Consider the following 55895-nt stretch of genomic DNA (forward strand, 5'->3'; position numbering starts at 1 on the left):
CGAGGGACACCCCGCGGGGCGCGTGTGAGGAGGCGATCGACACAGCCTCCGTCGCGTCGACGCCCCGGTACCGATGAACGCACACCCGTCCCCGGCCCTGAACGTGGTCGCCGCCCCCACCCTCGCGGGCGCCGGGAGGACCACTCACGTGAGTCACGCAGAAGGCGAACGGCGCCGCCGCCGTACCCCTGCACATCACGCACACGAAGGAGCACCCGTGCCGACCAGCGCACCCGTCATCGAGGTCACCGACGCCGGCCTGGAAGACCTCCGCACCCGGCTGCGCGCCACCCGCTGGTCCGAGCCCTGGCCGGTCGACGGCTGGCAGGCGGGTACCGACGCAGCCGAACTCCGCCGCCTCGTCACGTACTGGGCCACCGACTACACGTGGCGCACCCACGAAGCCGCCGTCAACGCACTGCCCTCCCATTTCGCCGACATCGGCGGCACGCGAGTGCACTACCTGCGCTACGACGCCGAACACCCCGACGCCCTGCCGATCGTGCTCACCCACGGCTGGCCGAGCACCGTCATGGAACTCACCGCGCTCGCCGAACGACTCGCCGCCCCCTCCCGCCACGGAGGAGACGCCGGCAGCGCCTTCACCGTCATCGTCCCCTCCCTGCCCGGCTTCATCTTCTCGCCACAGCGCCCCGTCCTCACCGACGCCGAACAGACCCATGACCTCTGGCACCAGCTGATGCACGACCACTTGGGCTTCCGACGCTACGCGGCCCACGGCGGAGACCTGGGCGCCGGCGTCACCTCACGGCTCGCCGAGGCCCACCCCGAGGCCGTCGTCGGCATCCATCTGCTCGCCGCGGCGGCCCCGGCCGAGTACGACCCAGCCTCGCTCACACCTGAGGAGAAGGCCCACCTCGCGTCCGCCGCGGCCTGGCAGGCGGAGGAGGGCGGCTACATGCACCAGCAGAACACCCGTCCCCTCACCCTCGCACCCGCACTGAACGACTCGCCCGCCGGACTGCTCTCCTGGATCCTTGAGAAGTACCGCGCGTGGACCGACTGCGGCGGCGACCTGTCCACCCGCTTCGGCGACGACTTCCTCCTCACCCAGGCATCGCTCTACTGGTTCACCGGCACGATCTCCACGTCCTTCCGCCCGTACTACGAGTACGCGCACCAGCTCACCCGGCGCGTGCGGCGGGTCGACGTCCCCACCGCCCTCGCCCTGTTCCCCGCGGACCTCGCCCAACCGCCCCGGAGCTGGGTCGAGCGCACCTACCACCTCACGCGCTACACCCGTATGCCCCGCGGCGGCCACTTCGCCGCGCACGAGGAACCGGCCTTGCTCGCCGACGACATCACCGCGTTCTTCCGTGACCTCCGGTAGGGAGTGTTTCGCTCTCCCGCTTCTCGTGCACCACGCCGACGTGCTCGCGGAAGCCGACGCCGCGGCCCACGACTTGACCTTTGCCGGGCGCGCCGCCGAGGGACTCGACCGGTAGTGGCGGCGCCGGATCGGCGCATTGCTCCGTCCCGTTGTCACTGCCCGGTGATGTGGGTGGTCAGGCGGGCCAGCAGCTGGACACAGTTCCGGAGTTGCTGCTGCTCGTCGGAGTCGAGTGCGGCGCCGATGGCGGTGTTGAGCCAGTCGGCACGTTGTGCGCGTTCCCGCTGGAGGCGGACGCGGCCGGCGTCCGTGATGTGCAACAGGACCTTGCGGCCGTCAGTCGGATGAGGTTCGGCGCGTACCAGGCCACCGCCGAGGAGTTCCTTCACCGATTTGGCAGCCGCCTGGTGGCTCACGCCACGCAGGTGGGCGAGGTCGGCCGTGGTCCGCGGTCCGCCGCGGTCGAGGTGTCCGAGAAGGGCGGCCTCCCCGGAGGGCATGGTGTCCGCGGCCCGGACCGCACGGACCAGCCCACCGATCACCTGCCGCAGGTCTTCAGCCAGCGAAATATCGTCCATGTCCCCACCCTACGGGAAGTGTGTAACCTGGTTGTACAACGAGGTTGTAGAGTTTGGGGAGTCACGAGATGTCCATGCACCTCACGAAGTTCGGACACGCCTGCGTTCGCGCGGAGAAAGACGGCCGCCGCCTGGTCATCGACCCCGGCGGGCTGACCGACCCGCACGCACTGGACGACGTCGATGCCGTCCTGGTCACCCACGAACACTTCGATCACTTCTCCGAGGAGATGCTCCGCGAAGCCGCTCGAAGCAACCCGGTGCTGAGGATCTGGACCAACACCTCTGTCGCCAGGCTGCTGGACGGTCTCGGCAGCCGGGTCACCGCCCTCGGCGAGGGAGAGGCCTTCACTGCGGCCGGCTTCGACGTGAAGGTCTACGGGACCTGGCACGCGCCCATCCACCCGGACATCCCGCGCATGGAGAACATCGGCTTCCTGGTCGACGACGCCCTGTTCCATCCCGGAGACGCCCTTACCGTCCCGGACATCACCGTCGACACCCTGCTCCTGCCCGTACACGGCCCCTGGTCCACGACCGGACAACTCATCGACTACGTGCGGGCGGTGTCCCCGCGACAGACCTACGCCATCCACGACGGCGCCCTCAACGACATCGGCGCCGCGATGATCGCAGGCTTCCTGGGCGACAACGGCCCCGGTACCGGGGCCCCCTACCGCCGCCTGACCGCAGGCACCTCCATCAGGATCGGCTGAGGCCGCGGCAGACGACGTGCGGTGCGCCGCGGGCCGTGCCGGTCCACCCCCGGCGCGGCCCGCGCTCCGCGCTTCGCCGCCGAGTTCCTGCCCGAAGCCGAGGAACAGGGCGCGAACTGCAACCGGACGTAGCCCGGCGCAGGGCGATGCGCCCGCTCAGTGAAATGGTCGGCGCACTGACGCTCGCCCGTGCCGTACGCCACGTCGAGCCCGGACTGTCCGACGAGATCCTGCATACCGGTCGCAATCATGCCGGTCGTGTGGAAGGCCATGCCGGACCGGCCGGCGCGTAGCCGTCACCACCCGTCACCACCGCGGTCGCGACCGTCCTACTTCGGGCGGATCCCGTCCAGGAGGTTGTCCACGAGCGCGAGGATGAAGTCGTCGGTGACAGGTTCGTCGGGGATGAGCAGTCGGTGGTAGACGGCGCCCCAGAGCTGGTCGACGAGGACCTGCACATCGATGCCGGCGCGAATCTGGCCGAGTTCCTGAGCCCGGTGGAGGCGCTCCGCCGCCAGCCGGCGCCGGTGCGAGGAGTACAGCTTCCGGTAGGCGGTGGCCAGGTCCTTGTCGGTCTGTGACTCGCCGATCAGCTCGGTCAGTACGCGTCCGCCTGGGGTGTGGGTCATCACGTCGGCGAAGGCACGGAGTTGGGTGAGCAGGTCGGCGTGGATGTCTCCGGTGTCGGGGAAGGCGAGTGTTTCCTCGACGGCGTGGAAGTAGCCGTCCAGGGCGAGCGCTCCTTTGGAGGGCCACCACTTGTAGAGGGTGGTCTTGCTGACGCCCGAGGACCTGGCGACGCGTTCGAAGGTGAGGTCGGCGATGCCCTCGGTGAGCAGCAGGTCGCCGGCGGTGCGCAGGACGTCTGCTCGGACCTCGTCCGCCGGCCTGCGCCCTCGTCCGCGGCCGTTGCCTTCCTTGGCGGCGGGGCCGTCCGTCTTGTGCGCCACGGGTGCTCCTGCTCGGTTGTCGGGGATCATGTCAGTTTCCAGGGAGGCGCTGCCCGCCGTCGAGCGGGCGGGCGGCGTCGCGGCCGGTGGCACGGGGCGATCCGAGGGCCTGCGATCAGCCCGTCGCTCAGGCGGAAGGTCATGCTGGTGCCATGGTGACCGTTGCCAGGGTCGCAAGACAGATGGGTGAGAGCGAGCCGGGCTCGATCGCATCCAGCTCGAAGTGTGCCCGGACGCCGATGTTGTCGGTGCGGTCCCAGGCGCGTACGCCGTCGCGGCCGTGGTACGCGCGGCCCCAGTCGTCGAGGCCGGCGTCATGGGCGAACGCGGCGGCGAACGCCTCGGCGTCGCCCCGGTCGGTCGCGTCGGTGAACGTCCGGACGGCGGCCGGGGATTCGCTGGTGGCCATGGTGATTGCCTCGGTGGTGTGCGGACCCGGGACAGGGCAGGGCCGACGTCCCTCGCCCGTCCCGGCTCGGGGTGTCAGCGCTGGACGGTGAGGAGGTCGCCGAGGTCGATGCGGGTGAGGAATTCACGGCGGATGCGGTCGGCAGTCTCGGAGACCTCCTCGGATCCATCGTCGGCGGGGTCGATGTGAACGCGGTAGGGGCGCTGTCCGGCGGGCAGGGCGATGATGCGGGTGATCTCGTCGGAGACCAGCGACGCGGACGCGCCCTCGGGGGCGAGGGCGGCGAGCTTCGTCGCCACCTGGTCCATCAGGTCGGCGTACCTGGTCTCGTACTCGGCCTCGACGGCGGTGTCGTCGGGGCGGCCGGAGTGGGCGAAGTGGTTGGTGCCGCTGGTGAACGAGCCCGGGACGACGATCGTGGTCTCCACGCCCCAGCGGGCGAGCTCGCCGGCGTAGGACACCGCCAGGGAGTCCATGCCGGCCTTGGCGGCGAAGTAGGGGGCGAGGTAGGGCGGGGTGCCGCCCTTGACGCTGGTGCTGGACACCCAGACCACCAGTCCCTGTCCGCGCCTGCGCATGCCCGGCAGCGCGGCGCGGTTGACGCGCTGGGTGGACAGCACGTTCACGTTGTAGAGCTCGGCGAGTTGGTCGGGGGTGAACGCCTCGGCAGGCCCGGTCACCATGTGCCCGGCGTTGTGGATCAGGACGTCGATGTGGCCGTGCTCCGCCTCGATCCGTGCGATGGCGGTGTCGACCGAGTCCTGGGAACTCACATCGAGCTCGATGGAGCGCAGGTCGACGTCGCGCTCTTTGGCGTAGTCGGCGGCGGCCTGCACCTGGGGCGCGTTGCGGCCGGTGGTCTGGCGCATGCCGGCGTAGACCGTGTGGCCGGCGTCGGCCAGCGCGCGGGCGGTGAGCGCCCCGAAACCGCTGGAGGCGCCGGTGATGACGATGACGTTCCCGGTGGTGGGCATGAACATGGTTCCTTTCCGCAGTCGGAGCGTGGGGCGGGGTGCGTGTGCGGCGGGGGTCAGGCGAGGCCGCCGTTGGCGTAGACGACCTGTCCGTTGACCCAGCGCGCGGGGCCGGCGAGGAACGAGACGACTTCGGCGATGTCCTCGGGCCGGCCCAGACGCTCCAGCGGGGTCGCCTTGGCGAAGTCGGCGATGGCGGCGTCGTCCTTCCCGTCCAGGAACAGCGGCGTGGCGGTGGGGCCCGGTGCGACGGCGTTGACCGTGATGTCCCGGCCGCGCAGCTCACGGGCCAGGGTGAGGGTCAGGCCCTCGACGGCAGCCTTGCTGGCGACGTAGGCGCCGTAGGCGGGCAGCTGGGTGCGGACCACCGAGGTCGAGAAGTTGATGATCGCGCCACCCGGACGGACGCGGCGCGCCGCCTGCTGGGAGACGACGAACGCGCCGCGGATGTTCGTGCGGTGCATCCGGTCCAGGTCGGCGAGGTCGAAGGTCGCGATCGGGCCCAGGGTCATGATCCCCGCGGTGTTCACGACCACGTCGACGCCGCCGAAGGCCGCCTCGACCGCGTCGAACGCTGCGTTCATCGCACTCTCGTCAGCGACGTCGCCTCCCACTGCCAGGGCCCTGCCGCCGGCGGCGTTGATCGCGGACACGGTTTCCTCGGCCCTGGCCTTGTTGCCCGCGTACTGCACGGCGACCGCGTGACCCTCCTGGGCGAGCCGCTCGGCCGCGACACGGCCGATGCCGCCCGAGCCACCGGTGACCAGCGCGACGCGATTGGTGAAGGGGGTGCTCATGGGTGTTCTCCCTCAAGGAGTAAATGAACGACGCGTACATATAAGCATGTAATGAACGTGGCGTCCATATCTGCGCTCGAGCACGGCCGCGCATGCGGTAGGAGCCGTTCTTGAGGGAGTGGACTCCGGCGTGGTGGACCAGACGGTCGAGGGGTGCGGGTGGCTCGGCCGAAGCCGTGGGAAGTCGATGACGAACTGTGGGCGGTGATCGAACCCCTGCCGCCGGAGGTTGAGCGTCGGATCCGGCAGCCGGGTCGCAACCGGCATCCGGAGTGGCTGGTGTTCCAGGGCCCCCTGTTCGTCCTGCATGCCGGGGTGGCCTGGGAGTACCTGCCGCAGGAACCCGGCTTCGGTTCGGGCACGCCCTGCTGGCGCCGCCTGTCCGAGTGGACCGAAGCCGGCGTGTGGCCCCGGTTGCACGAGGTCCTCCTCGCCGAGCTCCGCGGCGCGAACACCCTGGACTTCTTCCGGGCGGCGGTCGACGGCTCCCGTGTCCGGGCGTGAGGAGACCAGGCACAAGCCCCTTGTCTGCTGATGGCAAGCCCGGCGGCCCGGATGAGGCCGGGGCCGTCCCTATCCTGCTGACGTGTGCGCTGCGTCCGCGGCGCGGATGCGCTGGCCGAGGAAGAGCGCTGCCCGGTCCAGTGCCTCGTCCGCCTCGTCCAGGACACCGGCGAACGACTGGAACACGTGCGGCACGTCGGCGGTGACATCCAGGATGACGTCCACTCCGGCTGCCCTCGCCCGCGCGGCCAGGCGCGTGGAGTCGTCCAGCAGGATCTCGTTGGCGCCTACCTGGATCAGCATCGGGGGGAAGCTGGTCAGGTCGGCGAGGACGGCCGGGCTGAGCAGGGGCTGATGCGGGTCGGCTCCGGCGAGGTACATGGCTCCGGTGTGTTCAACGGCCTCGCGGGTGAAGATCGGGTCGATGCCCGTTTTGGTGTCCATGCTCTCGCCGGTTCGGGTGGCGTCGAGGCCCGGGGAGAACGCCACGATGGCGGCGGGCAGCGGGAGGCCCGCGTCGCGGGCGGCGAGGCAGGTGGTGACGGTGAGGCCGCCGCCGGCGGAGTCGCCGGCGAACGCGATGGCCGAAGGATCTCTGCCGCTGTCGAGGAGGGCGCGGTAGGCGCTCAGCGTGTCTTCGATTGCGGCCGGGAACGGGTGCTCGGGGGCAAGTCGGTAGTCCAGCGAGTACGCCCCGAGGCCGGTCTTGGCCACGAGGTGTCCCGTCAGCGACAGGGCGGTCTCGGGAGAGCCGAACACCCAGCCGCCGCCGTGGAAGTACAGGATCGTCCCGGCGTGCGGCCCGTTGTCCGGCTCGACACGCAGTGCGGGTCGGTCGCCGAGCGTCGTCCGCGTGGTGCGGATGCCGTCGGGCACCGTCATCCGGGCCATCAGCGCCTTGAATCCGGCTCGCATCGCCTCGACGGACCGGGGACCTTCGGGCCGGGGCTGCCGCAGCATCGCGTCGACCTTCGCGCGCTGTTCCTTGCTCATGGGTACGCTCCCGCCATAGGTAACTTCCGTGGAACTATATGCCGTGGAATATAACGTACTCTATATGCCATGGCATCCACATCGAGCGGCGGGACGGTCGACCTCCCGGGCCTCTTCGCCGACCTGGTCCGGTGCGAGACACGTCTGTACAACGCCCTCAACGATCGTCTCCGCGAGCGGCACGGGATCGTCACCTCGCAGTTCGAGGCCCTGCGCTACCTGCGCGACCACCCAGGGTCCCGTGTGGCGGACCTCGCCGCCGAATTCGCCATCGGTATCGGGGCGACCAGCAAAGCCATCGACCGCCTGGAGAAGCAGGGGTGGGCCGCCCGACAGCCGAACCCAGCCGACCGCCGCTCCTCGCTACTGGCCCTGACCGACAACGGCACCCAGCTCGTCGAGGCGGCAGAGAGAACCTTCACCGCCGAAGTGGCCCGGCTGATCGGGGGCACTCTCGACAACTCCTCGGCGACGGCCGCCGCGCAGGCACTCTCCAAGCTGCGCTCCGTGCTCGAACGCAACCAGATCGGCACACCCACGGGCTGACGAGCATCACCTCGGGCCGGAGCGGCGGCACCCGGCCTGCACGGGGTACAGGGAGCGGCCCAACGGGTCGGACGCGCGGGATCAGTCGTCCTCGGCGTCCCCGATGGCGTCGGAGTCGCGCAAGGGACGCAGACCCTGGCCGGGGCCGCTGGATCTGGTGTTGAACAGACAGCGGCCCAGGAGGTTGATGTGCCGGTCCCTGAGCGGGGAGAGCCGGGCCACGTCCTCGTCGGCCGCAGCAGGAAGGCGTGCGACGTGGGCGCGTGCTCCGCCGACCGCATCCGGTTCAGCTCACCACGTAGACGCCGCGCGCGCCCTGCCGGCCAGCCGGATGACCGACGGTGACGCCCGGGACCAGCGCGGCCTTACCGGCCATGCCGGGTCCGAGCCGCCACCTGACCTGCCGGGGGAAGCGGGGACCCGGCAGGCCTGTGGCACGCCGCTCGCATGATCAAAGAGCGTCGCCCGGGCGCCCGGGCGCCCGGCCGCCCGCCGATCAGCCGATGGGCTCGGCCACGATGAGCTGGAACCGCTCGAAGGACAGCTTCAGGGTGTTGTGCTGAGCAGTGGCGGTTCCGAGTGACTCGCCGGTGAACGGGTCGGTCAGGCGGTACCGCGTGCGGCCCAGACCGCGCAGCTCGACCGTCCCGTCCCACTGGTCGGCGTAGAAGGCGTAGTGGAGGGTCCGTTTCGTGGCCACGACGTGCGCCTCGGGCTTGTCGAAGCCGATGTCGTACAGCTCACCGCGGTACTCGCCGGTGGGAAGCATGTTCTTCTCGTACAGGGACACCCACTTGCGCCAGAGGACCTCCTTCTCCGGGGTGAGGTCGGTCGCCTTGTCCGGGGCTCCCGCTCCGGGGAGGGTGAACTTGGTCGACAGGACGGCTCCGACCCCGTAGGAGGACGCGAAGTCGTCGCCGTTGTCGCTCAGTTCGACGTGGTCGCCGGCGTAGCTGCTGCCCGCCCCCATCAGCGCCTTCATCGACTTGCCCTTGCTCCGGACCTGGTAGGAGGACTCCGGGTCCGAGCTGGGGTACTGGTCGACGTAGGGCAGGTTGTGGAAGGCGAAGGCGGTGCCGCAGGGGCAGAGTTCGACGAGGGCGTCGGGGTTCGCCGCGTGCGCGGCTTCGTGGATCGCCTTCCAGAACCGCGCCACGCCCTCGGTGGATTCCTCGGGGCGGGCGTGCCGGTGCTTCGGGTTGTAGCAGGGTGCGACGCTGTTGAGGTGCTGGCCGTCGATCTTGAGCCCCTCGTAGCCCCAGTCGCCGATGAACCTCTTCGCCTGCTCGACGAAGTAGTCCACGGTCGGCTGGTAGGCCGGGCAGAGCGTGTAGGCGTCCCACCAGGTGACGTCCTGCTTGTTGCCGTCGCGGTCCAGCAACAGCATGTCGGAGTGGTCCCGGATCAGGTTGCTGTCGGGGTCCGCCGCGAGCGGGGCCCACCACAGGCGCGGTCGCAGGCCGGCGTCCCGGATCTCCTTGGTGAAGGTCCGCATGTCCGCTTCGCCACGCGGGAACTTCGCCGTGTTGATGTCCCAGTCGCCCTCGTTGGTCTGCCAGCCGTCGTCGAGCACGACCCAGCGCAGGCCGACCTCGTGCGCCTTCGGCAGCGTTCCGGTGACCTGCTCGACGGTGAAGTCGCGCTCGTAGCCCCAGGCGCACCAGATGGGCTCGAAGGCCGAGGCGGGGACCTTGGGCGCGCGCTGGCCGATGTCGCTCATGTAGTCGCGGTACCGCTGGAGCGGCACGAAGTGGTCGCCCGGGAGGGCGGTCAGGAACGTGGTGGCGGTGCTGAGCCGACGGCCCGGCTTCAGGGTGCGGGCGGTGTCGTCCTGGACGGCGATGCTCACGCCGTCGGCCGTCTTGCGGACCGGCATGCGCAGGATGGTCGCCACGGGCTCGACGTGTCCGACGGAAAGGCCCGCGCCCCGGCGCCAGACGGTCGCCAGCGGGGTGCCGCCGCCGTAGTCGGAGGAGTCCATCCCCAGCGAGTTCTCCTGGACGTAGCCGTCCTTCACCGGCATCACCCAGTCGCGGCGGTCCGTGTGCGTGGTGCCGGAGAAGGTGTAGAAGCCGCCGGGGGTCTCCAGGAGTTCGTGGGCTCCGTTGCGCCACCCGGTGACCTTCAGCGCGGTGGGGGACCTGTTGGTGTAGGTCACCTTCATCACGATCATGCCGGCCAGACGCTCGAAGGAGGTCAGCTCGACCGTCTTGTGCACGCCTTCCTCGGACATGCCCTCGATCGTCACCCGGACGCCCGCGCCGTGGCGGGAGTGCCGGGTGGCGCGGGCCCGGTGTCCGCGGTAGGCGAACGCCTCGATGGCCTTGTCGCCCACCAGCAGGGCTTCGCCGGCGTCGAAGCGGGTGAGATCGACGCCCTTCAGCGCCACCCGGCTGCGCAGTTGGTCGTCGAACTCCAGGGTGATGGAGGTGTCGCCGACTCCGACGAGGTCAGGATCCGAGTTCGGTGCGGCGGCCGCGGGTGAGGCGCCCATGGCCACGGCGGGGAAGGCGGCCAGGCCGGCACCCCCCAGCGCCACCTTCAGTACGCTTCGCCGGTTCATGTCCGTCATCTCGAACTCTCTTTCGGTCGTGCGTGCCCGACTGGGGCAGCTGCCTTCTGTCCGTCGTGGTGGATCGTTCCGAGTCGAGCCGCGTGCTCGCGGCGAAGCGGCCGTCCGTGAGGCTGGTCGGTGCCTGGTCCGCCACTGGCTTTCGCAGCAGGTCGGGTGGGGTCGGGGGACGGCGTGGCGTCCGAACGGGCACCCCGGTGCGAGGTCGCCTCCGGCGGCAGGCGCGGCCGCCCCCGGTGAGCTGCTACGACGCTGCCTCGATCACCGGGGGGTGCCCGGGGCACGGCGAACCGGAAGGTCGCTCACGAGCGACTTCTTCATCACCGGGTGGTCTGCTGCGAGAACGTAAGTGGTATTCGAGTGGCCTGTCAACGGGTGGGCCGCCCCGACGAGGGTTCCCGCCGCCGATCGGATTGGTATCTTTCTGGTATGACGGATGCGAGAACGCCGATGCCCAGAGGTCTGTTCGGGGACGATGCCCTCCCGTTGTACGAGCGCACGGCCACGCAGTTGCTCGAGGACCTGCGCGCCGCCGCCGCCCGTCCCGGTGACCGGCTGCCCTCCGAGCGGGCTCTGGTCGAGCGGTACGCCGTGTCGCGCGTGACGCTGCGAGCGGCCCTCGCGCAATTGGAGTCACGGGGCATCGTGCGGCCGTCGTCGTCGCGCGGGTGGTTCGTCGCCGAGCTCGGTCTGCTCCCCGAGGCGACGATGACGTCCGGCTCGGTGGCCCCGCAGGTCCAGGGGTTCGCCGACTATGCCCAGGCCAACGGCTTGACGACGGCCGGCAAGGTGCTCTCCGCCACCGTCCGCCCGGCCACGGTGTCCGAGGCCGAGCAGCTCCGGATCGCTCCGGGCGCCGACCTCTTCGACCTCCACCGACTGCGCTTCCTCGACGGTCTGCTGGTCGTGCTCGAGCACAACCGGCTCCCTTTGGCGGTCTGCCCGGCCCTGGCCGAGACCGACTTCAGCACGGCCTCGCTCTACGCCACCCTGCGCGCCGCCGACCCGCCGCAGTTGCCCCGCGTCGCCGACTATTCGGTCGAGGCCCGCCACCCGACGCCGCGGGAGATCGAGCTGTTCGAGATCGGGGAGACCATGCCGATGCTCGTCGCGACCCAGCTGACGTCGAACCAGGAATCACGCCCCATCGAACTGACCGTCCAGGTTTACCGGGGGGACCGCTACCGGTTCCGGGCCTCCATCACCAACCAGGGCTGATTGATCACCGCAGGTCACGGAGGCTCCCCTCCTCCGCCACGTACCGGCTGCGGGGCGGTCGCCGTGCTCGTTACCTAATACCAGTTCCATACCAGAATAAGACTGTTGACGGCCATGAGTAAGACCAGTACTGTCCCCACTGGGCTCCCGGCCAACGTGGCGAAAGGGCTCGAAATGCACGTTGAGTAAGGGGTTGGCAATGCAGAGCCCATTGAGCGAGGTGGTCCGGCGTCAGAAGGCCGGACAGCCGCAGGGCATCACCTCGGTGTGTTCGGCTCATCCGCTGGTCATCGAGGCGGCCGTGGTGCAGGCACGGGAGAGCGGCGGTCACGTACTGGTGGAGGCGACCTCGAACCAGGTCGACCAGTACGGCGGTTACACGGGCATGCGGCCCACGGACTTCCGCGACCTCGTGTACCGCATCGCCGCCGAAAGTGGTCTGCCACTGGACCGCGTGATTCTCGGCGGCGACCACCTGGGACCGAACCGCTGGCAGTCCCTGACGCCCGACGAGGCGATGGAGCGGGCCGACGCCCTGGTCGCCGCCTACGTGGCGGCGGGCTTCACCAAGATCCACCTGGACTGCAGCTTCGCGTGCGCCGGTGACCCCGTACCGCTGACCGACGACGTGGTCGCCGAACGCGCCGCGCGGCTGATCCGGGTGGCCGAGGAGACGGCCGGCCCCGAGCGGGCCGCGCGGATCCGGTACGTGATCGGTACCGAGGTGCCCACGCCCGGCGGCGCGCACGAGACCCTCGACGCTCTCGTCCCGACCACGCCCGAGGCGGCGCGCACCACTCTGGAGCAGCACCGCAAGGCGTTCGCCCGGCACGGCATCGACGAGGTCTGGCCGCGTGTCATGGCCCTCGTCGTCCAGCCGGCCGTCGAGTTCGACCACCTTCAGGTCGTCGACTACCGCCGGGAGCTGACCGAGGAGCTGCGCAAGGTCCTCGACGACGAGCCCACCATGGTCTACGAGGCCCACTCGACCGACTACCAGACCGCCGAGGCGCTCACCGCGCTGGTCGAGGACCACTGGGCGGTCCTCAAGGTGGGCCCCGGGCTGACCTTCGCCCTGCGCGAGGCGCTGTTCGCCCTCGCCGCCATCGAGGACGAACTGGTGCCGGCCGCCGAGCGGTCACGCCTTGCCGAGGTCGTCGAGCGGCGGATGCTCGCGGAGCCGGCCCGATGGGAGGGCTACTACCCGGGCGGCGCCGCCGAGCAGCGCCTCGCACGCCGCTACAGCTACAGCGACCGAATGCGCTACTACTGGCCCGACCCCGAGATCGAAATGGCCCAGGCCCGGCTCCTGGACAACCTCTCGGCCGTGGACATCCCCCTGCCGCTGCTCAGCGCACATCTTCCGCTCCAGTACGCCCGTGTCCGCCACGGCGAGCTCGCCGCCCGGCCCCGCGACCTGGCCGTGGACCACGTCCGCGATGTTCTGCGCGACTACGACCGCGCCTCCCGCCCGAACCAGAAGGAGTACGTGTGACCACGCCCTCCGGCACGCTGTCCTTGGACGACGGCGCTGCCCACACCGTCCGCGAGATCGCCCAGCAGCCCGCGCTGTGGCGCGAGGTCGACCGGATCGTCTCGGCCTCCCGGGACTCGCTGGACGCCTTCCTGCGTCCGCTCGTCGCCCGCGGCGATCTGCGCGTGGTGCTCACCGGCGCCGGCACCTCCGCCTTCGCCGGCCAGGTGCTCCAGCCCGCCCTGGCCCGGCGTCTGGGACGGCGCGTCGACGCGGTTGCCACCACGGACCTCGTCGCCGACCCCCGCGGATGTCTCGCCGAGGACGTGCCCACGCTGCTGGTCTCCTTCGCACGGTCGGGCGACAGCCCCGAGTCCGTGGCCGCCACCGCCCTGGCCGACCAGGTTCTCTCCGAGGTGCACCACCTCGTGATCACCTGCAACGAGCAGGGCCGCCTGGCGCGCGAACACGCGGAGCTGCCGAAGTCCCACGTGCTGTTGATGCCGCCCGGGTCCAACGACCGCGGCTTCGCCATGACGTCGAGCTTCACGTGCATGACACTCGCGGCACTGCTCGCCCTGGGCGGCAGCGCCTACGACGGCGTCGCCGAACGCCTGGCCCGGGCAGCCGAGTCGATCACCGACAGCAGCGCTGTCGACCGCACCGTCGGCGCCCTCCTCAAGAGCGCGCCCGAGCGGATCGTCTTCCTCGGCAGCGGCCCGCTGAAGGGCCTCGCCGAGGAGTCGGCGCTGAAGGTGCTCGAGCTCACCGGTGGCACGCTCATGGCCGTCGCGGACTCCTCGCTGGGGTTCCGGCACGGTCCCAAGGCGGTGCTCAACGACCGTTCGGTCGTGGTGGTGTACGTGTCGAACGACCCGTACACCCGCAAGTACGACCAGGACATCCATGCGGAGCTGCGGGGAGAGCTGCCCGCCGGCAGCGTCGTCACGGTCTCCGCGGACTCCGGCGCGGGAACGGAGGGCGCAGCCACGGACGCCTGGCCGCTTCCGGGCCTCGATGGTGTCGAGGATGCCGCCCTGGCGCTGTCCGCCGTGGTGTACGCCCAGCTCATCGCCCTGCGTGCCTCTCTGGCCCGGGGCCTGCGGCCCGACAACCCGTTCCCCTCGGGTGAGGTCAACCGCGTGGTGCAGGGCGTGACCTTGCACTCCTTGCACAACTGATCGAAGGCATCGACGGCGCGGTTCGAGGGCGCCGGACGGAGGTACAACGATGTTCCTGGGTGTCGACGGTGGCGGCACGAAAACCGCGTTCTGCATGGTCGACCGGTCCGGACGAGTCGTGGCGCGAGCGCAGGCAGCAAGTTCGTACTACTTCTCCCACGGCATCGAGCTTGTCGAGCGTGTGCTGAAGGAAGGCGTCGAAGCTGTCTGCGCGGCGGCCGGGCTGACCCCGGCCGACGTCGAGTACGCCTTTTTCGGGCTGCCCGGTTACGGGGAGGCGGCCCGCGACCTGCCCGTCCTGAACGCGACCCCGCAGGCGGTGCTCGGGCACGACCGCTACGCCTGCGACAACGACATGGTCTGCGGCTGGGCGGGTTCGCTGGGCGCGGTCGACGGCATCAACGTCATCAGTGGCACCGGTTCGATGACCTACGGCGAGCGACTGGGCCGGGGCGTGCGCATCGGTGGCTGGAGCGAGATGTTCGGCGACGAGGGATCGGCGCACTGGATCGCGGTCCGGGGCCTCAACGCCTTCTCACGGATGGGCGACGGGCGGCTCCCCGAGGGCCCCCTGGCCGAGGTGTTCCGGCGCCACCTGGATCTCGCGTCCGACCTCGACGTGATCGACGTCGTCCACAACCAGTGGCAGGGCGACCGGAGCCGGATCGCCGCGCTCAGCCGCTCGGTGGCCGAGGCGGCCGCTCTGGGCGACGAGGTCGCCGCGGAGATCCTCACCGACGCCGGCCGGGAACTCGCCCTGCTCGTCGACGTCACCCGCGAGCGGCTGGAGTTCGGCCCGGACGAGACCGTACCGGTCTCCTACTCCGGCGGCACCTTCGGCGCCCACACGGTGCTGGAGGCGTTCGCCTCCGGACTGAAGAACCGTTTTACCAACTATGAGCTGCGACACCCTCTCTACGAGCCTGTCGTAGGCGCCGCCCTGTACGCGGCAAAACTCGCCGGAACCCCGCTCGACCAGCCCGCGCTCGACGCGCTGCGCACGGCCCCCGGGACCCCTGCCTCAGGAGAGGACGACCGATGAACAGAGGCACAAAGAGCTGGATCGTGTACGCGTCGCTGCTGGTCCTGTTCTGGGGTGTGTGGGGCGCCTTCTCCAGCGAGCCGAACAGCAGGTACGGCTACCCCAACGAGATGATCTACATCATCTGGGCCTTCACGATGCTCATCCCCGCGTACTTCGCGATGCGCGGCAACACGTTCGACCGCCGACCGATCGCCGCCGTGTACGGGCTGATCGCGGGACTGACCGGCGCCGGCGGACAGTTGCTGCTGTTCCACGCGCTCGCCAACGGCCCGGCGTACCTGATCTTCCCCCTTGTCTCGCTCTCCCCGGTGGTCACCGTCCTCATGGCGATGGTGCTGCTCCGCGAGCGGATCAACCGGCTCGCCCTCGTGGGTGTCGTCGCGGCGCTCGCGGCGATCGTGCTGCTCAGCATTCCCAGCGCCAAGGACGACTCGAACTCGCACGGCCCGTGGCTGCTGATGGCCATCCTGATCTGCGTCGCCTGGGGCGTGCAGGCGTTCTGCATGCGCAAGGCCGCGGTGGTCGGGGTCAACGACGCGACGACCTTCGGCTGGATGACCATCAGCGGACTGCTGCTGGTGCCGGTGGCGTTCGTGATGATGGGCGATTTCCCGTCCGACGCCCCGTGGCAGGCACCCGCGCTCACCGCGGTGACGCAGGTCCTCAACGCGGTCGGCGCGCTGTTCCTGGTCATGGCGTTCAGCCGGGGCAAGGCCACGGTGGTCGCCCCCGTCACCAACGCACTGGCGCCGGTGCTGACCATCGTGCTGTCCCTGGCGGTCTACCAGACGCTCCCCAACGTATGGGGCACCCTCGGCATCGTGCTGGCCCTGGCCGGCTCGACCCTGATGGTCTACAGCGACGAGAAGAGCGGCGAGAGTTCCGTGGCCCCGGGGGCGGCGGGCGACGGCGCGGACATGAGTCCGGCCGCGCAGAAGTCCTGATCGCCCACCTATCCGTACCGGCCGAACCACGTAGCGGTACGGGCCGACACCGGCCCGTACCCACCGAACCGACATGAAAGCGAGGGGACACCCTCATGCCCCTGGTTCCCACGCGCGAACTCGTCACGAAGGCCGCCGCCGCGGGCCGGGCCGTCGCGGCGTTCAACGTGATCACACTGGAGCACGCCGAGGCGATCACCGCCGGCGCAGCCGCCGCGGGCGCCCCGGGGGTGATCCTGCAGATCAGCGAGAACGCCGTACGGTTCCACGGAGGCCGGGTCGAGCCGATCGCGCGGGCAGCGGCCGAGGTCGGCAAGGCCTGTGACGTCGACGTCGCACTGCACATGGATCATGTGACGGACATGCGGCTGCTGCGCACGGCGGCCGACGCGGGGTTCTCCTCCGCGATGTTCGACGCCGGGGCGCAGCCGTACGCCGAGAACCTCGCCGCCACCCGCGCCGCGGCCGAGTGGGCCCACGGCGCGGGTCTGTGGCTGGAGGCCGAACTCGGCTATGTGGGCGGCAAGCCCGACGCCCCCGCGAGCGCCCACGCTGCCGGGGTGCGCACCGACCCGCAGGAGGCGGCGCGCTATGTCGCGGACACCGGCGTGGACGCCCTGGCCGTCGCCGTCGGCAGCAGCCACGCGATGACCGAACGTTCCGCGACCCTGGACCACGCGCTCATCGAACGCCTGAGGGAGGCCGTGCCCGTACCTCTGGTGCTGCACGGTTCGTCGGGCGTCGGCGACGACGACCTGCGACAAGCCGTCCAGGCGGGCATCGTGAAGATCAACATCGGTACCGCTCTCAACGTCGCGTTCACCGGCGCGGTCCGCGAAGCGCTGGCGGCCCGGCCCGACCTGACCGACCCCCGCCCCTACGTCGCCCAGGGCCGGGAGACGATGGCGGAGACGGTCCGGGTCCTTCTCGGTGTGGTGAGCGGCTGAGCGGGCCCGGAGCTTTCCCCGGACCTGCCGCACTCTGTCCCGCCTCGGGGTGGACGTGCGGGTCGGCATAGGACCCACCGTCATGGTCGCCGCCAGGGCCTCCGCCCATGTCCCCCGCCCGGCGGCGTCCTCACGGTCGACCCCGACCAGGTCCAGGCGTGGCTCGCACCGCTGCCGGTCGAGGCACCGCACGGGATCGGCCGGCAGCAAGCTCTGCAGGACAACGGCATCCACACCGTCGGCCTGCTCGCCGCCGTCCCCACCGCCACCGTGCACACGAGTGCGCGGTCTGCTCGGCCAGCTGGGTGTCCTGACCTCCTCCTCGCCGCCGACCGGGCGCGATCAGGAGCCGAAGGGCGGGTGCCTGCGGCACGGGTGGTTCTGTTCACGACATTCTCGTGGACGGAACCAGCACGGTGAGGTCGTGGTCACAGCGCGTCCGACGCGGGCCGCAGCGTCCCGGCCGACCGGGGCCGGGGCCGGTTCCCCTTTCTACCTCCAACCTGGATTGTTCTTAGAATCGATGGATGGAGGACATCGAAGCGATCGCGGCGTTGCAGGATCCGGTCCGGCGCCGCTTGTACGACTACGTGGCGGGGCAGGGCCGTGAGGTCGGCCGCAACGAGGCCGCCGAGGCGGTCGGCGTCGCGCGCACGCTCGCCGCGCACCACCTGGACAGGCTGGCCGAGGTCGGGCTGCTGGAGAGCGGCAGCCGCCGCCTGACGGGCCGCTCGGGTCCGGGAGCGGGCCGGCCCGCCAAGGTGTACGCGCGGGCGCGGGCGGAGCGGACGGTCTCGCTGCCCGCCCGCGACTACCGCACCGCTGCCGAGCTGCTGGGCGAGGCTGCCGAGCAGGCCGGGCTGGACGCCGTGCTGTGCACGGCCGCGCGTCGTCGGGGTGAGGTCCTCCGCGGCTCGGCCGCACCCTGCGGCGGCATCGAAGAGGCCATGGAGACGCTCGCCGCCCGCGGCTACGAACCGTACCTGGAAGGCGCCGAGGAGACGGCCGCGGCAGCCGCGCCTGTCGTGCGTATGCGCAACTGCCCCTTCCACGCTGTCGCCGAACGCTTCCCGCCGCTCGTCTGCGGTATGAATCTCGCGCTGCTGGAAGGGCTGCTCGGCGCGGACGCGCCTGTCCGTGCCCGTATGGACGCCCGGCCGGGGGACTGCTGCGTGGTGATCGAGGCGATCGGGTCTTCTAAAAACAAAAGTCATTGACATAGAAAAGGAAGCCATGCTGGGATGAGGCCATGACCGCGACCGCGCATGCCTTCCATCTCGCCCAGCTCAATGTCGCCACGCTCCGGCACCCGCTCGACGACCCGCGTACGGCAGGGTTCGTCGAGATGCTCGACCCGGTCAACGCCGCCGCCGACGAGGCGCCCGGCTTCGTGTGGCGGCTCGTGGAGGAAGGAGCGGCCGACGCGACCGGCATGCGTCCGGCAGGCGAGGACGTCATCGTCAATCTGAGCGTGTGGGAGAGCCAGGAGGCGCTGTGGGACTTCACCTATCGCAGCGGGCACTTGGAGGTGATGCGGCAGCGCCGCACATGGTTCCGGCCGCCCGTCGAGGCGCACCTGGTGCTCTGGTGGGTCCCGGCCGGGCGCCTGCCCACTGTCGGCGAGGCTTTGGAGCGGCTGGCGGAGCTGCGTACGCACGGGCCGTCCCCGCGCGCGTTCACCTTCGCCTCCTCCTACACCGCCGACGAGGCCGGCCGGCGTCCTGGGGCGGCTGTCCCCGAACGGCCCGAGCGTGCCGCCGCACACGGCAAGCGGCCGGCGCCGACCGAGGAGCCCGTGGCGTGTGAGTCCGCGGCGAGATGACGAGAACCGCCCTCCCGGCTCGATCGGTTCGCTCGCGCGGTCATGAGTGGCACCTTGGTGGGCAGCAGCGGGATCTCCTCCCACGGCGTGGGCACCTGACGGTGTTCCACGACCGTCGCTTCCCGCCCCGGGACGAGGCATGTCAGTGGCTGGTGGCAGGCTTGCCGGATGTTCATCGAGGGATATGACGACGGCCCGTTGGAGGCCGGGGAGTCGTTGCTGGCTCGCCCGGGCTTCTGGTCGAACCACCTCTTGGGGATCTGCGGTGCCGGAGCGAAAGCCGAGCGTCCCGTTCCCGAGTGGTTCGGCGAGGACGGCGCTGACGTCGACGCCATGTCCGAGTCCCTGTTCGATCCCGGACGCTGGCCGGTCTTCCGGGTGCTGGGGGCGGATGGTTCCGGAGTCGTGGTGGTGTTCCGCAACCTGATCGGCGACTACGGCGTCGACTTCCTGCTCATCCGCCCTGGCGGGAGCTGTGCCGAGCGGATCGCCAGTTGGGAGGGGGAGTTCTCGGGGAGCGGGCTGACATGGCGGGAACTGGTCCGCATCGCCGGCAGCTCCGCAGGGGAAGCGGGCGGCGTCGACGAGCCCGCCGCCCGCCTGCTGCTCCTGCTACCCCTTCTCGACGACCTGGAGGTGCCGGAGGAGGCGCCTGAACGTATAGGTGCCGCCCTGACAGAGGTAGGTGTCGCGCGGGAGACGGCCCAGAGCACGACGGACCACCTGCTCACCGGTCTGACCGGGAAGGCGTGGCACGACCCCGCGTGGGGATCGCCCCTCAGCGGCTGACCGGCTGTCCCGGCCACCGTGTCGATGCGCGGTGCCGTCGAGTCCGGCGTCCGCACGGACTACGCAGTCCCTCCTGCTGCCTCGCTCGCGACCCCAACCGCGGCGGCGGGAGTTCGAAGGCCCTGGGAGGGGCCGAGCGGACCATGTCCGGCAGGTGCTCGCGGACGGCACGCAGGTTCGGGTGGACGCCGGTTGCCGGGACGCCGTGCATGGCGTTCCAGGCCCGCTTTGTCCGCCCGCGCCGGGCGTCGCTGAGGTCGTCCGCCTCTGCGACCAGCTCGCCGTGGCCGCGCTGAGGCTGGTTGCCGGCCGGCACTCCGACGAGAGTGCGCTGCCCGAGCTTGCCGGCCGACTGGCCGTGGAAAGCGATGAGTTCGCCTCCCGCTGGGCCCGGCGCACCCGGTGCGTACCCGACCTCTGGTGCGTGAAACACCTGCCCCCGGTGGCCGGTGCGCCGGAGTTCGGTTGTGAGAGCCTCCTCATCCCGGGGGCCGGCGCCTCATGGGCTGCACGGCGGAGCCCGGCTCGCCGTCGGACGCGGGCTCGGACGGCCCTCCCGGTCGGCCGCCCGGGGCACCGCACGAGCGTGGCCGCACCTTCGTGGTGCTCGCGGACTCGGCCGGGCGGGCGGCCGCCGCGCGGGAGGGTGTGGACGGGGCCGCCGGCTCCGGTTCTCCTGCGTCCGGCGCGACGCCCTGACGCTTGTCACGCGCGGCGCTGGACACCGGGCACTGCCGGTCGAGTGGGGCCCGTTCGTACGGTACTTCCCATGACGAAGGGCGGCGGGCAGAACCCGCAGAGGACCGATGTCAAGGTGAGCCTGATCGGTGGCCACCGCCTGGAGGGGACCACGACCACCCTCCTCGAACGGACGGTCACGGCCTCCCTCATCGGCGCCGATGTCGGTCTGACGGACATCGACATCCCGGGCGGCACCGAGCTGCGCATCACCAAGCCGACCTTCGTCGGTCGCGGCAGCCTCATGGTCCGCCGCGACGTCCGGGGCGAGGTCCACGGCGTGCGCTTGGGCGGAGTGAAGGACGACGGCCCGAGCGAGGCGGGCGGTCCGACGGTCCGGATCGACTCCTGGAGCCTGCTCGACGGTGTCACCGTCCACGGCTCCTGATACTCACGTCGGAAGTGCCGTGTCCTTCCCGGCCGGGGGAGGACCGCGGCAGCGTGTACCCGGCGGAGCGTGGGAGGGCCATCGGCCGTCACCGCCACTCCGCCTGGGCGGGAGGCCGGGAGACGGCCTCCCGCCCGGGGGCCCCGGCACCTGCCGCACCCGGGCGCACCACCGGGGCGTATCGCGCGGGTCACGGCAGCGGTGCCGTGACCGTACCGGCTCAGCATCCGCAGATGGTATTCCATTCATCGCGACCGGATGTCGGGCGGTGGCGTGCACGCGCCTGTCCGGCCGTCATGAAGCCCCCGGTCGCGCAAGGTCGCCCGCTGCCATATGGGATGCCATTTTTTCGTCTTGTCTCTTGACGGTGCCGATCGGCGAAAACTACGTTCCCATCTCAACGGAAGCAGGCTTCCGTTGAGTGGAACTCTTCCCGTCCCCCCGTCTCGTCCCAGGAGCCCGTATGACCGCCCTGGAAGACCGCCGTTCCTCCGCCGGAACCACCGCCGACCCGGCCACCAGCTCCGCCCTCTACACGTACGACCTCGCCCCGACGAAGCGGGAGGGGCGCCGCTGGGGCGCCTACAACGTCTTCACCCTCTGGGCCAATGACGTGCACAGTCTCGGCAACTACGCCTTCGCCATCGGTCTGTTCGCCCTCGGGCTGAACGTGTGGGGCATCCTGGCCGCCTTCGCGCTCGCCTCGGTCCTGCTCTTCGGCCTGTTGACCCTGTCCGGATTCATGGGGCACAAGACCGGCGTGCCCTTCCCGGTCATGAGCCGGATCGCCTTCGGTATCAAGGGAGCGAAGATCCCCGCCGCCGTCCGGGGCGCCGTCGCCGTCACCTGGTTCGGCATCCAGACCTATCTGGCCTCCGCCGTGCTCAGCACCCTGCTGGTGGCGATGTTTCCCTCCCTCGACCGTCTCCACCACAACTCCGTGCTCGGTCAGTCGACGCTCGGATGGTTCACCTTCCTGGCCCTGTGGGCCCTTCAGGTGCTCATCGTGAGCTACGGGATGCAGATGATCCGCCGCTACATGGCCTTCGCGGCGCCCACCACCCTCATCACCATGTGCGCCCTCGCCGTGTGGATGTTCGTCCGGGCCGGCGGCTCGGTCTCCTTGTCCGACGGCGCACCGCTCACCGGCGGCGCGATGTGGCTCCAGATCCTCCAGGCCGCCGCGCTGTGGGTGGTGATCTACGGGACGTTCGTGCTGAACTTCTGCGATTTCACCCGCTCCGCCAAGAGCCGCGGCTCCATCGTGCGCGGCAACGTCATCGGCATCCCGCTGAACATGCTCTTCTTCGCCGGCATCGTGGCGGTCCTCAGCGGAGCCCAGTTCAAGCTCGACGGACAGGTCATCACCAGCCCCACGGACATCGTGCGCACCATTCCGTCCATGGCGCTGCTGGCCGTAGCCTCGCTCGCCCTCATCGCCCTGACGGTGGCGGTGAACCTGCTGGCCAACTTCGTGGCGCCGATCTACGCGCTGGTCAACCTCTTCCCCCGGCGGCTCGACTTCCGCAGGGCCGGCCTGGTCAGCGCGGTCATCGGCCTGGTGATCACGCCGTGGAACCTCTACAACAGCCCGGTCGTCGTCAACTACTTCCTCGGCGGACTCGGGGCCCTCCTCGGTCCCCTGTTCGGCGTGATCATGGCGGACTACTGGCTGCTGCGCCGTTCCCGCGTCAACGTCCCCCACCTCTACACCGAGGCCGCGGACGCCGAATACCACTACCACCGCGGCTACAACCCGCGTGCCGTCGCGGCCTTCCTGCCCAGCGCCGCGATCGCCGTGGTCGTCGCCCTCGTGCCGTTCTTCCACGCCGCCGCCGGATTCTCCTGGTTCATCGGCGCCCTGCTCGCCGCCGCCGTCTACACCGCCGTGGCCGACCGCACGATGCTTCTGGCCGACGTGGACGGCGAGGCCATCGCCGTGGCCGCGGAGTAGCCGGACCGAGTGGCAGGAGAAGACGGCGGTCCGAGCAACCCGACCGCCCGAGCAGAAGGACCCCCATGCGCATCCTCGTGGTCAACGTCAACACCACGCAGTCCATCACCGACGCCATCGGCGAGCAGGCGGCCGGCGCCGCGTCCCCGGACACCGAGATCGTCCCGCTGACCCCCCGCTTCGGCGCGGAGTCCGTCGAGGGCAATTACGAGAGCTACCTCGCCGCCGTCGCCGTGATGGAGACCGTCCGCGCCCACCCCGGCCCGTTCGACGCGGTGATCCAGGCCGGCTACGGGGAACACGGGCGCGAAGGCCTCCAGGAACTGCTCGACGTGCCCGTCGTGGACATCACCGAGGCCGCCGCCAGCACCGCCCGCTTCCTCGGCCGCCGATACTCCGTGGTCACCACCCTCGACCGTACGGTCCCCCTCATCGAGCAACGCCTGGAGGCGGCCGGACTGTACGCCCGCTGCGCCTCCGTGCGGGCCAGCGGACTCGCCGTACTGGAGCTGGAAGAGGACGAGCAGGCCGCCGTGGACGCGATCGCCGAACAGGCCGTACGCGCGGTACGGGACGACCGGGCGGAAGTGATCTGCCTGGGCTGCGGAGGCATGGCCGGTCTCGCCGAACGCGTCGCGGAACGCACCGGGGTTCCCGTCGTCGACGGGGTGAGCGCCGCCGTGACGGTTGCCGAGTCGCTGGTCCGCCTCGGCCTGACCACGTCGAAGGTGCGCACCTACGCGCCGCCGCGCCCCAAGCGGATCGTCAACTGGCCCCCGAGGACCGGCTGACGCCGCACGGCGCCCGCCCCACCGGCACACGCACCCGCCCCGCCGGCGCCCGTCCCGCGCCGCTTCGCCCTGCCGGTGCCTGTCGGCGGCCCGCCTCCCACCGCCCGCTTCCGGGCGCGGGGTATTCTGACGGGCCGTTCCTCCCGTCGCCTCGCAGGACGCCGACGGCGCGCCGCGGGGGCCGCGACCAGAGAAGTAAGGACGGCGATGACTGCCTCAGAGGGCTTCATGCCGGAGTCCGAGCGCGTGACCCGGCAGCTGCGCGACGAGATCCTCGACGGAGTGCGCCGGCCGGGCAGCCGGCTGGTCGAACGGGAACTGGCCGAGGCGCTCGGGGTCAGCAGGCTTCCCGTCCGCGAGGCCCTCAAGACCCTGGTGTCGGAGGGCCTGGTCACGCCGAGGCCGCGGACCTGGGCGGTGGTGCGGGAGTTCACCTCCAGCGACATCGCCGACCTCGACGAGGTCCGCGCGGCCCTGGAGACCCTGGCCTTCCGGCTCGCCGCGCAGCGGCACACCCGCGCCGGGCTGGAGCAGCTGCGCACGGTCCTCGACACCGAGCTGGAGGCGGCCCGCGCCGGCGACGCGGTCCGGGCCCGCCGGGCGGCCGCCGACTTCCACCAGACGGTCACCTCCCTGGCCGCCAACGAGCTGCTGAACGAACTCGAACGCCCCCTGCGCAGCCGGTTGCGGTGGCTCATGGGCCAGCACGACGACCTGCTGGGCGTCGCGCTGGAACACGAGGCCCTGTACCAGGCCATCGCCGCCCGCGACGTCCAGCGCGTCGAGGCCCTCGTCCTCCATCACCAGGCGACGAGCCGCGACGCGGTCCTGGGCCATCGCCGCCAGGGCCTGCTGACAGCCGACCACGCTCCCGACGACACTTCCGGGCGGGCCGGATAGCGAAACGCCCCGCGCACCAGGCCGGCCCCGCGACCACCGGCCCGCCGCACTGCGGTATCGACGGTGGCCACAGGTGACGTACTCGCGCGCGCTCGCCTCCACGGGCTCGCGTGTCAACCGGGCTCGCGGGGCAGCTCGCAGACCACCGGGACGACGGCGTCCGCACCGGGCGGCCTCGACGCAGCGCACCTTGTACTCCACCGAGCCGTCCCGCGGCCGTGCGCGACGGCCGGGGCGTGCGCCACACGCGGGCCAGGCCTCTCTGCGGGCCGGCGAGGCGGCACTCGGTCCGCCGCGGTGCCCCGTGCGCGTTCGTGCCAAGTAATATGCGGCTTCCCGGCGGGCGCGCGAAACCGCGGACCGGACTGCTTGCGGGCACGGCGCCGCCCGCTCCGCGCCCGCCGGCTCGCCCACCGCCGACACGGCCTGACGGTCGGGCCGGGCGGGCGGCGGGCCCCGCGGGTGATCGGCGGTAGGCTGCGGTGGTGCGCACGGTCGAGCTTCTGTTGGACGAGTCGGCGGAGTCGGCGGTCCGGGAGGCCTGGCGGCGGCTCGCGGACGCGGGACTGCCCAGTCAGGCGCGCCACCGCTCACCGACCAACAGCCCGCACCTCACCCTGGCCGCCTGTCCGGAGCTGACCACCCCGATTCGCTGGGAACTCGCCGAGGTGGCCGCCGTCCTGCCGTTGCCGGTGCGGTTCACCGGCGTGATCCGCTTCGAGAGGCCCACCTCGGTGCTGGCCTGGGCGCTGGATCTCGATTCCGCGCTGGCCGGTCTGCACCGCCGGGTGTGGGAGGCGGTGGCTTCGGACAGTCCGCCCGAGGGCCTCAACCCCTTCCACGCACCCGCGCGCTGGAGCCCGCACATCACGCTCGGCCGTACCCGGCACCCTGGCGCCTTCGCCGGCCGACGGGTTGCTGAACTGCTGCCGGCGCCGCCGCTGTCGGCCAGGCTCATCACCCTGCGCAGTTACGACACCGAGACCGGTGCCCTGGAGGTCCTGGAACCTCGCCCCTGAGACGTTCCCCGACATCGACGGTCCGGTGGCCCCGGGATGCGGGGGTGGACCCGGCGGGGGCCGGGGCCGGGGGGTTCCGACCACCGCAACCACACCGCGCGGACCCGGGCGAGAGGGGCATCCGCTGGGGCGGCCGAATCCAGCCGGCCGCTGTCTCGAAGTGCCCGCACTCCCTGGCGGCCACGCACTACGGTGGGATACATGTCCGAGCCCTCCGCGCGGGATTTCTACGACGATTTGGCCCACGACTACCACCTGATGTTCCGGGACTGGGACGCAAGCCTGGCCTACCAGGCCGAGGTATTGGGCGGGCTCGTCCGCCAATCTCTCGGCGCGGGACCGCACACCGTCCTGGACTGCTCGTGCGGGATCGGCACCCAGGCCATCGGGCTGGCCCTGGCCGGACACCAGGTCGTCGGCAGCGACCTGAGCCCGGTCGCCGCCGCGCGCGCCGCCGCCGAGGCTGCGGCCCGCGGCAGCCGGCTTCCGGCCGCAGCGGCTGACATGCGCCGACTACCGTTCAAAGAGACGTCATTCGACGTCGTCCTCTGCGCGGACAATTCGCTCCCGCACCTACTCTCCGGGGAGGATCTCCGGGCGGCACTCCTCGGCATGAGACGGGTGCTCCGAGACGACGGACTGTTGCTGATCACTGTCCGGGCCTACGACCAGGCGCGCCAGGCCAGACCCACGGCGACACCTCCCCAGGTCTCGGAGACACGCGACGGCCAAGTGATCACCTTCCAGCTGTGGCACTGGCATGAAGACGGCGAGCGCTACGACCTGGAGCACTTCCAGCTCGTCCCCGCGGAGAACACCTGGCATGTCCGAGTCCGCCGGAGCACCTACTGGGCGCTGACGCCCCCGCAGCTGACAGAGTTCGTGACGGAAGCCGGCTTCACCGACATCGCCTGGCACAGTCCGGCCTCCAGCGGGTACTACCAGCCCGTGCTCACCGCACAGCGCGCTCCCTCAGCGCAGTAGTCCAGACACCGGTTCCGGCCTGCCCGATCTTCCGTCCATCCATGGCAAACCGGTGAACGTCGCCGGTCACAGCACTACAAGCGCCTCATCCTCGAGCCCGTCCCGGACAAGGTCCGCGTGCCCCGCATCGGGCCGGGCCGATCCCGTACCCGGCCCAGTCGTGCGCCCCGACAAGGCATACGCCTCCCGGAAGAGCCGCGCCTGCCTGCGACGTCGTGGGATCCGCTGCACCATCCCGGACAGGGCAGACCAGCCAGCAACCGCAAGAAACGCGGCTCCCGCGGCGGCCGGTCCCCGGAGTTCGCCCCGGTCGACCACCGTGAACGCCACGCGGTCGGACGCGGCATCAGTGTCAACCGCCTCAACAGGCACCGGGCCGTGGCCACGAGGTACGACAAGCTGGCTGTGCGCCACGAGGCGACCGTACTGGCCGCTGCGATCAACGAGTGGCTATGACCTGCGACGTCAGGCCAGGCCGCGGCGTGCCGCGGCGAGAAACTCCGCCTTGAACGGCTCCAGGCGCTCGGCCAGGCTCCCTTCGTCACGCTCCTGCCGGACCGCTTGGTTGAGGGCACGGGCGTAGCGGGTCGTCGGTGGGTGAAGGTCAGGGGCACACAGCAACTCGATGCTCTTCTCGGCTATGCGAAGACCGTCCATCGCCGGCCTGGCCGTCCCGTACCAGTCATCACCGACCTCCCATCGAGGCGGCCGGGCATGCGCCACGCCTTCAGCCTCCGGGGCGCACCGGATGAACGCCAGCACGGTCCTGATCTGCTCGGCACGCCGCTCCTCCGCCCGCGCCGCAACCCGCCTTCGCTCTTCAGCCCGGTCAGCCGCCCGCTGCGTCGTGCGCTGGGTCAGATACGTCAACGCACCACCTACAGCCACACCGGCCATCGAGATCGCTGGGGTCCACAAGTCTCCTGCCACGGCCGACTATTACCAGTACCTGACCCTCGACCGCTGTCGATCTCGCGAGACCGGCTTGCCTGCCAGGGCGTCGAGTCGCCCTTCGGGGCTGGCATCGCGGAGTTCGGCGACGTGGCCGGTCACCGCGGGACCGGTGGGCAGCGGGGGAGGGTGGCGCGGAGCTGCATCACGACGCCCAGCCGGAAGTCAGCGGCGTCGCAGAGCCCGTAGAGCGTCGCACCGGCGCGCTCCGGCCGGGGGATGGCCGGGCGCGCGAGGTTGCGGTCCTCGGGGGCGAGCGGGGCGAAGTCCTCCATGAGGCGGCCGCGAGGCCGTTCCATGCGAGGACCTCGCCCCGTCAGCAGGAGGGGTGGTAGTCGAACTGCGGGAAGAGGGCCTTCCACTGGTCCGGCTCGAGGCCCAGCGGGTGGGTCGCGCAGAGGCGGTCGTAGACCTTCCGCGGATCGCGGTCGAGGAGGTACGTGTACTCCGGGCCGCGGTCGCTCGAGCGGGCATCCGTCACCACCGCCATGAACGGCGTCGGCCCCGGCAGCAGGTCGACGCTCCGCACGCCCTGGAGGGTGGCGAAGGCCGGCATGCGCCAGCTGCCGTCCGCGGTGACGTCCCACACGCGGTACGGCTCGGCGGTGAGAACGCGGCCGCCGTCGAGGTCGGGCGTGATGGCGGTGACCTCCCGGTCGAGGCGCTGGGCGTGCCGGAGCACCGGGTGGCGCGGGTCGCGGATGTCGTAGAACCGTACGGTGCCGTCCTGGAGGGTGGTCGCGAGCAGACCACCACCGACCGGGGTGTAGCCGCCCGAGGCGGCCGGCAGCGTCCCTACGGACTTCGGGTGCCGGACGTCCCTCAGGTCGTACAGCCGGGCGGTCTGGGCGTCGCCGTCGGTGAGCAGCAGCCGCAGGGAGTGGACGTAGGTCGCCCGGGCGGTCGCCGCGCCCCTCAGCGGCTCGGGTACACGGAACGGGTGCGCGGGGTCGCTGAGGTCCCACAGGCGCAGGTCGAGGCCGCGGCCCTCGGCCTCCACGGTCGCAAGCGCTCTCGGGCCCATGAAGACCATGCTCTCGGGCTCGGCCGAGGACGTCACCGGGATCACCGCGCGCCGCACCGGCCGGAGCGGGTCGCTCAGGTCCCAGATCGCGGCCGTCGCCTCCGATGAGGTGCCGACCACCAGCAGCCGGCCATCCTCGGAGACGGCGGTGCGCACGTCCGGCGAGCGCGCCGGGATCTCGGCGCCCGCCACCGGCGGCCCGTCGCCGCCGAGGTCCCAGATCCGGAAGGCGTGCTCGTCGGTGCCCTCGGTCCAGCGGTGCGCGAGCAGCACCGGCCGGTCGCGGCCGGGCAGGAAGTACTGCGCCTCCCACGGCCTGGGCACGGTGAACCGCAGCTTCGGCGACCGCCCGCGCACGGTGTCCGCACCGCTCATGTCCCAGACGTGCGGCACGCTGTGCAGGGAGCCGACGACCGCCTCGCTGGTCAGGACGAACCGGCCATCCCGCGTGTACGGGTAGGCCCCCGGGTCCCCGTCGGCGAGGGTTCCCCGGAGGGCGAGCCCGGGCGTGTGCTCGGGCCAGAGGCGTACGTTGCCGCCGACGTCGCCCACCGCGAGGTAGGCCCCGTCGGGGCTCCAGGCCACCGCCTGCGCGGGCTCGCCGCTCGGCACCGAGCCGCGCTGGTTCACCGAGGACAGCAGCTCCGGTCCGTCGCGTTCGGCGACCCTGCGGATGGCGGCCCCGCCCGGCCGGCTGCCTTCCGCGGCGGCGAGGGCGGAGCCGTCGGGGCTGAAGCCGAGCGAGGGCAGGTTGTTCCCGTAACCCCATTTGTCCTCGAACGAGTCCGTCGGTCTGATCCGGGCGAGCCGCCGTCCGCCGTCCCGGAGCATCCACCAGGCCATCGCGCTCTCGCCGCCGGTCGCCACGAGCGTGTCCCGCTTCGGGTGGAAGGCCACCGCCATCACCGAGTCGGCCGTGGCGGTGGTGAGGAGAGCCGGGCGGGCCGGATCGCGGACGTCCCACAGCCGCACCTCGGCCGGGCGCTCCTCGCCGGAGGCGTCCTCGCTCACACCGTTGCCGGTGGCGAGGAAACGCCCGTCACGGTTGAACGCCACCGCCATCAGGTGGGCCCGGGCGACTTTCCTGTCGTACAGCGGGCGCGGAGCTGACGGCACCGAGACGTCCCACAGCCGCAGCCGCCCGTTCTCCCCGCCCGCCGCCAGCGTCCGCCCGTCAGGGCTGAACGCGAGGCTGTACGACTGGTCTTCGGGGAGTTTCAGGCCCCCCAGCCGCTTCGGGTGTACGGGATCGGCCGCGTCCCACAGCATCAGCGCGTCCGTGCTCAGCACGGCGAGCAGCGCGGAGCGCGGGGAGAAGGCGAGGGGCGCGGTGCCGTGCGGTTGTTCCAGGTCGGCACCACGCACCGGCGCGTTCGGCCGGCCCAGGTCCCAGAGGCGGACGACCCCGGTGCGCTGGCTGGTGGCGAGGACGCGGCCGCCGGGCCCGTACGCCAGATCGACCACCGGCTGCCGGACGTCACCGCGCAGATCGACCTGTGGCCGGGAGAGGTAGGCGGCGTAGAGGCTGGAGCGGGTGGCGCCGGTGTCGGCGGTCCGGTACGCGGCGAGGCTCAGGCGCAGCGCGGTCTGCGGGTCGCGCTCACGCATGGTGTCGGCCTGCGCGGCCAACTGCTCGGCGACGGCGACGCTCTCGCGGGCCTCGGCGTCGCGCTGGGCGCGGTCGGCCCGCACCGCGAGGAAGGAGGCGAGGACGGCGAGCGCGGCCACGACCGCTCCGACGCCGGTGCGGATCCTGCGGGTGCGGCGCTCGGCCCGGTCACTGGCGGCGAGGAAGTCCCGCTCCACGGGCCGGAGCCCGGGGCCCTCGCCCCCGAGTTCCTGCCGCGCCGCCGCTAGCTGATCGCCGCGGTACAGGGCGCTCTTGTCGCGGTCCGCCTCCGCCCAGCTGTCGGCCGCGTCACCCACCCGGCGCAGGACGAGCAGCCGTACCCGGTCGTCGCGGATCCAGTCGCGCAGCCGGGGCCAGCCGTGCAGGAGCGAGTCGTGGCACAGCTGGGCCTCGCCCCGGTCGAGGACTACCAGGCGGGCGTCGGCGAGCCGGTCGAGCAGCTCGCGGTCTTCCCGCTCGGCCTCGCCGTCCGCCTCCGGGACCGGTAGGCGGCGGCGGGCGGCCCGACCCTCGATGTCGACCAACGTCACCATGCGCAGCAGGAGTTCGCGCAGCCGCTCGCGGCCCGCCGAATCCAGCGCGTCGTGCAGTTCGTCGGCGACCCGGGCGACCGAGCCGCGGATCCCGCCGGCCGCCTCGTACCCGGCGAAGGTCAGCTGGGTGCCGCGGCGTCGGGCCCAGGTCTGCTGGAGGGCGTGGGCGAGGAACGGCAGCGCGACGGAGTCGGCTTCGCCGCCGGGCGCCTCTCGGCGCAGCTCGTGCAGCAGATGGCCGGCGAGTCCGTCCTCCAAGCGCAGGCCAGCCTGCGCGGCGGGCAGTTCGATCGCGGCGAGCAGCTCCTCGCCGGACATGGCGGGGACGGTGAACTGTCCGGCCCGGAGCATGCGGGCGAGCCGCGCGTCGCGCATGCAGGGCCCGTAGAAGTCGGCGCGCAGGCCCAGGACGATCCGCGGCCCGGTCCCCGCTCCGCCTCCGGTGACAGCCCGGACGAACAGCTCCCGCTCCTCCGGGTCCGCGCAGTCGGTGAAGAGCTCCTCCAGCTGGTCGATCACCAGGACCGCGGGCCCGCCGGTCCCGAACCGCCCGGCGCCCAGATGCCGTTCGACCTCCTCGAAGGGTCGCTCCACCGCCTGCGCCCAGCGCTCGACCAGGGTGCGGAAGGGCCGCGCGCCCGGCCCTTCGACCAGCAGCACCCGTCCCGTGCCCCGCTCCTCGAGTCCGGCGACGAGCCCGGCCCGCAGCAGCGAGGACTTCCCGGCCCCGGAGGCGCCGACGAGCACCACCGGCCCGTCGCCGTGCGTCACCCGGTCGAGCAACTCGCGGGCCAGTTCCTCGCGCCCGAAGAAGAGATGGCGCTGCTCGGGCAGGAAAGGGCGCATGCCGGGGTACGGGCAGGGGCCGCCGCCGGCGGGCGGGTCGGCTTCGTCGTGGGGCGCCGGAGAACCCGCGTTCCGCGTCATGACGAGATCCGCGGCGCGGCCCACGCCGTCGGCGTACGGGCGGGCGGGCCCGCCCTGGAAGCGCCGGTCGAGGATCCGGTAGACGTCGAGCAGGGTGAGCCAGCGCGGCCCGCTCGGGTCGCCGTCCGTCAGCAGCCGCACCAGTTCGCCGCCGAAGAGGGTGTACGGCTGGTCCACGGGCGCGAAGGAGGCGGCGTAGCCGGTCGCCGAGGCGAGCAGAAAGCTGCCGGGCGGGCGGGCGGTCGCGTACGGGTCTCGGTGGGCGCCGCTCGGGGCGGCCGTGGCCCGGCCGGAGAAGCAGCAGTCGAGGACGACGACCGCGCGGGCGGGCGCGTCGCCGAGCAGATTGCGCACCTCGGCGTACGGCACGGCGGTGACCGTGTCGTCGGGCCGCACCGTGGCCGCGGTGGCCAGATAGAGCTGCCCGCCCGGGCCGAGCAGGCCGTGCCCGGTGAAGCAGAACAGCACCACGCCGCCCGCCGCCGCCTCGGCGGCGTCGCGGAGCGCGGCGAGCACCTCCGTCGGGCCGGCCGGGTCGATGAGCTCGGTGACCCGGTCCGTCGCCATACCGCACCGCTCGCGCAGCACCCGGGCCAGCCCCCGCGCGGTGTGCGTGGCGCTCGGCAGGTCGGCGAGCCGCACGCCGTCGCCCGGACCGCCGCGCTCACCCGCGCCCTGCCGTCCGGTGCCGACGACGACGGCACGGCAGGCGGGTCCGGCGAGATCCCCCCGTCTCTCCGTCACGGCTCAGGGGGTCTCGGGGTCCGAGGCGGCCTGCCGGGCCGGCTCTTCCAGAGCCCGAGCCACCCTCAGCGCCAGCTCTCCGCTGCTCTCCGGCGTGAGGCCGCGCACGCCCTGGGAGGCGACGACGACCTGAGTGCCGTCCGGCTTGGTGATCGTCACGGTCTGGCTGCCGCGCCGGGTCTGCAGCCAGGCCACCACGCCGGCCGCCAGCGTCACGGTCAGGCCGCCGGGCTGGAGCAGCAGCTCGATGACCGAGCCGAACGCGCCCATCGATCCGGGCGCCGGCGACGCGGGTACGAGCGGCACGACGGCCGGCCGCAGCTCGGGGTCGCCGCGTAGCCACTGCCGCAGCTCGTAGGCGTCTTCGGCGGTACCGCCGACCTCCAGGGCGACTTCCACGTGCATGGACCCTCCGTAGCGCTCCATCGCGGCGGAGCCGTACGAGGTTACGCCCGTAACTCCCGTGTCACCAGGTTGGTTTCGGTCGCCACGTGGTTGCGGGCACGCCGGGTTGTACGGTGATCCCTCGCACGCGGGGGCACTGCAGGCCGGGAGCCGGGGCAGAGGGAAGCGCCCAGGGGGCGCGGAATCCTGACGGCACTCGGGCGGGAACTCGCGCGTGGATCGCGGTCCGGCCACGGATCGCGAACACGTTCACCCACGCGCTCAGGCGCTCCGAGTCAGCGGACGTACCCGGCGGTGATCCCACCCCGTGTCCGGTCGCGGGGGCAGAACTGCGGTCCACAGCCGTCCATCCGTTTCAGGCACTCGTGGCACAGCTGCCCTCCACGCCGGTGCACTCACGCGAAGGATCGAGCTGCGTGGTGCGTCAGCTTCACCGTTTCGAGCGGTTTGACGATGAGGCTGTGGGCCCGGCCGTGACCGTGTCATCGAATTTCCGGATGACATGGCGACAGTACTTACCGGATGGGCTGGGGGCGGCGCGGTGGAGGTGAGGGGGGTGCATCACGCCTACCGTCGGCGGGTGGTCCTGCGAGGTGTCGACTTGGACCTCGGGGCCGGTGTGCTGGCCGGGATCGTCGGCGAGAACGGCGCGGGCAAGACGACCCTGTTGAAGATCCTCGCCGGTGAACTGCGTGCGGATCGGGGCGCGGTGCGTCACCGGGGGCGCTTCGGCTACTGCCCGCAGGATGTGGTCCTCAACGACGCCCTGACCGTCCGGCAGCACCTGGAATTCTTCCAGACGGCCTTCGCGCTGGACGATCTGCGTCATGCCGAGAGGGTGATGGAGGCTCTGCGGTTCTCCCAGTACGCCGACGTGCGGGCCGGGGTGCTCAGCGGCGGGACCCGGCAGAAGCTGAACCTCACGCTCGCGCTCATGCACGATCCGCAGGTTCTGCTGCTGGACGAGCCGTACCAGGGTTTCGACTGGGACACCTACCAGCGCTTCTGGGAACTGGCCGCCCAGCTGCGCGACGCCGGCCGCTCTGTCCTGGTGGTCTCCCATCTGGCCTACGACACCGAACGCCTGGATGAGCTGTGGCGCCTGGAGGCGGGCGCCCTGCGACTGGAGACGGCGGCACCGGCATGAGGACACACCTGAGCCTGTTCACCACGGCGACCCGGTACGACCTGATCGAGCACGCACGCAACCGGTTCGCCGTGCTGCTGGTCGTCTTCTTCATTCCCACCTGGATCGGCCTGGTCTACCTCACCATCCCCCGCAGAGCGGCCCCGTTCCGCCTGGCATCCACCGGAGAGAGGCTGGCGCCTGCCGGCAATGAGCTGACACAGATCACCGGTGCCCTCAACGCCGTCACCCTGGTCACCGGGTTCATGATGTTCGCCGCGACCTTCACCGGCGGGCGCTTCGACCGGCGCCTGGCCATGGCCGGCTACCCCCGCACCCATCTCGTCCTGGCGAAGGCCGCCTCCATGATCCTGGCTTCCGCGCTCCTGGCCGCCTACGCCACCGCGGCCATGTGCATCGCCTGGACACCGGAACAGCCCTGCCTGCTGGCCGCCGCCCTGTTCTGCGCGGCACTGACCTACGGCGCCATGGGCGTGGTCTTCGGCTCCCTGCTGCGCCGCGAGGTCGAGGGCATGTTCGCCCTGGTGATGACCAGCGTCATCGACGTCGCCCTGCAGAACCCCATGGTCAGCTCCGGTGCCGACAGCCCGCTCACACGCTTGCTGCCCACCTACGGATCCGTCCAGGCCGCCACCGCGGCAGGGTTCTCCACCACCTGCGCACCCGCATACCTCGCGCTGCAGCTAATACCTCGCCCTGCGTATTCACGACGTCGGCGGCTACACGTACGCCTCGATGATCGAAATGTGCGGCCCCGCTCCCATCCCGGACGAGGTCTGGAACGCACCGGCAGTCCGGGCGCTGATCGGGTGCGCGGTTCTGCTTGTCGGAGTGGAGAACGATGTCGTCTCCTACCACAAGGAAAAGGCCGAAGGCCAGACGTCTCCGAACTTCGTGGGAATCCTGGAAGCGACCCGCGGACTCTCCTTCGACCAGGCCGTCACCGCGGCGATCGAGACGCGCGACCGCCTGATGCTTCTCTTCCTCCGTCTGCGCGAGCGCCTGCTGCCCACAGCTGAGACGCCCCTGCAGTACCTCATCGACCGACTCGGCCAGTTGATCATCGCCAACACCGAAGTCACCCGGTGCGCGCGGCGCTACAACCCGCCACCCGCACAGCGCATGGCCCTGGAAGACGTCATCAGGACACCCGAATGCTGGGCACCCTCGCTGTCGACCACCGACACCAGCCCCCTGCCCTACCCGAGTATCTCCTGGTGGTGGGACCACTGCTGAAGAACCGCTGACCCAGTCGGCCATGACGTTCGAGCGTCGAGACACGAACCTTGAAAGGGCCGTGCCCGGGGCTGAGCAGGCGCACAGGAACAAGCCCGTCCGGCACTTCCGGGCGGGCTCGTTGGCCGTGGCCGCGCGCACGATCTCCAGACGGGTCTCCGCCGACTGCACGTCCTCGCGCCGCATGTCGTTGACCGCGAACTCCGGCAGGGCCGCCACCGTCATGTTCCGTTTCCCCTCGGGCAGCTCGGCCTCGTCCACCGGCTGGGGGTCGCTGGACATGGCCGGACCGACGTAGCGCTTGTGCGCCTGCTCCTGACGGCGCCGGCGACCGGGCCGGTCCCTGTGCCGGACCGTGCGACAGTTCGTGCACATCGCTGTTGCCCGCTTCCGCATCGCACCGCCGGGGTCCCCCGGCGCCAGGCGCCGGCCCTTCCGGACGTTCTCGGCGCCCGGGCGGGCGACCGTCCGCACCAGCGACCGGCGCCACAGTGCCCGGTCGGCCACTGCCCTCTGCCAGGGTGCTTCATCGGGCCGGCTTCGAGGCATCCGGTCCCCGGGAACTCGGTGGCTGTACCCGCGCGCCGACAACCATCGCGCCCCACTGCCGCCGGGTCGTCGGGGAACTGGAGAAGCCGGAGAGCCGGAGAGCCATGAGCCGGATGCGCGACGAGAGGGTCGAGACGGTAGGCGCCTTCCCGTTCCGACCCCCTGGGCACGTGACCCGTGTGAGGCCTTCGGGTACGGAACGGGTCCGGGTCGCTGCGGCTCCCCACGGGGGCCACGAAGCGGCGGGAACCGCTGCCGCTCTCCGATGACGGGCGGGGGTGTCCCCGTCCGTCATCGGACAGCGGCTCCGCTACAACGGGCGCTGCCCCAAGAGCTGGTGCGCGACAGGGTCGTCACCGAGGAAGCGTGCCAGTTCCCTGCGGGTCGGCGCGGTGGCGGGGCCGTTCCGGGTCACCGCGTAGGCAGCGGCGGCGTTGGCGCCGCGCGCGGCGGTCAGCGGGTCGTGGCCCTGCCCGAGCAGGGCGAGGAACGAGCCGACGTGCGCGTCTCCGGCGCCGTTGCTGTCCACCGCCTGCACGGGGAAGCCCGGCACGTGCACCGGGGCTTCGCCGGGTGCCGCCAGCCAGCAGCCGTCCTTGTCGGCCCGGACGACTACCCCCGCACCCGGCGCGAGCCGGTCCCGCAGCGCCGTGGCGGCGGCCCGCGGGTCCTCGTGCCCGGACAGCAGCCGTGCTTCGCGGGCGTTGGCGCTGAGCCAGTTGGTGCGGGCCAGGACTGGGGCCAGTACGGCCTCGGGGATGTCGGCCACCAGCGGCGCCGGGTCCAGGCAGACGGTGACGTCCGCCGGCAGCCCGGCTGTGAACGCGGACAGCAGTGGGCCGTTCCCCGGCAGCACCAGCCCGTAGCCGGAGAGCTGGAGCAGGTCGCCGGGGCGCAGCCGCGCGGCCACGGCGTCGACGTCCGACCGGGTGAGGGTGGCCTCGACACCGAAGCTGGTCACGAAGGTCCGCTCGCCGCCGCCGTCGATCAGGGCCACGGTGAAGCCGGTGTCCCCGTCCGTGCGGGCGGGCAGCAGCGGCACGATGTGCTCGGCGGCGAGCGCCTCCCGGACCAGGTCGCCGTGCGGGCCCCTGCCGTGCAGCCCGGCGAAGACGGCCTCCGTGCCCAGGCGGCGGGCCGCGACGAGGGTGTTGAAGCCACCGCCTGCCGTGGTCTCGGTGCGGGTGCCGATGACGTCGCCACCGCGTTCGGGCAGCGCGGGCACCTCGATGACCAGGTCGGCGATGACATTGCCGGCGAGCACGAGTCGGCGGTTCATCGCCGGACCTCCTGAAGCGCGGGGGAGGCGGTCGCGCCGTCGCGGCCCGCGGCGCCGGAGCGGCGGCCGAACAGTGCGTACACCGCGGCGCCGACGGCCATCGAGACGGCCCAGCCGAGCCCGTTCACGCCGAGCCAGGTGTCCGCGAGCGGGCCCGCGAACCACACGTCGGTGTCACTGGTCGACGCCTTGGTGAAGAGCAGGCCGGCGACGATGGCGGCGGCCCAGCCGGCGACGGCGGGGAGCCGGAAGCCGCCCGAGTACCAGTAGCCGCTGGTGCGGGTGGTGTCCATCAGCGCCTCGGAGTCGTAGGAGCGGCCCGACAGCGAGTCCACCGCGATGACTCCGATCCAGGCCGAGACGGGCACGGCCAGCAGGGTCAGGAAGGTGGAGAACGGCCCGTAGAAGTCGTCGGCGATCAGCATGAAGTAGACGCCGCCGGCGAACATCAGCACCACGTCGAGGGCGACGGCGGCGGCCCGCGGCACCCGCAGACCGAGGGTGATCATCGTCAGGCCGGCCGAGTAGGTGGACAGATGGTTCGACATCAGCAGTCCGCCGAAGGCCGCCACGAGGTAGGGGATCGCCATCCAGGCGGGCAGCATCGCGTTGATCGCCGCGACCGGGTCGGCGGCGGTGGCCAGCGACTCGTCGCCCGCCGAGAGCAGCGAACCGAGCGAGATCAGCAGGACGAGCGGGATACCAGCGCCGAACGCCGAGGCGGTGATCAGTCTGCGGCCCGGGATCGCGCGGGGCAGGTAGCGGGCGTAGTCCGCGCCGGCGTTGGCCCAGCCGATGCCGGTGCCCGAGGCGATGAACCCGATGCCCGCGACCACTGCGCTGGCCGGGCCCGCCGGGGTGTCCAGGACCTTGGTCCAGTCGACGGTGGCGGCGAGGAAGCCCATCACGACCAGGTTCAGCAGGCCGAAGACGACCGTGGCCCACTTGTTGATCCACATGATGGTGGCGTGGCCGAGGCCGCTGATCAGCAGCGTGCAGCCGATGAAGACCAGCAGACAGACGATGGTGAGCACGGTGTTTCGGCCGACACCGAACGCGGTGTCCAGCAGTGCCAGCAGCGCGTACGCCGCCGTCGTCGTGGAGATCGTCTCCCAGCCGACCCGGCTGAGCCAGCTGATCAGGGTCGGCCCCCCGTTACCGCGCTGGCCGAAGACCGAGCGGGACAGGGTCAGGGCGGGCGCGCCGCCCTTCTTGCCCGCCAGGCTCAGGGCCCCTACGAGCGCGAAGGAACCGAAGGCCCCGACGACGGCGACGAGCACCGACTGCCAGATGTTCAGGCCGCGGAAGGCGACGAGCGTGGCGCCCAGGGGCAGTCCCAGGATGCTGATGTTGGCGGCGAACCAGGTCCAGAACATCTGGCCGGCCCGGCCGTGCCGTTCGCTTTCGGGAACCGGCTCGATTCCTCGGGTCTCGACGGCGCCGACGCGATCGTTCGTCTTCGAAGCGGTCATGACGGAACCTCCTTGCGGTGTGCGGGGGAGCGGGCGGAGGGAAGGGGCGGGACGGCTGCGGGGCGGGCGGTCAGCGCAGGGCGAGCAGCTCACCCGTCAGGGCTTCCAGGTTCAGGGAGTTGACCCTGCGGAGGGTCCCCACGGCCTCGGCGGGCAGTGCGGCGAGACCGGTGACCGAACCGGCGACGGCACCGGCGATCGCGCCGATGGTGTCGCTGTCGCCTCCGAGGTTGGCGGCGAGCAGGGCGGCCCGCCAGGGATCGCCCTCGGCCACGGAGAGGACCGCGAAGGCGGCGGGTACGGACTCCTGGCTGGCGACGCTGGTGCCGACCAGGGTGACGATCCGGTCGAGGGCCTCGGCCCGCGGGAGACCCCGGACCAGGTCCCACGCCCAGGCCACGCGGGTGGCTATGTCGGCCCCCGCGACCCAGTGCCCGCGCCGGGCGCCGGCGCGGGCCGCGCTCACCGCGGCGTCGACGGCCTCGTCCAGGCTGCCGCCGCCGACGCCGGTACTGACGGCGGCGGCGACCGCGGCGGCGCCCGCGATGCCGATGCCGGTGTCGTGCGTGACCTGGCAGGACTCCACGACGCGGTCGAGGAAGGCGTCCAGCGGCTCGACGGCGCAGGCAATGCCGACCGGGGTGACGCGCATGGCGGCGCCGTTAGTCGTGCCGGTGCGCCCCGCCTCGTGCGCCGGGACGCCACGGGCCACCGCGTCCAGGGCGGCCTTGGTGGACGGGCCCAGGAGGTCGAAGGAGCCGTTGGCCTTCATCTTCTTCTCCCAGTCGAGCAGTTCGTGTGCGAGTCGCAGCGGGTCGATCCGGCCCCGGCCTTCGGCGACGAGTCGGCCCACGATCACGGCCTGGTCGGTGTCGTCCGTGACGGAACCGGCCGGCATCCCCCTGCTGATGGGGTTGTCGGGATGAGCGGGGACGAAGCCGGTCAGTGTGCCGTAGCACCGGACGACGTCCTGGCGGGACATCGACTGGGTGGGCATGCCGAGGGCGTCGCCGAGGGCGAGCCCGTAGTAGGCGCCGAGGGCACGGTCGAGCGGGTCGGTCACAGTCGGCCTCCTCGGCCCGATCGGATGTGCAGTTCGAACCGGGCGGGGTCGAGCAGGCTGGTGACGTGCTCGACGACCGAGCCGTCGGCGGCCCGGTACACCTGGCTCAGGCGCAGGAAGGACTCACCCTGCGTACGGTGCAGCAGGGCGGCCTCGGTCGGGTCCAGCCCGCGCACCGTCACCAGCCCCTCGCCGGACTCGGTGACACGGCCGGCGGCGACCAGGGTCCGGCTGAGGGAACCCCCCTCGAGGCCGCGCTCGGGCAGTCCGGCCAGTTCCGCGGTGGCCGGCACCCTGCTGTGTTCCAGGGAGACGCCCTGCCCGTCCGGCAGCCTCCTGACCCGGTCGAGGGCGACGAACGCGCTCGACGCCAGCCCCAGCTCCGCGGCCAGGGCGTCGTCCGTGACCTGCTCGAACCTGATGGTCTCCGTGGTCAGCTCGGTACCCTGCTCGGCGAGCGCTCGGGTCCAGCCGAGGCGGTGGTCCAGCGGGGCCCCGCCGTCGAAGGTGACGAACGAGCCGATCCCGGCGTGTGTGGCGATGAGCCCCTCCTCGCCGAGCACCTGGAGTGCCTGCCGCAGGGTGGTGCGACTGACGCCGAAGCGCTGGGTGAGGGCGTGCTCGCCGGGGAGTCTGCTGCCGTCGCTGTGAACTCCGGCGCGGATCTCGGCGGCGAGGACGCGGGCGATGCGATGATGCTTGTGTACCTGTCCAGGCATGTCTAGACAGTAAGGGGAGGGGCGGCACCAGGTCCATAGCTCCCGCCTCTTTTCTTTTTCGCGATAGCGAGGAGCGAACGAGCACAGAGGGTGTGCCGTCCGGCCGGCCGGGGGGAACCGCGCGTGGGCTGGTGTGGCTCCGGTGGATCAGTTGACGGCTGCCGCCCTCGCAGCGGTGGGTGTGGGTGAGGGCGTCGTAGGGGTGTTCTTTCAGGCTGTGGTCCGGACCGTCGCTTGCGGTCCACCGACGGCGTCGGATCTCGTGGGCGAGGGTGCAGGACGTGATGGTGACCGCGATCCTCTCGCTCCAGGACGTACGCGACCCCGCCGCAGTCGGCGGATGGCTGCGTTCGGTCGTCCGCAACAACTGCCGGACGCGGCTGCGCGCGAAGCGGCCGTCCCCGGTCGCGGATCCCGAGTGGTTCCTGTCGGCCGACGAAGCCTTCGGGGCACAGGAGCTGATCGAGCGGGCGGTAGGCGGCAAGCGTCCCGGTGATGGCGGCGAATCGGCCGTGGCGGCGTTACGGCCGGGAGCGTGGCGCGGTAACCGGCTCGGGACCACTTGAGGCTGGGGCGCGGGGTCTGGCTGGGCCCTGCGCTGGCTATGCTGCCGACCATGACCAGCGGTGTGAACACTGAGCCCGCCATTCTTGACGCCACGGAGCTGATTTCCGATCCGCGGCTGGAGGTCCGGTTTGCGGAGTCGGCCCACCGGATCCTGGCGAGCCTGGTCAGTGTGGGTGCCGCGCTGGGCTGGGTCGAACCACCCTCGCGGGATGAGGTGACGGAGCTTCTCGGGCACGTCGTCTCCGCGGTGCAGGCCGGGGATGGGGCCCTGCGTGCCGCTTATCTCGGCCGTCAGCTGGTCGGGTTGGGGTACTGGCTCCGCTACGCCCGACCGACCCATCGGCCACACGCCGATCTCGAGAAGATCGCGGTAGACGCTGCTGCCCATGGTCGTGGTGTCGGTCGGGCGCTGACCGCTGCCTTGATCGCTGACGCCAGACAGACGGGTATCGAGGTCCTCACCCTGGACGCCCGTGGCGACAACACCAGTGCCCTGCGCCTCTACCGGTCGCTGGGCTTCACCGAGTACGGCCGTCTGCCCGACTTCGTCGCCGTCGGCGAACGCCGCTACGACAAGGTCTTCTACATGCTGGACTTGCGCCGACAAGGCTGACCGCTGCCACGCACGAAGGCGCGGCGGCGACTCGCCGGCGTTTCGCGTTCTTTCATGCGAGACGATCAAGGTGTGTGCGGCGGGGATCGACGGTTCGAGGCCGGGTCGGTCGAGGAGATGCGGTCGCGGGGCCGTCCGGCGGCGCTGGGCAAGAGGTTTCGGCCCTTCGACCCGCACAAGGTCCTGCCTGCCGCTGCCTCCGTCGTCGGACGACCGGCAGCCCGGGGACCCCTCGCCCGGTTCGTCGCCGACCTGGTCGACGAGGTGCTCGATCTCTCGCCGGTGCTGGCGGACTACGGTTCGGACACGTCGGACGAGTACTCCGTCCGCCTGTTCGCGAACAGGGGCTTCCTCCTTGAAGACCAGACCAGACCAGACCAGGCGGACTCGCGCAAGTACGCTGAAGACCACGGCACCCCGCACGCTCCCTGCCAGGCCTCATAGCGCTCGCCCTCCTGGCCCCTCAGGCCTCCAGGCCGGGCCTGTCCAGCCGATCGGCCCGGGACGCAGCGCCCGTGGCCGACAGCTACGACGGTTCGATGCCACCGCAAATGCAGTCGCTGCAAGCGCCCGCCCGCTTCACTGGTCTGCCCTGCGCTTCGGCCTCGCCGCTGCAGGCAATCGCCCCCATTACGCGCAGCCGCCAGGCCCCCGGATACACTGCCCCGCCCACCCCGACCGGAGGTCATCTCGGTGTTCCCCGCACGAGTACTCGCCGTTGCCCCGCTGGCTCTGGTGATTCTCGCCCTGTCCGGCTGCTCTTCCTGGGGCTGCACCGATACGACGGCGGAGCGCGGTAAGGCTGGTGTCAAGGTGCAGATCGTGGACACGGACGGGCAGCCACTCGGCGTCACCGCAGAGGTCGTTGACTGGACTCTTGAGCCCCACCCGCAGGCGCCCTCCGAAGGTGACCAGGTCCACTTCCGCTTCCGCTTCGACGGCGCCGATGAATATTCCGACCCAGCAGTGGACGCCTGCGCGGTCGACAAGGAGCGCGTGGCGTTGGGGTGTCAGACGGTCACCTCGTCCCAGGCGTTCGGGCCGGCCGACGCCCCCCTCACGGGCGACTACTGGCTCGACGTCGAGCACCCTGAGAAGGTCGGCGCGGTGCTGTTGATCCCCAATGACCGGTCCTACGACCGGCGCACCTGCGAAGTGGACATCAAGGACGGTGGCGGGACGCATCCTCCGAGAACACCCAGCAAGGGGGACCAGCTGTAGGGAGGTCAAGGCAGTTGAGCACGAGGCACGACGTCCCGTCGCGGGCGGGCCAACCCGGAGCATCTGCTCCGGGTTGGCCCGCGCACGCCCGATCAGTTCGCGGCCGGGACCGGGTCGCGGGTCGGTCCGGGCATCGCCGCGGGTGCGGGCGTCTGCTCAGGGTCGAGCTCGGTTGTCACCGCGGAGGGAGCGGGGGTGGGGGCGTAGGGGATCTCTCCGCGCAGGACAGCCTTGGCGCGGTCCTCGTCGAGCTCGCCCTCCCAGCGGGCGACGGCCAGGGTGGCGACGCCGTTGCCGACCAGGCTGGTCAGGGCACGGGCTTCGGACATGAACCGGTCGACGCCGAAGATCAGCGCGAGGGCGGCGACCGGGACGTGCGGGACGGCGCTGAGAGTCGCGGCCAGGGCGATGAAGCCGGAGCCGGTGACGCCTGCGGCGCCCTTGGAGGTGAGCAGCATGACGGCGAGCATGACCAGTTGCTGGGGGAGGCTGAGGTCGATGCCGAGGGCCTGGGCGAGGAAGACCGAGCCCATGGTGAGGTAGATGGCGGTGCCGTCGAGGTTGAAGGAGTATCCGGCGGGCAGCGTGATGCCGACGACCGGTTTCGAGGCGCCCACGTGCTGCAGCTTGGCCATCATGCGCGGCAGGACGGGCTCGGTGGAGGAGGTGCCCAGGACGATCAGCAGCTCTTCCTTGATGTAACGCAGGAAGGGCAGCAGCCGTAGTCCGTTCAGACGCATCACGGTACCGAGGACGACCAGGACGAAGAAGAGGGAGGTCAGCCAGAACGAGCCGACCAGCAGGGCCAGGTGACGCAGGGTGCCCAGGCCGTAGTGGCCGATGGTAAAGGCCATCGAGCCGAACGCGCCGACGGGGGCGAGCCGCATGATCCAGCGGATGAGCGTGAACAGGACCGTGGAGAACTTCTCGATGCCCCGGGCGATGCCCAGGCCGGCCTCCCCGCTGGCATGCAGGCCGAAGCCGATGAGCACCGACACCAGCAGCACCGGCAGGATCTCGTTGCCGGTCAGGGCGCTGACCAGGGTGGCCGGGATGACGGCCAGGAGGAAATCGGTGAAACCCTCGTGGGCCGTGGTCGCCTCCGGCGGCAGGCCCTTGTCGGTCAGGGCCGAAACATCGACGTGCAGACCGCTGCCCGGCCGGACGACGTTGACGACGACCAGACCGACCACCATGGCCACGGTGGTCAGCACCTCGAAGTAGACCAGAGCCTTCAGGCTCACCCGGCCGACCGCGCGGGCGTTGCCCATGGAGGCGATGCCGTGGACGACCGTGCAGAAGATGATCGGCGCGATGAACATCTTCACCAGCGCGATGAAGCCGTCGCCGAGCGGCTTCAGGTCGACGCTGAAGGACGGCCACAGCCCGCCCACGGCGGCGCCGAGAAGGACGGCGATCAGGCACTGGACGTAGAGATGGGACAGCATCCGGCGGATGCGGCCCGGTGGTGCGGTGACGGTACCCGGGGCGGCGTCGTTGCGGCTCATGCGGGGCGTCCTTCCAGGACGGGTACAAGGAGTTCGGCTCGGGCGATACGCCGGGCGGCGCGGTGCAGCAGCACCGTGGGGGACGCGCCGTCCGGTGCGGGAACGGTTCGGGTGGTGACCACGCCGGCGGGGGTGCCCAGGCGCAGCGTGCCGTCGGTGGTCTGCCGGGCGACGCGGTGGGCGAGGGTGCCAGGGGTGGCGGCGGCCGTGGCCAGGGCCACGGCGGAGGTCAGGCCGATCGCCGGGTGCGGGGCGTGCATGGAGACCATGCGCACGGCCAGGTCGTACTCGTCTTGGTTGACGAGGATGCCCTGTGCGGTGCGATAGAGCGCAGGTCGGGCGACGATGCCCATCTTCGGCACCGTGTGACTGACCGGATCGTCCTCGCGGGCCAGGCCCATGGCCAGCGCTGCCTGTCGGCGCAGCAGCGTCAGCGCGGGTACTGCGGCGGCGAACGCGGTGAGGGATTCCGTGCCCTCGAGGCCGAACGCCTTGGCCTCGAACAGCGCGGCGGGCGCGCCGGCGTCCATCAGGGACACCTCGACGGGTCCGTCCGGGCCGGTCAGCTCGTCCAGTGTCCGGCCGGTCGGCAGTGCGCGGCCGGTCGTCGAGCCCGCCGGGTCCTCGAACCCGAGCAGGACCGGCACGCCCGGTGCCGAGGTACCCGGGACCACGGCCGTGCCCTCCTCCGGGGCCAGGCCCGCGGGGGTGGGGATGGTGCCGGTGAGGCGGGCCCCGGTGTTGACGTTGAGCATGCGGACGGTGGTGGTGCCCGACGTGATCGGCACGAGCTGGTGGTGGACGGCGTAAAGGGCCACGGCAGTGGCGCAGTTGCCGCAGTTGCTGGCCCACTCCACGCGCTCGTCGCCGATCCCGACCTGTGCGAAGGCGTACTCGACCTCCACACCCGGCTGGGTCGAAGCCTGTACGACGGCGGCTTTGGACGTGGTGGAGGAGGCGCCGCCGACGCCGTCGATCTGGCGCGGGTCGGCGGCGTTGAAGGCGGCAAGCAGGAGGGCATCGACGTCCACGCCCGTGGCGGCCACGTCGTGGTGGTCGAAGATCCAGCATTTGCTGGTTCCTCCGCGGATCATCTCGCCCTGCAGACGCAGCACAACTGACTCCTCACAGCCATGGAAGGGGACCCACCGTCGGTCTCGCCGTGCGTGGTGTCCTCCACGGTGGGTTACGCCAGCATGAAGTACAATCTCGGAAATCTGCATGGCTATTAAGCTGAAGTAAACGCTGGAGGTGGCGGCATGCTCGACGTCCGGCGAATCCTGCTGTTCACGGAGGTCGCCCGGCGCGGTTCGGTGACCGCGACAGCCCGTGCCCTCAACTACACGCCGTCAGCGGTATCGCAGCAGATCAGCCGCCTGGAAACGGAGGCAGGCCAGCCCTTGCTCGAACGGCACGCCCGGGGCGTCACCCTCACCGAGGCCGGCCGGGCACTGGCCGAACGAGGGCACCGGATCGAACGCGAACTACAGGCCGCGGAGAACGAACTCGCCGACTTCGCCGGCCTGCGTGCGGGCATCCTGCGCGTCGGCACCTTCCCCACGGTCGGCGCCTCGCTCCTCCCGCAGGCCGTGATCACCTTCCGTGACGCCCACCCCGACGTACGGCTGACCGTCCGCAGCGCCCGGATCGCCGGGCTGTGGACCATGCTGGAGAACCGGGAGATCGAGCTGTCGCTGATGTGGGACTACGACTGGAGCCGAATCGACCGGGAGGACATCGTCGTCACCCCGCTTCTCGACGATCCGCCGGCCCTTCTCGTCAGCGACCAGCATCCACTCGCCGACCGCGGCAGCGCCTCACTCGCCGACTTCGCCCACGACCCCTGGATCACCCGCGCCGAACAACATCCGGTGGCCGAAGCCCTGGTCCGCGGCTGCCGCGCCGTCGGCTTCGAGCCCCACATCGTCTATGAGGCCCACGACTACCAGGAAGCCCAGGCCATGGTCGCCGCCGGCATCGGCGTCGCCCTCGCCCCCACCCTGGCCCTGGAGGGCATTCGACCTGGCGTCAGCGTCCTGCCCCTCCAGGCGCCGGCCCCCATCCGCCGCATCCTCCTGGTTCGCATGGCCGACCACTCGCCCACCCCCGCCGCCCTGGCCTTCGCCGCACTCCTCCGCGACGCGGCTACGGCCCGAACCCTCTGACACCGAACCACGCGGCCGGTCATGGAACCGTCGCGCTCAGCGCCACCAATCCAGACCCCGCACCTCGGTGTCAGACCTGAGCAGCGGGCGGCGGCGAGCAGCCCTGGCGTGAGGGCTTGTGCGTGGGTGCAGGTCAGTGTCCACTTCCCGAGCGGAGTGCGCTGTCATGGGGGTGAGAGATCGCGACGACTCCACTGCCGCGGGGCGGTGTTCGTACAGGTGACGCACTGACACGAAACCGGGAGGTCGCAGAAGGACCCGCGCTGCGAGCCACTCGTGCGGGTGAGACGCTGTGTCGCCGCGCCGCGGCGCGTCCGCCTGACCGGGACAGTGGCCAGGTCACAAGCCGGTGGACCGGGCGCGGGAGATCGTGAACGGGTAGCTGCGCAGCCTGTACCAGCGGGTGATCGACCGGTACTGGAACCGAAGGTGGCCGCCGACACCAGGCGGCAGGCGCAGCGGGGCAAGCGGGCAGGGCGGCTCCCGCCACTCCCGGCCGCCAGTCCGAGCGCTTGACGGAGAGGGCGCGTGGCGGCAGTCGCCGGGCGGGCGTTACCGGTTCTCTGACGTCAGCTCACGGTCCAGGGCCGCAGCTTCTCAGGGTTGCGGATGACCCAGATGTGCCGGATCCGATCGTCGACGACGTCGAACGCGAATACCGTCACGACGACGCCGTCCTGCTCGGCGGCCAGACCGGGTTGACCGTTGACGGTGCGTTCCAGCAACGCCATGGGGCCTGGTGCCCGGTTGGCGATCTCGATCCAACCGCGGGCGATCTGTTCCGCGCCCTTGATCGGGTCCAGGAAGGACAGCGCCAGGCCTCCGCTGTCGGCGACCGCTGTCGCGTCGGGGTCGAGCAGGCCGATGAGGGCAGCGATGTCCTTGGCCTGCCAGGCTGCCTTGAACTCGCGGACGATGTCGGCTCGCTGGGATGCCGAGCCCGGGAGGGTTGCAGCGGTTCGTGCCTTGCTGACGCGGCGCCGGGCGGAGCAGGCCAGTTGGCGGCAGGCGGCCGGAGTACGGCCAGTGATCTCGGCGACCTCGGCGAAGGGGTAGCCGAAGACGTCGTGCAGGACGAAGGCGACGCGCTCGGCCGGGGTCATGGAGTCGAGTACGACGAGGAACGCCATGCTGACTGACTCGTCCAGAGTCACCCGGTCAGCGGGGTCGGTGCCGGCGGGTGCGGCCCAGCCGACGCGGTCGGCGGGCCCGGGCAGCGGCTCGGGCAGCCAGTCGCCCACATAGGTCTCGCGCCGGGCGCGCGCCGAGCCGAGCAGGTTCAGGCAGATGCGGGTGGCGACCGTCGTCAGCCATGCCCCGGGCGCCTCCACGGCGCCGCGCTGTTGAGCGGACATGGCGTACCAGCGGGTGTAGGTCTCCTGAACGGCGTCTTCGGCTTCCGCCAGCGAGCCGAGGAGCCGGTAGGTGAGGTTGGTCAGCTGCCGCCGCTCACCCATGACTCTTTCCAGGTCCGGCTCGGGTTGGGGGGTCATGGTGGCGCTGTCTCCTTCTCTTGGATCCGCTCTCGTGCATCCGACAGGACAGCGCATCGGAATGTGAGCCCGAGTACCTCGCCTGACATTTCGCGGGGCTGCCTTGTCGCCAGAGGGAGACGGCAACACCACCTTCTTGCGAGCAGGAGGCTCATCATGACCACCGATATTCCCGCACCGTCGTTCACCGACCTCGCCGCCGAGGAGCGCCTGCAGCGGGCGGCTGCTGCGCTGACCGACCACGGTTTCGTAGTGGAGATCGTCGATGACGCCGCTGGCGCGCGGGCACGTGTCCAGCAGATGATCCCGGAAGGCGCCGCGGTGTTCACCGGAGCGAGTGAGACCCTTCGCCTCTCCGGTATCGACGACGACCTCAACACCAGCGGCCGTTACGACTCGGTCAAGGCCCGGGGCTGGACGATGGATCGGGCCACGCAGCGGAACGAGATCTGGGCGGCCCTGTCGGTCCCGGACTTCATCGTGGGCAGCGTCGCCGCGGTCACTGAGACCGGGTCCCTGGTGGCAGCTTCGGCCAGCGGAAGCCAGCTGCCCGGCTACGCCGGCGCCGCCGCTCGGGCGATCTGGGTCGTGGGAGCGCAGAAGATCGTACCGGACCTGCCCACCGCGCTGCGGCGAGTGGAAGAGCACTGTCTGCCTCTGGAGAACGAGCGCACCCAGAAGGTGTACGGGCAGCCCGTCGCGCTGAATCGGGTGCTCATCATGAACGCCGACACCGAGCCCGGACGGGGCACCGTCCTGCTGCTCCGCGAGGCGATCGGGTTCTGACCGCACCGAACCGGACCGGCGAAACCGGCCCCTGCTGCCGCAGCAGAAGGGGTCGGTGGGCGGTTGCGCGGCGAGCAGGCGGCGTTGGCGGAGGTGGTTGACGATGCGTGCGGGCGCCTTGGAGGTCGGCTCTCATAGAGGCCGGTGCCCGGATGTCGCTCTGCTGAATGGGAGCCGCGGCGCCGAGGTGCCCGGTCACGATGCGCAGGGTGCGGATGCTGCCGTTGAAGAAGTCGGTGTTCCATCCGCGCCTGCGCACGTAGGCGGTGAAGTGACCAGGCTGCCTGCGGCAGCGGTGAGGGCGGGCGGCTGCTGGTGTCCAGGCGGGTCCAGTCCCGAGGCGGGGATGGGAACAGTTCCAGCTGGGCGGGGTCCACGAGGTGGTCGGACAGTCGGCGTTCGGACTTGGCCCGGGCGCGGGCGCGGCGTTGTTCGAGGGCGAATCGGCCCTGGGGCGCCGCGGTGCCGAGCAGGAGGCGTCCGACCGCCGGTCCGGCGGCACGGGGGCCGGCGAACCACAGCTGATCGCTGTTCTTCATCGCGATCTGGGCGGTGTCGACCTCGGTTTCGGCGACGATGATCCGACACATGCCACCGCTGACCATCAGCGTGCGATGGCAACGGTCGCACTCGGCCTCTCTGCCGCCGCGCTTGCGCATCTCGTAGCACCAGCTGGCGCACGGCACACACAGGACCCGGCGATCATTCGCCCGCGGCGACAGGCCCGCGACGTCGACAACACCGTCCCGGCCCGGCTCAGGGCGCCAGCACAACCCTGCCGAACACCTTCCCCGCGTCCATCTCGCGGTGGGCCAGCACCGCCTGGGCCAGCGGCAACACTGCATGCACGACTGTGCGCAGGTCACCGTGCGCAGCATCGGCGAAGTGGGACGACCGTACGGCCTGCCGGTCGGGGCCGGGCACGGTGTCAGAGCTGAAAGTGGCGAACGACAACGACCTGCGGAAGGCGTCCATCAGCCGCACACCGAAGTCCGCCGGCGGCTGCCCACCGACCACGCCGACAGCCACGTACCGCCCGTTGGAGGCCAACTTGTCCAGGAAAAGGGGAAGCTGGGGACCCCCCACGACATCGATCACCACGTCGAAGCCCGCCGGTGCGTCCGGGCCGTCCTCACCGGAGCGGTCAAGGACATGGGTCGCGCCCAGGTCCCGCAGGCGGGCGCCGCGCTCCACCGACGAGGTGGTGACAGCCACCGCGCTCGCACCGCCCCTTGCTGCGAGCTGGACCGCCGTAATCCCGATGCTGCCCGCAGCACCGCGCACGAGCACCGCCTCGCCGGACGTGAAACGGGCCCGGTCCAGGGCGAAGTGGGCGACCACGCCGGAGCCGCCGAGGGTCACCGCGTCAGCGCCGGTCAGGCCGTCGGGCAGCGGAAGGACGTCCTCGATCAAGGCGACGGCCTGCTCGGCGTACCCACCGGACAGGCCGGTGAACGCCCACACCCGCCGCCCGATCCACGAAGCGTCCACGCCCCCTCCCACCGCGGTGACCTTTCCCGCGACCTCGCTGCCGAGGATGTGGCCCTCCCGGAAGCCGTAGGCGGCAAGCGTTCCCCGGCGGATCACGGCGTCGACGCCGCCTACCCCGATCGCCTCCGTGGCGACCCGCACCTGCCCCGGGGCAGGAACGGGCACGGGCACATCGACGATCTCCAGGCCATCGGGGTCTCCGAACGTCCTGATCACGACGGCTTTCATCTCGGCTCCTCGGGTCGGGGGAAAGACGGATCGCAGCTGCGGTCGCGGGCGTCGAGCCGGCCACCACGGCCGGAGCATCACCGGCGAAGTGGCGGGACGGGGCGGCAGCACCGCCATCGGACCGTAACGGACGCCCCCGTCCGTTTGGCTAAAGTGAGAGACGATGACCAGCCGTTTGCCTCAGACCGTGCGCTCCGACGCCCGCGACAACCGGGCCCGCATCCTGGATGCCGCCCGCGCGGTGTTCGGCGAAGAGGGCCTGAGTGCGCCCATGCGCGAGGTCGCCCGGCACGCAGGCGTCGGCCCCGCCACGCTGTACCGGCACTTCCCGGCCAAACAGGCACTGATCGCGGAGACCTTCGCCGAGCAGCGACGAGCCTGCCACGCGGCCGTCCGCGACGCCCTTACGGACCCGGACCCGTGGCACGGATTCCGGAGCCTGATCGAGCGGATCTGCGAACTCCACGCGCACAGCCGGGGATTCGCCGACGCCTTCATGACGACCTTCCCCGAGGCCATGGACTTCGCCGCCGACCAGGAGCAGACTCTGCGCGCGGTCGGAGAACTGGCCCGCCGCGCCCAGGAGACCGGCCAGCTGCGCCCCGGCTTCGTCGTCGACGACCTGATCCTCATGCTCATGGCCCACCGGGGCCTCCGAGGCACGCCGCGTACCGCCCGGGCCAAGGCCTCCCGCCGCTTCGCCGCCTACGTGATCGAGGCGTTTCGCGCCGCACCAGAGACGGGAGCGCCTACGCCGCTGCCGCCGGCACCACGCCTGCTGGTCACAGACTCGCCCAGCACGCCGTGAATTCCGTCACCTGCAGGTCCGTCAACCGCGCAGCAAGACAGCCTCGACGGGTCTCTGTCGCAGCCAGGTTGGAAAGGGGCTCGTTTGTCCAGTGCGGCGGGGGGTCGTGCCGACCTTGTGGTGAGCAGGTCGGCCGTATGCCTCGCCGGTCACGAGGACTTTGCCCACGTCATGGCGAGTGGCCAGATGGCGGTTCTTCGAGCCGGCCGGGCGACCAGGCCCGGGGCCGGGGCCGGACGGTTTCGGTGCACCAGCTGGCGAGCCGGGGCTTCGCTCGCAGGTTCCGGAACCCTCGTCGGACACGGGCGGGTGTCAGTCTGTTCGGTTCGGCCGGTTTCTCCCGGGGCGCCGTAGGCCGGCGTCCAGCACGGCCATCCATGAGGTGCGGCCGGTTTCCAGCGCGGCGACGACCGAGTAGGGCCAGCACGGGATCGTCTGGTGCTTCGCCCTCCGCGGCCGAAGGTGCGACAAAAGGTCCGGTCAGGGCAGGTGTTGGCGTCCGGCCGCAGCCGCGGCGAGACGTCCGCGGCCAGCGCGATCCGGCCGTCCGCTGATCCACTCCGTGACGGAGCAAACGATCAAACGAAGGCCGCTCTCGCGTCCGGCCGTTCCCATCCCGAGGGGTCAAGTCCGAAGGACCATTCGATCAGTCAGGCGGCTCGGCCGGCCGCATCCCTCGTGCACGATGGTGACGTGAACAGGGATGCAGCGCGCGAAGCCGTCGTTGAAGCAGGCTGGCAGGCAGTACGGGACGACGGGCGGGTACGGCCGGCGTTGTTGGAAGCGGCTTATGCCGAGCCCTGCCTGCGGCAACTGTTCCCCTGGACCGGGATGGGAGAACTTCACTTCAGCCGTTGCACCGAATGGCGGTGGACCTGGGACATCCCGTACATCCAGCCCGCCACCGGAGGTACCTACTGGGTCTCCGGTCCCCTCCGAAGCCAGACAGTTGGCCCGGCAGCTACAGCCCAGGAGGCCATCGCCATGGTGGTCCAGCGTCTTCCAGCGGGCTGCGGTCCTGCCTTCCTGGGCACACCGGAAGAACTCGCGGCTCATGAAGCCACAACGAAGAGGCACACAGACTGACGAAGGTCGAAGGACGAGATCAGTGCCTGTTCCTGATGTGGCCATGCCATGACGGTATCGGTGGACTCTGGGTTCGTTGCGCGGGCCGTGAGTCGTGCTTGGCTCGCCCGATGAACTTTCTGTTGACGGCGAGTGGCCTGCGTAACGAGACGTTGCGGGATGCGCTGCGGGACATGCTGGGTAGGCCGTTCGGATCGGCGAACGTCGTGTACGTTCCCACGGCATCAGTCGCCGAGCCCGGGGACCATGGGTGGTTCGTCGCGGACATGAACAGGCTGAACGGCCTCGGTTGGCGGGAGTTCGACGCCCTGGAGCTGAATGGCCTGCCGCAGCATGTGGTGCTCGACCGGCTGCTCCACACCGACGTCATACGGTGACCACAACCAGCAGAACAACTACCTCCCGCCCCGTACCGCTGCCGTTCGGCCGCACCAGGTCGGAGTGATCCCACCGCGGGCCCAGTGGTTCCAGAACCGGGCCGAGGCCCACCGCCTCGCCCAGGCCCTGACCGCAGCCGGAACCGCCGTCGTGGAATCCACCGACCGTGCACCGGAACTGGGCCTGCCGGGCGGGGTACTGGTGGGGATGGGCGGGGTCGGCAAGACCCAGCTGGCCGCCGACTATGCCCGCACCTCCTGGCAAGCCGGTGAACTGGACGTGCTGGGATGGATCACCGCCAGCAACCGCACCGCGGCCGCCGGCGGCTACGCCCAGGCCGCCGTCGAACTGCCGGCCGCCGACCCCGGCGATGAGCAGGCAGCGGCGCGGGAGTTCCTGGCCTGGCTGGAACCCAAACCCGGTCAGCCGGTATGCCGGTGGCTGGTGGTCCTGGACGACATCGGCGACCCCGCGGACCTGCACGGCCTGTGGACACCAGCCGGCCCGCACGGCCGCACCGTGGCCACCACCCGCCGCAGGGACGCCGCCCTGACCGGGCAGGGACGGCGCCTGATCGAGATCGGCCTGTTCACCAAAGCGCAGGCTGAGGACTACCTCACCAGCGCGCTGGCCGGGCACGGCCGCAGCGAACCCGGCAACGACCTGGCCGCGCTGGCCGACGACCTCGGCCACCTGCCGCTGGCGCTGGCGCTGTCCCAGGCCATCGCATATCTCATCGACACCGGCATCACCAGCCGCGCCTACCGGGCCCTGCTGGCCGACCGCACCCGCACACTGGCCGACACCGCCCCCGACACCCTGCCCGACGACCAGACCCACACCGTGGCCGCCGCCTGGAGCCTGTCCATCGACCGCGCCGACACACTGCGACCGGCAGGGCTCGCCCGGCCGGTCCTCCAGCTCGCCGCGTTCCTGGACCCCAACGGCATCCCCGACACCGTCCTGACCAGCCCGCCGGCACTCGCCCACCTCACCGCCACCACCCCCGGCACCACCGGGCCGGTCACTCCCGAACACGTGACACTCGCCCTCAGCGCGCTCAGGCGGCTCAGCCTGATCGAACACACCCCCACCACACCTCACCAGGCCGTCCGCGTCCACCAGCTCATCCAGCACGCAGTCCGCGACACCCTCACCTTCGACCAGCACCACCGCCTAGCCCGCACCGCCGCCGACGCCCTCCTCGCCGCCTGGCCGGACAAGGAGTACGGCACCGCCCTGGCCCAAGTCCTCCGGGCTAACACCACCGTCCTCGCGGGACACACGGAGCAGGCCCTGTACCAGCCGGACGCGCACGAGGTGCTGTACGAGGCCGGCAGCAGCCTCGGCGGGGTCGGCCAGGCGACAGCCGCCAGGGACTACTTCCGCCGACTGGTGCAGACCACCACCCGCTATCTCGGTCCCGACAGCTACTTCACCCTTGGTGCCCGGCACAACCTCGCCGAGTGGCAGGGAAGGGCGGGGGACGCGGCAGGGGCTGCGGCCGCCTTCGTCGAGCTCCTGGAGGACTCCGTGCGGGTGCTGGGACCCGACCATCCCAACACCCTCACCGCCCGGAACAATCTCTCCTCCTGGCAAGGCCAGGCCACGGACACGGATGTCAGATATCGACTACCGCCGGGCAGCGTTCTCAAAGAGCGCGCAGGCCCCGGTCGGCGAAGGCGATCAGCCACTCGAAGCTCTCATCGATGTCGGCGCTCCACTGGAAGCCGTTGGCCACCTGCAATGTGGCGAAGCCGTGGAAGAGGCTGCGGAGGGTGCGCAGGGCGTGGTCCACGTCGGGCTCCGCGATCCCGTAGCCGCGCAGGATGGCGGTGAACGCACCGAGCAGCCGCTGCCCCGCGGCGGCCAGCGGGTCGTCCGGGCCGGACGGTTCCACGCCGATCGTCGCAGCGTACCGGCCGGGGTGTTGCAGGACGAAGGCGCGGAAGGCACGGGCCGCGGCCTCCAGGGCGTCGCGGCCCGCGTACCCCTGGACCGCGCCGCCGACGGCGTCGGCGGCCTCGTTCAATGCCAAAGCTGCGATGCGGCGATTGAGGTCTTCCTGGCCGCTCACGTGCTTGTACAGGGACGGGGTGCGTACGCCCACTCGCTCGGCCAGCGACCCCATCGTCAGGTTGGCGAGGCCCACCTCGTCGGCGAGGGCGGCGCCGGCCGCCACCACGGCTGCCGGGTCCAGGCCTGCCCTAGGCACGGTCGGCCACCGATCGGAGGAAGGCCAACGTCAGCGAGAGGACCTGGTCGGGGAACTGGTCGTGCGGGTAGTGCCCGGCGCCCTCGATCATCTCAAGTCGGCCGAGGCCGGTCGGCAGGGCGTCAACGATTGCCGCCCCCTCGGCGTGAGGGTCGGCCCAGTCGGGGTCGAGCGTGCCCATCACGACCATGACCGGGCAGCGGACGTTGCCGAGCTGCGCGCCGGCGTCGGTCGGGGCGCAGCGGCCCATGCTCTGCAGGGCCTTCAAGCGTCCCGGCTCACGCAGCAGGGAGTCGATGCGATCGAGCCGCTCGGCCCAGCCGGCCGGCTTCACGCCGGGGTAGGCCACGTCGAGGTAAGAGCGCCACAGCGCCACACTGCCGAACATGCCCACGCCGAGCAGCCGCGTCATGCCCTGCCGGAAGCGCTTCATCCTCAGGTCACCGAGGCGGATCGACTGCTTGCGGGTGAACGGCGCCAGCTCGACGACCGCGGTGACCAGGGAGGGTGCCTGTGCCGCGGCGATGGTGGCGGCGCCGCCGGAGATCGAGTGGCCGACGAGCACGGCCGGGCCGCCCAGGTGGCGGATCACGGCGAGCAGGTCGCCGGAGATGGCAGTACGGCTCCAGGCCGGCCAGCCGACGCTGGACTCACCACAGCCGCGCAGGTCGACCGAGGCGACCCGATGGCCCGCCGCCACCAGTGCCGGGACCACACCACGGTACGCGGCTCGGCTATCGCCCATGCCGTGCGCGAGAACGATCAACGGGCCGGAACCCGTTACCTCGTAAGCAATCGTGCCGCCGTCGACGGCGAGGTACTCGGTCACGACATCCACCCAATCTAGCTAACTCGATTAGCTATAGGCTAAAGACGTTAGCTGAACCTGTCAACACCGAACCCCGGCACGGCCACGAGGAACGCAACGTGCCGCTCACAGCCATTCGTTGATGGCCGCAACCAGCGCTGTCGCTTCGTAGCGGACGGCGAGTTTGTCGCAGCGGGTGGCGACCGCGCGGTGGCGCTTGAGGCGATTGATCCCGCACTCCACCGCGTGGCGCGCCTATGTCAGC

The 55895-nt window shown here is 71.2% G+C and carries 52 protein-coding genes and 8 pseudogenes (2 of these 60 only partly in view); 36 read left to right on the top strand and 24 right to left on the bottom strand.

All coding sequences use genetic code 11. The features are described from left to right. Both AB0N63_RS24890 and AB0N63_RS24895 read left to right on the top strand, forming a co-directional pair. A protein-coding gene (locus AB0N63_RS24890; protein WP_365531606.1) for a hypothetical protein crosses the window boundary here: on the top strand, nucleotides 1-28 show its 3' portion. 218 nt of this gene lie to the left of the window's left edge; the window shows 28 of its 246 coding nt (coding positions 219-246); its start codon lies off the left edge, out of view; its stop codon occupies nucleotides 26-28. A 189-nt stretch (nucleotides 29-217) separates the two neighbouring features. After that, nucleotides 218-1351, top strand: a complete 1134-nt coding sequence (locus tag AB0N63_RS24895; protein WP_365531608.1) for an epoxide hydrolase family protein — start codon at nucleotides 218-220, stop codon at nucleotides 1349-1351. 152 nt (nucleotides 1352-1503) lie between these two features. On the opposite strand, the gene AB0N63_RS24900 is transcribed toward AB0N63_RS24895, so the two are convergent. After that, entirely contained in the window at nucleotides 1504-1929 is a 426-nt protein-coding gene (locus tag AB0N63_RS24900; RefSeq protein WP_365531611.1) for a MarR family winged helix-turn-helix transcriptional regulator, read from the bottom strand. Between the two features lie 74 nt (nucleotides 1930-2003). On the opposite strand from AB0N63_RS24900, the gene AB0N63_RS24905 reads away from it, so the two are divergent. Beyond that, entirely contained in the window at nucleotides 2004-2645 is a 642-nt protein-coding gene (locus AB0N63_RS24905) for an MBL fold metallo-hydrolase (protein WP_365531760.1), read from the top strand. A 329-nt stretch (nucleotides 2646-2974) separates the two neighbouring features. On the opposite strand, the gene AB0N63_RS24910 is transcribed toward AB0N63_RS24905, so the two are convergent. The 4 genes from AB0N63_RS24910 to AB0N63_RS24925 all read right to left on the bottom strand — a co-directional run bounded on the left by AB0N63_RS24910 (nucleotide 2975) and on the right by AB0N63_RS24925 (nucleotide 5775). Next, complete coding sequence (locus tag AB0N63_RS24910) at nucleotides 2975-3595, bottom strand: TetR/AcrR family transcriptional regulator (protein ID WP_365531613.1); 621 nt, start codon at nucleotides 3593-3595, stop codon at nucleotides 2975-2977. Nucleotides 3596-3734: 139 nt separating this feature from the next. Next, on the bottom strand, nucleotides 3735-4004 hold the full coding sequence (locus AB0N63_RS24915) for a hypothetical protein (protein WP_365531615.1): 270 nt from the start codon (nucleotides 4002-4004) through the stop codon (nucleotides 3735-3737). A gap of 74 nt (nucleotides 4005-4078) precedes the next feature. Then, entirely contained in the window at nucleotides 4079-4978 is a 900-nt protein-coding gene (locus tag AB0N63_RS24920; RefSeq protein WP_365531618.1) for an SDR family oxidoreductase, read from the bottom strand. A gap of 56 nt (nucleotides 4979-5034) precedes the next feature. After that, nucleotides 5035-5775 carry an SDR family oxidoreductase gene (locus AB0N63_RS24925; protein WP_365531620.1) on the bottom strand — a complete coding sequence of 247 codons (741 nt, stop codon included), beginning with the start codon at nucleotides 5773-5775 and terminating at the stop codon, nucleotides 5035-5037. A gap of 159 nt (nucleotides 5776-5934) precedes the next feature. On the opposite strand from AB0N63_RS24925, the pseudogene AB0N63_RS24930 reads away from it, so the two are divergent. Further along, nucleotides 5935-6276: pseudogene (locus AB0N63_RS24930) on the top strand (transposase); the annotation flags it as partial. Nucleotides 6277-6348: 72 nt separating this feature from the next. Here the strand turns inward: AB0N63_RS24930 and AB0N63_RS24935 are convergent. After that, nucleotides 6349-7272: an alpha/beta hydrolase gene (locus AB0N63_RS24935; RefSeq protein WP_365531622.1), complete on the bottom strand. Its 924-nt coding sequence runs from the start codon at nucleotides 7270-7272 to the stop codon at nucleotides 6349-6351. Nucleotides 7273-7341: 69 nt separating this feature from the next. Between AB0N63_RS24935 and AB0N63_RS24940 the strand changes: the two genes are divergently transcribed. Further along, entirely contained in the window at nucleotides 7342-7818 is a 477-nt protein-coding gene (locus tag AB0N63_RS24940) for a MarR family transcriptional regulator (RefSeq protein WP_365531624.1), read from the top strand. A gap of 81 nt (nucleotides 7819-7899) precedes the next feature. On the opposite strand, the gene AB0N63_RS24945 is transcribed toward AB0N63_RS24940, so the two are convergent. Both AB0N63_RS24945 and AB0N63_RS24950 read right to left on the bottom strand, forming a co-directional pair. Continuing rightward, complete coding sequence (locus AB0N63_RS24945) at nucleotides 7900-8040, bottom strand: hypothetical protein (protein ID WP_365531626.1); 141 nt, start codon at nucleotides 8038-8040, stop codon at nucleotides 7900-7902. Nucleotides 8041-8314: 274 nt separating this feature from the next. Continuing rightward, on the bottom strand, nucleotides 8315-10381 hold the full coding sequence (locus AB0N63_RS24950; RefSeq protein ID WP_365531629.1) for a glycoside hydrolase family 36 protein: 2067 nt from the start codon (nucleotides 10379-10381) through the stop codon (nucleotides 8315-8317). 438 nt (nucleotides 10382-10819) lie between these two features. Between AB0N63_RS24950 and AB0N63_RS24955 the strand changes: the two genes are divergently transcribed. The 16 genes and pseudogenes from AB0N63_RS24955 to AB0N63_RS25030 all read left to right on the top strand — a co-directional run bounded on the left by AB0N63_RS24955 (nucleotide 10820) and on the right by AB0N63_RS25030 (nucleotide 26584). Further along, nucleotides 10820-11608 (top strand): GntR family transcriptional regulator, encoded by a 789-nt coding sequence (locus AB0N63_RS24955; RefSeq protein ID WP_365531631.1) that lies wholly within the window; start codon nucleotides 10820-10822, stop codon nucleotides 11606-11608. Nucleotides 11609-11807: 199 nt separating this feature from the next. After that, entirely contained in the window at nucleotides 11808-13103 is a 1296-nt protein-coding gene (locus AB0N63_RS24960) for a D-tagatose-bisphosphate aldolase, class II, non-catalytic subunit (RefSeq protein ID WP_365531634.1), read from the top strand. Further along, nucleotides 13100-14263 carry an SIS domain-containing protein gene (locus AB0N63_RS24965; protein ID WP_365531636.1) on the top strand — a complete coding sequence of 388 codons (1164 nt, stop codon included), beginning with the start codon at nucleotides 13100-13102 and terminating at the stop codon, nucleotides 14261-14263. Before AB0N63_RS24960 ends, AB0N63_RS24965 begins: the two co-directional genes overlap by 4 nt. Nucleotides 14264-14312: 49 nt before the next feature. Next, nucleotides 14313-15305 carry a BadF/BadG/BcrA/BcrD ATPase family protein gene (locus AB0N63_RS24970; protein WP_365531639.1) on the top strand — a complete coding sequence of 331 codons (993 nt, stop codon included), beginning with the start codon at nucleotides 14313-14315 and terminating at the stop codon, nucleotides 15303-15305. Next, nucleotides 15302-16252: a DMT family transporter gene (locus tag AB0N63_RS24975; protein ID WP_365531642.1), complete on the top strand. Its 951-nt coding sequence runs from the start codon at nucleotides 15302-15304 to the stop codon at nucleotides 16250-16252. Before AB0N63_RS24970 ends, AB0N63_RS24975 begins: the two co-directional genes overlap by 4 nt. A 95-nt stretch (nucleotides 16253-16347) precedes the next feature. Beyond that, nucleotides 16348-17199 carry a ketose-bisphosphate aldolase gene (locus AB0N63_RS24980; RefSeq protein WP_365531645.1) on the top strand — a complete coding sequence of 284 codons (852 nt, stop codon included), beginning with the start codon at nucleotides 16348-16350 and terminating at the stop codon, nucleotides 17197-17199. A gap of 527 nt (nucleotides 17200-17726) precedes the next feature. Continuing rightward, the gene (locus AB0N63_RS24985; protein ID WP_365531648.1) at nucleotides 17727-18416 is read left to right on the top strand and encodes a transcriptional regulator; all 690 of its coding nucleotides are present in this window, start codon (nucleotides 17727-17729) and stop codon (nucleotides 18414-18416) included. Between the two features lie 32 nt (nucleotides 18417-18448). Continuing rightward, entirely contained in the window at nucleotides 18449-19021 is a 573-nt protein-coding gene (locus tag AB0N63_RS24990) for a DUF3291 domain-containing protein (protein WP_365531651.1), read from the top strand. Nucleotides 19022-19189: 168 nt separating this feature from the next. Beyond that, on the top strand, nucleotides 19190-19810 hold the full coding sequence (locus tag AB0N63_RS24995) for a hypothetical protein (protein WP_365531654.1): 621 nt from the start codon (nucleotides 19190-19192) through the stop codon (nucleotides 19808-19810). 283 nt (nucleotides 19811-20093) lie between these two features. Further along, a pseudogene (locus AB0N63_RS25000) lies at nucleotides 20094-20249 on the top strand (hypothetical protein); the annotation flags it as partial. Nucleotides 20250-20579: 330 nt separating this feature from the next. Next, entirely contained in the window at nucleotides 20580-20936 is a 357-nt protein-coding gene (locus tag AB0N63_RS25005) for a hypothetical protein (protein WP_365531769.1), read from the top strand. A 463-nt stretch (nucleotides 20937-21399) separates the two neighbouring features. Then, entirely contained in the window at nucleotides 21400-22890 is a 1491-nt protein-coding gene (locus AB0N63_RS25010) for an NCS1 family nucleobase:cation symporter-1 (RefSeq protein ID WP_365531657.1), read from the top strand. A gap of 65 nt (nucleotides 22891-22955) precedes the next feature. Beyond that, nucleotides 22956-23681 carry an aspartate/glutamate racemase family protein gene (locus AB0N63_RS25015; protein ID WP_365531660.1) on the top strand — a complete coding sequence of 242 codons (726 nt, stop codon included), beginning with the start codon at nucleotides 22956-22958 and terminating at the stop codon, nucleotides 23679-23681. A 207-nt stretch (nucleotides 23682-23888) separates the two neighbouring features. Further along, entirely contained in the window at nucleotides 23889-24581 is a 693-nt protein-coding gene (locus AB0N63_RS25020) for a GntR family transcriptional regulator (protein ID WP_365531662.1), read from the top strand. A 485-nt stretch (nucleotides 24582-25066) separates the two neighbouring features. After that, nucleotides 25067-25600 (top strand): 2'-5' RNA ligase family protein, encoded by a 534-nt coding sequence (locus tag AB0N63_RS25025; protein WP_365531664.1) that lies wholly within the window; start codon nucleotides 25067-25069, stop codon nucleotides 25598-25600. Between the two features lie 201 nt (nucleotides 25601-25801). Continuing rightward, nucleotides 25802-26584, top strand: a complete 783-nt coding sequence (locus AB0N63_RS25030) for a class I SAM-dependent methyltransferase (RefSeq protein ID WP_365531667.1) — start codon at nucleotides 25802-25804, stop codon at nucleotides 26582-26584. A 465-nt stretch (nucleotides 26585-27049) separates the two neighbouring features. On the opposite strand, the gene AB0N63_RS25035 is transcribed toward AB0N63_RS25030, so the two are convergent. The 4 genes from AB0N63_RS25035 to AB0N63_RS25050 all read right to left on the bottom strand — a co-directional run bounded on the left by AB0N63_RS25035 (nucleotide 27050) and on the right by AB0N63_RS25050 (nucleotide 32798). Next, nucleotides 27050-27454 carry a hypothetical protein gene (locus AB0N63_RS25035; RefSeq protein WP_365531670.1) on the bottom strand — a complete coding sequence of 135 codons (405 nt, stop codon included), beginning with the start codon at nucleotides 27452-27454 and terminating at the stop codon, nucleotides 27050-27052. 179 nt (nucleotides 27455-27633) lie between these two features. Further along, entirely contained in the window at nucleotides 27634-27834 is a 201-nt protein-coding gene (locus tag AB0N63_RS25040; protein WP_365531673.1) for a hypothetical protein, read from the bottom strand. Nucleotides 27835-27851: 17 nt separating this feature from the next. Further along, nucleotides 27852-32393, bottom strand: a complete 4542-nt coding sequence (locus tag AB0N63_RS25045; RefSeq protein WP_365531675.1) for a caspase family protein — start codon at nucleotides 32391-32393, stop codon at nucleotides 27852-27854. A 3-nt stretch (nucleotides 32394-32396) separates the two neighbouring features. Next, entirely contained in the window at nucleotides 32397-32798 is a 402-nt protein-coding gene (locus tag AB0N63_RS25050; protein ID WP_365531678.1) for a hypothetical protein, read from the bottom strand. Between the two features lie 541 nt (nucleotides 32799-33339). Here AB0N63_RS25050 and AB0N63_RS25055 point away from each other — a divergent pair. The 5 genes and pseudogenes from AB0N63_RS25055 (at nucleotide 33340) to AB0N63_RS25075 (ending at nucleotide 35479) form a co-directional block, all read left to right on the top strand. Further along, nucleotides 33340-33945, top strand: a complete 606-nt coding sequence (locus tag AB0N63_RS25055) for an ABC transporter ATP-binding protein (protein ID WP_365531763.1) — start codon at nucleotides 33340-33342, stop codon at nucleotides 33943-33945. Continuing rightward, nucleotides 33942-34595 (top strand): annotated as a pseudogene (locus AB0N63_RS25060) (ABC transporter permease); the annotation flags it as partial. The gene AB0N63_RS25055 and the pseudogene AB0N63_RS25060, both read left to right, overlap by 4 nt. Before the next feature lie 94 nt (nucleotides 34596-34689). Continuing rightward, nucleotides 34690-34845: pseudogene (locus tag AB0N63_RS25065) on the top strand (terpene synthase family protein); the annotation flags it as partial. 72 nt (nucleotides 34846-34917) lie between these two features. Further along, entirely contained in the window at nucleotides 34918-35181 is a 264-nt protein-coding gene (locus tag AB0N63_RS25070) for a hypothetical protein (protein WP_365531771.1), read from the top strand. 22 nt (nucleotides 35182-35203) lie between these two features. Beyond that, nucleotides 35204-35479, top strand: coding sequence for a hypothetical protein (locus AB0N63_RS25075; protein ID WP_365531680.1), 276 nt, complete (start codon nucleotides 35204-35206; stop codon nucleotides 35477-35479). A gap of 561 nt (nucleotides 35480-36040) precedes the next feature. Here AB0N63_RS25075 and AB0N63_RS25080 read toward each other — a convergent pair. From AB0N63_RS25080 to AB0N63_RS25095, 4 genes are all read right to left on the bottom strand, one after another. Then, nucleotides 36041-37009, bottom strand: a complete 969-nt coding sequence (locus tag AB0N63_RS25080; RefSeq protein WP_365531683.1) for a PfkB family carbohydrate kinase — start codon at nucleotides 37007-37009, stop codon at nucleotides 36041-36043. Then, nucleotides 37006-38481, bottom strand: a complete 1476-nt coding sequence (locus AB0N63_RS25085) for a cytosine permease (RefSeq protein WP_365531686.1) — start codon at nucleotides 38479-38481, stop codon at nucleotides 37006-37008. Before AB0N63_RS25085 ends, AB0N63_RS25080 begins: the two co-directional genes overlap by 4 nt. 70 nt (nucleotides 38482-38551) lie before the next feature. Further along, nucleotides 38552-39544, bottom strand: a complete 993-nt coding sequence (locus tag AB0N63_RS25090) for an ADP-ribosylglycohydrolase family protein (RefSeq protein ID WP_365531688.1) — start codon at nucleotides 39542-39544, stop codon at nucleotides 38552-38554. Then, on the bottom strand, nucleotides 39541-40263 hold the full coding sequence (locus AB0N63_RS25095) for a GntR family transcriptional regulator (RefSeq protein WP_365531691.1): 723 nt from the start codon (nucleotides 40261-40263) through the stop codon (nucleotides 39541-39543). Before AB0N63_RS25095 ends, AB0N63_RS25090 begins: the two co-directional genes overlap by 4 nt. Before the next feature lie 284 nt (nucleotides 40264-40547). On the opposite strand from AB0N63_RS25095, the gene AB0N63_RS25100 reads away from it, so the two are divergent. The 4 genes from AB0N63_RS25100 to AB0N63_RS25115 all read left to right on the top strand — a co-directional run bounded on the left by AB0N63_RS25100 (nucleotide 40548) and on the right by AB0N63_RS25115 (nucleotide 42664). Continuing rightward, nucleotides 40548-40829 (top strand): hypothetical protein, encoded by a 282-nt coding sequence (locus AB0N63_RS25100; protein WP_365531694.1) that lies wholly within the window; start codon nucleotides 40548-40550, stop codon nucleotides 40827-40829. 50 nt (nucleotides 40830-40879) lie between these two features. Further along, nucleotides 40880-41443, top strand: coding sequence for an N-acetyltransferase (locus AB0N63_RS25105; protein ID WP_365531697.1), 564 nt, complete (start codon nucleotides 40880-40882; stop codon nucleotides 41441-41443). Between the two features lie 54 nt (nucleotides 41444-41497). Beyond that, on the top strand, nucleotides 41498-41887 hold the full coding sequence (locus tag AB0N63_RS25110; protein ID WP_365531700.1) for a hypothetical protein: 390 nt from the start codon (nucleotides 41498-41500) through the stop codon (nucleotides 41885-41887). 249 nt (nucleotides 41888-42136) lie between these two features. Next, complete coding sequence (locus AB0N63_RS25115) at nucleotides 42137-42664, top strand: hypothetical protein (RefSeq protein ID WP_365531703.1); 528 nt, start codon at nucleotides 42137-42139, stop codon at nucleotides 42662-42664. Nucleotides 42665-42756: 92 nt separating this feature from the next. Here AB0N63_RS25115 and dctA read toward each other — a convergent pair whose 3' ends face one another. Both dctA and AB0N63_RS25125 read right to left on the bottom strand, forming a co-directional pair. Next, nucleotides 42757-44172, bottom strand: coding sequence for a C4-dicarboxylate transporter DctA (gene dctA, locus AB0N63_RS25120; RefSeq protein WP_365531705.1), 1416 nt, complete (start codon nucleotides 44170-44172; stop codon nucleotides 42757-42759). Then, on the bottom strand, nucleotides 44169-45287 hold the full coding sequence (locus AB0N63_RS25125) for a PrpF domain-containing protein (protein WP_365531708.1): 1119 nt from the start codon (nucleotides 45285-45287) through the stop codon (nucleotides 44169-44171). Before AB0N63_RS25125 ends, dctA begins: the two co-directional genes overlap by 4 nt. 144 nt (nucleotides 45288-45431) lie before the next feature. Between AB0N63_RS25125 and AB0N63_RS25130 the strand changes: the two genes are divergently transcribed. Beyond that, a complete protein-coding gene (locus AB0N63_RS25130; RefSeq protein WP_365531711.1) occupies nucleotides 45432-46337 on the top strand; it encodes a LysR family transcriptional regulator in 906 nt (301 codons plus the stop codon). 569 nt (nucleotides 46338-46906) lie between these two features. Here AB0N63_RS25130 and sigJ read toward each other — a convergent pair. After that, nucleotides 46907-47830, bottom strand: a complete 924-nt coding sequence (gene sigJ / locus AB0N63_RS25135) for an RNA polymerase sigma factor SigJ (protein ID WP_365531714.1) — start codon at nucleotides 47828-47830, stop codon at nucleotides 46907-46909. Between the two features lie 156 nt (nucleotides 47831-47986). On the opposite strand from sigJ, the gene AB0N63_RS25140 reads away from it, so the two are divergent. Beyond that, nucleotides 47987-48616 (top strand): LUD domain-containing protein, encoded by a 630-nt coding sequence (locus AB0N63_RS25140; protein WP_365531716.1) that lies wholly within the window; start codon nucleotides 47987-47989, stop codon nucleotides 48614-48616. 756 nt (nucleotides 48617-49372) lie between these two features. Here the strand turns inward: AB0N63_RS25140 and AB0N63_RS25145 are convergent. Then, complete coding sequence (locus AB0N63_RS25145) at nucleotides 49373-50335, bottom strand: zinc-binding dehydrogenase (RefSeq protein WP_365531719.1); 963 nt, start codon at nucleotides 50333-50335, stop codon at nucleotides 49373-49375. Nucleotides 50336-50498: 163 nt separating this feature from the next. On the opposite strand from AB0N63_RS25145, the gene AB0N63_RS25150 reads away from it, so the two are divergent. Beyond that, nucleotides 50499-51143: a helix-turn-helix domain-containing protein gene (locus AB0N63_RS25150; RefSeq protein WP_365531722.1), complete on the top strand. Its 645-nt coding sequence runs from the start codon at nucleotides 50499-50501 to the stop codon at nucleotides 51141-51143. Between the two features lie 153 nt (nucleotides 51144-51296). On the opposite strand, the pseudogene AB0N63_RS25155 reads toward AB0N63_RS25150, so the two are convergent. Beyond that, nucleotides 51297-51489, bottom strand: a pseudogene (locus AB0N63_RS25155) (transposase); the annotation flags it as partial. Nucleotides 51490-51836: 347 nt separating this feature from the next. Between AB0N63_RS25155 and AB0N63_RS25160 the strand changes: the two are divergent. The 3 genes and pseudogenes from AB0N63_RS25160 to AB0N63_RS25170 all read left to right on the top strand — a co-directional run. Further along, the gene (locus AB0N63_RS25160; protein ID WP_365531725.1) at nucleotides 51837-52229 is read left to right on the top strand and encodes a DUF6193 family natural product biosynthesis protein; all 393 of its coding nucleotides are present in this window, start codon (nucleotides 51837-51839) and stop codon (nucleotides 52227-52229) included. A 110-nt stretch (nucleotides 52230-52339) separates the two neighbouring features. Further along, a pseudogene (locus tag AB0N63_RS25165) lies at nucleotides 52340-52600 on the top strand (Type 1 glutamine amidotransferase-like domain-containing protein); the annotation flags it as partial. Nucleotides 52601-52814: 214 nt separating this feature from the next. Next, nucleotides 52815-53279 (top strand): annotated as a pseudogene (locus AB0N63_RS25170) (NB-ARC domain-containing protein); the annotation flags it as partial. Nucleotides 53280-54258: 979 nt separating this feature from the next. Here the strand turns inward: AB0N63_RS25170 and AB0N63_RS25175 are convergent. The 3 genes and pseudogenes from AB0N63_RS25175 to AB0N63_RS25185 all read right to left on the bottom strand — a co-directional run. Beyond that, the gene (locus AB0N63_RS25175; RefSeq protein WP_365531766.1) at nucleotides 54259-54792 is read right to left on the bottom strand and encodes a TetR/AcrR family transcriptional regulator; all 534 of its coding nucleotides are present in this window, start codon (nucleotides 54790-54792) and stop codon (nucleotides 54259-54261) included. Between the two features lie 22 nt (nucleotides 54793-54814). Next, on the bottom strand, nucleotides 54815-55651 hold the full coding sequence (locus AB0N63_RS25180; RefSeq protein WP_365531728.1) for an alpha/beta hydrolase: 837 nt from the start codon (nucleotides 55649-55651) through the stop codon (nucleotides 54815-54817). 234 nt (nucleotides 55652-55885) lie between these two features. Continuing rightward, nucleotides 55886-55895, bottom strand: a pseudogene (locus tag AB0N63_RS25185) (sugar kinase) (its annotated part continues 185 nt past the right edge of the window); the annotation flags it as partial.

This window comes from Streptomyces sp. NPDC093260, assembly GCF_040683715.1.
GTDB lineage: Bacteria > Actinomycetota > Actinomycetes > Streptomycetales > Streptomycetaceae > Streptomyces > Streptomyces sennicomposti.

Bases quoted from the DNA above. Each gene is read 5' to 3' on its own strand.
- AB0N63_RS24900 (WP_365531611.1), bottom strand. From the start codon at position 1,929: ATGGACGATATTTCGCTGGCTGAAGACCTGCGGCAGGTGATCGGTGGG.
- AB0N63_RS24905 (WP_365531760.1), top strand. From the start codon at position 2,004: ATGCACCTCACGAAGTTCGGACACGCCTGCGTTCGCGCGGAGAAAGAC.
- AB0N63_RS24915 (WP_365531615.1), bottom strand. From the start codon at position 4,004: ATGGCCACCAGCGAATCCCCGGCCGCCGTCCGGACGTTCACCGACGCG.
- AB0N63_RS24920 (WP_365531618.1), bottom strand. From the start codon at position 4,978: ATGCCCACCACCGGGAACGTCATCGTCATCACCGGCGCCTCCAGCGGT.
- AB0N63_RS24925 (WP_365531620.1), bottom strand. From the start codon at position 5,775: ATGAGCACCCCCTTCACCAATCGCGTCGCGCTGGTCACCGGTGGCTCG.
- AB0N63_RS24935 (WP_365531622.1), bottom strand. From the start codon at position 7,272: ATGAGCAAGGAACAGCGCGCGAAGGTCGACGCGATGCTGCGGCAGCCC.
- AB0N63_RS24940 (WP_365531624.1), top strand. From the start codon at position 7,342: ATGGCATCCACATCGAGCGGCGGGACGGTCGACCTCCCGGGCCTCTTC.
- AB0N63_RS24950 (WP_365531629.1), bottom strand. From the start codon at position 10,381: ATGAACCGGCGAAGCGTACTGAAGGTGGCGCTGGGGGGTGCCGGCCTG.
- AB0N63_RS24955 (WP_365531631.1), top strand. From the start codon at position 10,820: ATGACGGATGCGAGAACGCCGATGCCCAGAGGTCTGTTCGGGGACGAT.
- AB0N63_RS24960 (WP_365531634.1), top strand. From the start codon at position 11,808: ATGCAGAGCCCATTGAGCGAGGTGGTCCGGCGTCAGAAGGCCGGACAG.
- AB0N63_RS24970 (WP_365531639.1), top strand. From the start codon at position 14,313: ATGTTCCTGGGTGTCGACGGTGGCGGCACGAAAACCGCGTTCTGCATG.
- AB0N63_RS24975 (WP_365531642.1), top strand. From the start codon at position 15,302: ATGAACAGAGGCACAAAGAGCTGGATCGTGTACGCGTCGCTGCTGGTC.
- AB0N63_RS24980 (WP_365531645.1), top strand. From the start codon at position 16,348: ATGCCCCTGGTTCCCACGCGCGAACTCGTCACGAAGGCCGCCGCCGCG.
- AB0N63_RS24985 (WP_365531648.1), top strand. From the start codon at position 17,727: ATGGAGGACATCGAAGCGATCGCGGCGTTGCAGGATCCGGTCCGGCGC.
- AB0N63_RS24990 (WP_365531651.1), top strand. From the start codon at position 18,449: ATGACCGCGACCGCGCATGCCTTCCATCTCGCCCAGCTCAATGTCGCC.
- AB0N63_RS24995 (WP_365531654.1), top strand. From the start codon at position 19,190: ATGTTCATCGAGGGATATGACGACGGCCCGTTGGAGGCCGGGGAGTCG.
- AB0N63_RS25005 (WP_365531769.1), top strand. From the start codon at position 20,580: ATGACGAAGGGCGGCGGGCAGAACCCGCAGAGGACCGATGTCAAGGTG.
- AB0N63_RS25010 (WP_365531657.1), top strand. From the start codon at position 21,400: ATGACCGCCCTGGAAGACCGCCGTTCCTCCGCCGGAACCACCGCCGAC.
- AB0N63_RS25015 (WP_365531660.1), top strand. From the start codon at position 22,956: ATGCGCATCCTCGTGGTCAACGTCAACACCACGCAGTCCATCACCGAC.
- AB0N63_RS25020 (WP_365531662.1), top strand. From the start codon at position 23,889: ATGACTGCCTCAGAGGGCTTCATGCCGGAGTCCGAGCGCGTGACCCGG.
- AB0N63_RS25030 (WP_365531667.1), top strand. From the start codon at position 25,802: ATGTCCGAGCCCTCCGCGCGGGATTTCTACGACGATTTGGCCCACGAC.
- AB0N63_RS25040 (WP_365531673.1), bottom strand. From the start codon at position 27,834: ATGGAACGGCCTCGCGGCCGCCTCATGGAGGACTTCGCCCCGCTCGCC.
- AB0N63_RS25050 (WP_365531678.1), bottom strand. From the start codon at position 32,798: ATGCACGTGGAAGTCGCCCTGGAGGTCGGCGGTACCGCCGAAGACGCC.
- AB0N63_RS25070 (WP_365531771.1), top strand. From the start codon at position 34,918: ATGCTTCTCTTCCTCCGTCTGCGCGAGCGCCTGCTGCCCACAGCTGAG.
- AB0N63_RS25075 (WP_365531680.1), top strand. From the start codon at position 35,204: ATGACGTTCGAGCGTCGAGACACGAACCTTGAAAGGGCCGTGCCCGGG.
- AB0N63_RS25080 (WP_365531683.1), bottom strand. From the start codon at position 37,009: ATGAACCGCCGACTCGTGCTCGCCGGCAATGTCATCGCCGACCTGGTC.
- AB0N63_RS25085 (WP_365531686.1), bottom strand. From the start codon at position 38,481: ATGACCGCTTCGAAGACGAACGATCGCGTCGGCGCCGTCGAGACCCGA.
- AB0N63_RS25095 (WP_365531691.1), bottom strand. From the start codon at position 40,263: ATGCCTGGACAGGTACACAAGCATCATCGCATCGCCCGCGTCCTCGCC.
- AB0N63_RS25100 (WP_365531694.1), top strand. From the start codon at position 40,548: ATGGTGACCGCGATCCTCTCGCTCCAGGACGTACGCGACCCCGCCGCA.
- AB0N63_RS25105 (WP_365531697.1), top strand. From the start codon at position 40,880: ATGACCAGCGGTGTGAACACTGAGCCCGCCATTCTTGACGCCACGGAG.
- AB0N63_RS25110 (WP_365531700.1), top strand. From the start codon at position 41,498: ATGCGAGACGATCAAGGTGTGTGCGGCGGGGATCGACGGTTCGAGGCC.
- dctA (WP_365531705.1), bottom strand. From the start codon at position 44,172: ATGAGCCGCAACGACGCCGCCCCGGGTACCGTCACCGCACCACCGGGC.
- AB0N63_RS25130 (WP_365531711.1), top strand. From the start codon at position 45,432: ATGCTCGACGTCCGGCGAATCCTGCTGTTCACGGAGGTCGCCCGGCGC.
- sigJ (WP_365531714.1), bottom strand. From the start codon at position 47,830: ATGACCCCCCAACCCGAGCCGGACCTGGAAAGAGTCATGGGTGAGCGG.
- AB0N63_RS25140 (WP_365531716.1), top strand. From the start codon at position 47,987: ATGACCACCGATATTCCCGCACCGTCGTTCACCGACCTCGCCGCCGAG.
- AB0N63_RS25145 (WP_365531719.1), bottom strand. From the start codon at position 50,335: ATGAAAGCCGTCGTGATCAGGACGTTCGGAGACCCCGATGGCCTGGAG.
- AB0N63_RS25150 (WP_365531722.1), top strand. From the start codon at position 50,499: ATGACCAGCCGTTTGCCTCAGACCGTGCGCTCCGACGCCCGCGACAAC.